We start from the raw sequence: 44478 nt of genomic DNA, 5'->3' as shown, positions 1-44478 counted from the left end.
CGAACACGGGGTTGCTGTCGTTGTGGGGCCCAGAAGGACAGCAACCCCGTTCTCGGTGCCACGCAAGGTCGTGGTCGGGCGCCGCCCCGCGCCGCGGGCTCGGGTTGTCGCGCGGGGGTGCGCGGACCGAGGCCGTCCACAGGCCCCTGCTCCGTGATCGTCGTCCACAGCCTGCGCACCCCGTCGTGCGCGGCGGGGCCGGTCTCCGGTCAGATCCGGAGGTGTGCGCACACTGACCGCCGTCCCGACCGAGCTCCTCGTCCTCGCCGAGCGTCAGGCCGGACTCGTCTCCGCCTCCCAGTGCGACGCGCACGGAGTGAACGCGAACCGTCGCTCGCGACTCGTCGACCAGGGCCGCTGGCGCCGACCCACGCGAGGGGTGTTCGAGGCGTTGCCGGGGCTGTTCGCGCCATCGGACCCCCGGGTGCACGACCACCGTCGGCGCCGCGCCGCCTGGCTCGCGCTCCTCGCGTACGGACCCGAGGCGATCGCCGTCGGACCGTGCGCGCTCGTCCTGCTCGGTGTCCAGGGGATCAGCACGGGCGTCGTGCCGCAGGCGACGCTCCCGGGGGCACGGGGAGCGCTGCCGCGTGACGGGATCCAGCTGCGCCAGTTCGACGACGGGATGACCGTCGTCCAGGTGGACGGCCGATACGTCGCGAGCCCCGACTGGGCGCTGGCCCAGGCAGTCCCCGAGATGGGCCGGCGGCGCGCTGTCGCGGCGATGGACAGCGTCGGCCACCTCGGGCTCCTCGGCGCCGACGGCCTGGCTCACGCCCACGACCTCGCCCGCGGGCGGCGGGGTGTCGCGCGGACGCACGCCTGGTGGGCCGAGACGGACGCACGGTCCGAGTCACCGCTCGAGACGTTCGCTCGCCTGGAGTGCGCGGACGTCGGGCTGGCACCCGACGACCTCCAGGTCGAGGTGGTCGACGACGGCACGTTCGTCGGGCGCGGGGATCTCGGGTGGCGGCTGCCCCGAGGGCGGTGGCTGATCGGCGAGATGGACGGCACGGACGTCCACGGCTCGCCCGACGCGCTTCTGCGCGACCGCTCGCGTCAGAACGCGCTCGTGACCCACGGCGGGGTGGAGGTCCTCCGCTTCACCGGTCGGGACCTGATGCAGCCGGGAACGAGTCGGCCGGGTCGCATGACGACGTCGCTGCGTCGCCACCTCGCTCGAGCACGAGGCTCCGCGCTGTCGAACACGGGGTTGCTGTCGTGATCGGTCCGATAACGACAGCAACCCCGTGTTCGGCGGGGAGGGGGTCAGTCGTGCCGCTTCGACATCTCGGCGAGCATGGCGTTGTACTCCTGGAGCTCGGCGTCGCCGTCGCGGTCGGCCTGGCGGTCGCTGCGCTTGGCCTCGCGCTCGTCGGAGCGCGTCCACATGACCGCGACGACGATCGCGAGGATCAGCGTCGGGAGCTCGCCGATGCCCCACGCCACGCCGCCGCCGCGCTGCTGGTCGGCGATGGCGCTCGGGCCCCACTCGCGGCCGAGCAGGCCGAACCACTCCGGCACGAGCAGCACCTCGCCCGACGTCAGCGCGACGCCGAAGAACGCGTGGAACGCCATGGTCGCGAAGAGCAGGAGCAGGCGCTGCGGGTAAGGCGGGCGGTGCGGGCCGGGGTCGATCCCGACGAGCGCGTTGGCGAACAGGTACCCCGCGAGCGTGAAGTGCGCGAGCATCGCGAGGTGCCCGGCGTACGTCGTCAGGGCGTACTCGAACGCGGGCGTGTAGTAGAAGACGATCATCGAGCCGGCGAAGTTCACCGCGGCGACGATCGGGTTGGCGAAGAACTGGCCCACGCGCGACGTCACGATCGCGAGCACCCACTCGCGCGGCCCGCGCGACCCGTCCTTGCGCGGCGGGACCGCACGCAGGAGCAGCGTCACGGGCGCCGCGAGCACGAGGAAGATCGGCACGACCATCGCCAGGATCATGTGCTGCACCATGTGCGCGCTGAACAGCACGTGCCCGTACATGGCCGGCCCGCCCGAGGTCACCCAGAAGAGGATGAGGATGCCGATGCACCACGAGACCGTGCGTCCCACCGACCAGGAGTCGCCGCGCTTCGCGAGGCGACGCACCCAGCGCAGGTAGACGACGAGCGCCGCGACGCACGCGAACGCGGGCAGCAGGTCCCAGCGCCACTCGGTGAACCAGCGCGCGAGCGTCGGCTCCGGCGGCAGCGCGTGCCCGGTCACCTGGTACGCGGCGGAGGTGTCGAGCGGCTCCTCCTGCGGCACCGGCGGCGCGGTCGACCCGAGCGCGACGGCGACGCCGGACACCGCGCCCATGATGGCGAGCTCGACCGCGACGAGGCGCCAGAACAGCCAGCGCGTGCCCTCCGCGGCGGCGCCCTTCGCGCCCGTGGACGACGACGTCGCCGCCTGGCGCGACGAGCCGTTCGACGAGACCTTCGCCGCGGGCTTCGAGGAACCCTTCGACGAGGCACGGTCGGCGCCCGGCCGCGCGACCGCCGTCGGGCCGGAGAGCCGCCGTACGACGAGCTCGCGGTGCGCGAACCCGACGGCGCCCAGGACGAGCAGCAGCGCAAGCTTGGTGAGCAGGAGGATGCCGTAGTCGGTGGTGAGGCCCGCGAGCGTGTCGACACGGATGCTCGCGTTCGCGACCCCCGAGACGGCGACGGCCACGTAGCACCACAGCGCGATCGCGGAGTACCGCGCGACGGACGCCGTGAAGTCCGCGCGTCCCAGCCCGCCGCGGACGCGCACGACGGCGAGCGTCCCCAGGCCGCCGACCCACAGCGCGGCGCCGGCCAGGTGGAGGAACATCGAGGACACGGCGAGCTCGTGGCTCACCGCGCCCGCGGCGTGACCCGTGTTGGCCTGCATCGCGATCGCGACGAGCGCGAGCGCGGCCGTCCACATCGCGCCCGTCGCGCTGCGCACGGCGAGCGCGGCGGCGGACGTCAGCGCGGCGACGACGATGATCGCGAGGTAGTTGCGCCCGAGGCTGACCTGCGAGACGAACAGGCCGAGCTGGTCGCCGAACGTCGGGCCCGTGATGGGCGTGCTCGAGATCGAGGAGTAGCGCAGCACGACCTGCAGGACCGACAGCACGGCCCACGTCGCGGCCGACGCGCCCGCGACACCGAGCGCCTTGCGGACCGGCGTCCCGGCGGGCAGCACGCACGCCGCGAGGACGAGCGAGCCGAGCGTCAGCGCGACGGAGAGCTCGGTGAGGACCGTGACGACCGGGGTGCCGAGGCGCGCGAGCGCACCCGGGTCGGGGAAGCCGGCCGGGACGGTGAACGCGGCCGAGAACGCGCCGGCGGCGAGCACCGCGACGACGGCGACGACGACGGCGAACGGACCGGCGAGGACGAGCCACCACGGGTTCGCGGGTCGGGCGTCCGACGGCGCGCGGCGCAGGGCAGTCGTGGTCACCGCACCAGGGTATCGAGCGCGCGGACCCCTCCGGTCATCGCGTCACGGCTGCGGGAGCCGGGCCATCCCGTAGACGCGCGTCGCGCGCACGCGCAGCACCTGGCGGCGGTCGGCGACCATCGCGCGCCGGAACTCCTCCCAGTCGGGGTGCTCGCTCCCGGACGCGGCGCGGAACGTCTCGACGAGCTCGTCGGCGGCGGCGTCGTGCGGGTCCAGGGCGACCGCGCTCAGCTCGGCGTCGCCCTCGACGACGGCGTAGCTCCAGAAGTCCTCGGCGCTCACCTGGAGCGAGACGCGCGGGTCGCGCGCGGCGTTGCGGGTCTTGGCGCGGTCCGCGGTGACGGAGACGCGCGCGACGCCCGCCTCCGCGTCCCACGCGTACAGCACGTTGGACAGCTGGGGTCGGCCGTCCTTCTTGACGGTCGCGAGGACACCCTGGTGGCGCGCGGCGACGAGGGCGAGGAGGGCAGGCTCTCCGAGCCCGGCGGCAGCGTCACGGGCGGCGGTGGCGTCGGTCGTGCCGACGGCGTCGGTGCTCATGACAGCCCAACCCCGCGGCGCCCGCAGGACATTCCCGACATGCCCGGGACGGCCGAGCTCGCCCGCCGGGTGGGGACCTCTCCCCACCCGGACCTGTGGAGGACGCCCGGTCCGGCGGGGGGCGCGCTGGCATACTGGGCCGGGTTCGCCGGGGGCTCGCGACGCTCCGTCCACCCCTCCGGCCGCGCACGGGACCACACCCGCACGACCCACGCACGACCCGGAGGACGATCGATGGCCGCAGGGCACGGCAGCATCTCGACGCAGGACCTCGACCGCGCGAGCCACCTGCTCAAGCGCGTCGGCCAGGTCTTCGACCAGCGCGTCGTCGGCCAGGACGCGCTGCGCACGGCGCTCGTCAGCTCGCTCCTCGCCGGCGGGCACATCCTGCTCGAGTCCGTGCCGGGGCTCGCCAAGACGACGGCGGCCCAGACGCTCGCCGCGGCGGTCGACGGGTCGTTCCACCGCATCCAGTGCACGCCCGACCTCATGCCGAACGACATCGTCGGCACGCAGATCTTCAACTACGCGACCGGCGAGTTCACGACCCAGCTCGGTCCGGTGCACGCCAACGTCGTGCTGCTCGACGAGATCAACCGCTCGTCCGCCAAGACGCAGTCGGCGATGCTCGAGGCGATGCAGGAGAAGCAGACGTCGATCGGCGGCGAGAACTTCGCGCTCCCGGACCCGTTCATGGTGCTCGCGACGCAGAACCCCATCGAGGAGGAGGGCACGTACGTGCTGCCCGAGGCCCAGATGGACCGCTTCCTCATGAAGGAGGTGCTCACCTACCCGACGCCGCCGCAGGAGCTCGAGATCCTCCAGCGCATCGCGACCGGGCAGATGACGCAGCCCCTCACGGCGCAGCCCATCTCGCTCGACGACGTCCGCTTCCTGCGCGGCCTGGTCGACGACGTCTACGTGGACGACTCGATCAAGCGGTACGTCGTCGACCTCATCAACACGACGCGCCTCTCCGGCCCGCGCCCGATCCCCGGCCTCGACCGCCACGTGCGTGTGGGCGCGTCGCCGCGCGGCGGCATCGCGCTCATGCGCGTGGGCCAGGCGCTCGCGATCCTCGCGGGCCGCGCGTACGTCATCCCGGACGACATCAAGGCCGTGCGCTACTCGGTGCTGCGGCACCGCCTGGTGCGCACGTTCGACGCGCTCGCGAACAACGTGCCGCCGGAGCAGCTCGTGGACGCGGTGTTCGACGCCGTCCCGACGCCCTGAGCGACCCCTTCACCTTCTCGAGAGAGCACCACGTGCCCGACGTCTCCCGTCTCGCCCAGGTCCGGGCCCGGCTCGACCTCCCGGTCGCGCGCCGGGCGTCCGGGCTGCTCGAGGGACGGCACCGGTCGGTCTTCAAGGGGCACGGCCAGGACTTCGACGACCTGCACCTGTACGCGCCGGGCGAGGACGTCGGCGACATCGACTGGAAGTCGTCGGCGCGCGCAGGCCTCCCGATCATCCGCCGGTTCGTGCGCGAGTCGAACCTCAACCTCGTGCTCGTCGTCGACACCGGGCGCACGATGGGCGCGACCGCCCCGAGCGGCGAGACCAAGGCGGAGATCGCGAGCTTCTGCTGCGCGCTCGTCGCGTACCTCGCGCGCGACCGCGGCGACCGGGTCGCGCTCGTCGCGGGCGACGCCCGGCGGCTGGTCCAGCTCCCGCCCCGCGCGAGCACGCAGGACCTCGAGGCGCTGCTGCGCACGGTGGAGGACCTGTGGCGACCCGACGCGCCGCCGAGCGACCTGACGCGGCCGCTCGACCGCGCCCGGTCCGCGTTCCGGCGCCGCTCGCTGGTCGTGGTCGTGACCGACGAGGCGCGACCCGGGTCCGAGCACGAGCAGCTCCTGCGGTCGCTGCGCGTGCGCCACGAGGTCATGGTCGTCCAGGTCGCGGACCTGTCCCCTGTCGGTGCGGGCGCGGGCCCGCACGCCACCGGCGAGGTCGCGGACGTCGACGGGACGCTGCGCCTGCCCGCGTTCCTGCGTGGCCGGGCCGCGCTCGCCGAGTCCGCGGCCCAGGCTCTCGCCGCGCGGCGGGCCGAGGTCGCGGAGCGGCTGCGCACCCTCCAGGTCGAGGGCGTGCTCGTCGAGGGGTCGGACGACGTGGTGCAGCGGTTCGTCGAGCTCCTGGGGAGGCAGAAGCGTGCCCGTCGATGAGCTCGTCGACCCCGTGGGCTACTCGGGGTGGTGGACCGTCCTGGGGATCGTGCTGATCCTCGCGGCGGCCGCCGTCGTGTTCCTGGTCGTCTGGCTGACGCGCGCGAGCGCGGCCGAGAAGGCCGCGCCGCCGCCCGCGCCCCTGCTCCCCACCGGCCCCTACGACCCGTACGCGTCCCTGCGCGCCGAGTACGAGCGGCGGCTCGACGCCGTCGCGGAGCGGTTCCGCGCGGGCGAGCTCGACGAGCGTGCGCTGCACCTCGCGCTCTCGGCCGAGATGCGGGGCTTCGCGACCGGCAGGCTGGGGCAGGACGCGTCGTCCATGACGCTCTCGGAGATCCAGCAGATCGGCGAGGCCGGACGCCTCACCCAGGTCATCGCGCGGTACTACCGGCCGTCGTTCGCGGACCACGACAACGACCCCGCGGCCCGGGACACCGACGCCGAGGACTCGATCGACCGCGCACGATCGGTGGTGCGCGGATGGTGAGGCGCGCGCTCGCGGCGAGCACCGCCGTCGTCCCCGGGCCGCAGGGCTCGTCGATCCTGTGGCCGTGGCTGTGGGGCGCGCTCGTCGTCGCCGTCCTCGCCGCGGGCGCGGTCGCCTGGTGGCTCGCCCGGCGCCGCCGGGCGCGCGACGCCGACGCCGACGTGCTGTGGGTCGCGAACTCCGACTACCTCGCGCGCGTGCCGGCGTTCGCCGCGTGGGTGCGGCGCTACCGCGTGCTCCAGGGGCTCACGGCGGCGGGGCTGCTCGTCGCGGTCGTCGGCGCCGGGGCCGTGGCGGCGCGGCCCGTCGAGACGGACGTCGTCGTCGACCGGCTCGGCACGCGCGACATCGTGCTGTGCCTGGACGTGTCGGGCTCGATGATCGAGTACGACGGCGCGGTGCTCAAGGTGTTCCAGGAGCTCGTGGACAACTTCGAGGGCGAGCGGATCGCGCTCTCGATCTTCAACTCCTCGTCGCGCACGGTCTTCCCGCTCACCGACGACTACACGCTCGTGCGGGAGGAGCTCCAGGCCGGGATCGACGCGCTCGACAAGGACCCGGCCACATTCGACTACACGGGCGGGTCGGACGACGCCGAGATCCTCGAGTACGCGCAGTTCACCGCGGGCACGACCGCGAACCTCTCCGGCGCGAGCCTCATCGGCGACGGGCTCGCGAGCTGCGCGCTCCAGTTCGACGCGGAGGACACCGAGCGCTCGCGCTCGATCATCCTCGCGACCGACAACTACGTCTCCGGCGAGCCGATCTACACGCTGCCCCAGGCGGCCGACCTCGTCGCGTCGCGCGACATCACGCTGCACGGGATCTTCGGCGGGTCGCAGCGCTACGAGGGCACGCCCGAGGAGAGCGAGTACCGCAGCACGGTCGAGGACGGCGGCGGGCTCTACTTCCTCGCCGACGACCCGGCCGCGGTGCAGGGCATGGTCGACGACGTCGTCGCGCAGCAGGCCGTCGAGCTCGACGCGTCGCCCGAGGTGATCGTCACGGACCGGCCCGCGGGCTGGTTCCTCGTCGCGGTCCTCGGCGTCGCGCTGCTGCTCGTCGTCGCGTGGCGGGTGAAGGAGTGACGGGCCGATGAACCTCGCCGGACTGACGCTCCAGCCGCTCGTGCCCCTCTGGGCGCTCGCGCTGCTCGTCCTGCCGCTGCTCGGCCTCGCCGTGTGGCAGGCCGTCGTGGCCGGACGCCCCGGGCCCGACGGCGCCCCGCGACCGTGCGCCCCGCGCGCGGCCTGGCTGCGCCGCGCCGGTGCGGTCGTGCTGCTCGGGATCATCGGGCTCGCGCCGTCGGTCGCGTCGACGGACCGCGACACGTCGGTCGCGAACGTCGACATGTTCTTCGTCGTCGACCGCACGGGCTCGATGGCGGCCGAGGACTACGGACCCGAGGGCGGCCAGGAGCGGCTCGACGGCGTGCGCCACGACATCGCGAGCCTCACCGAGGCGATCCCGGGCGCCCGCTACTCGATCATCTCGTTCGACTCGCAGGCCTCGCGCCAGCTCCCCCTCACGACGGACGCCCGCGCGATCACGTCGTGGGCGGACACGTTCCACCGCGAGATCACGCGGTACTCGCAGGGATCGCTCACGGACCGGCCCCTCGACGAGCTGCGGTCCGCGCTCCAGGGGTCCGCCGAGCAGCACCCGGCGAACGTGCGCCTCGTCTTCTTCCTCACCGACGGGGAGCAGACGGCAGAGGGCGAGCCGCGCTCCTTCGCCGAGCTGGCCCCGCTGGTCGACGGCGGCGCGGTGCTCGGCTACGGCACGGCCGAGGGCGGGCGCATGAAGGAGTACGACCCCGACGTGGACCCCGAGGACGCGGAGTACATCATCGACTGGTCGCAGCCGAGCCAGGACGGCGAGCCGGTCGAGGCGCTCTCGGTGCTCGACGAGGAGTCGCTCACCGCGCTCGCGGACCAGCTCGGCGTGCCGTACGTGCACCGGCAGGAGCCGTCGGAGACGGCGTCGCTCGTCGCGGGCGTCGACCCGCAGCAGGTCGCGGCCGACGGCCGGCGTGACGTCACGGCGTACCGCCCGGTCGTCTGGCCGTTCGCGCTCGCGCTCGTCGCGCTGCTCGGCCTCGAGGCGTGGTTCTGGTCGCGCTCGGCCAGCCGCTCGCTCGTGCGCCCGACGACGTCCCGGCCGTCGGCCGTGCGCACGGCGGACCGGGTGGAGGTGCGCCGATGACCTGGTCCCCGCCCCCGACACCGCCGACCGGCACGCGCACGCCGCGCCCCACGGGGGTCGCCGCGCTGCGCGCCGCGCGCCTGCGGCGGCGCACCTGGTGGCTCCTCGGCACGCTGCCCGTGGTGCTCGCGCTCCTCGTCCTCGGGATCAAGCTGGCGCTCCTCGCCCCCATCGCGGCGACGGGCAAGGACCGCTACGACGGCGGGGAGGCGACGACCGCTGCGGACTACTACGGCATCCAGCGGACCTTCAACATCGTCGAGCCGTGGAAGGCGCACTACAACCACGGCACGGCGCTCGCCCGGTCCGAGGACTCGTGGGCGCTGTACGACGCGATCACGTCCCTCGACCGCGCGTACGACCTCGCGGAGGACGAGAGCCCCGAGGAACGCTGCATGATCCAGACGAACCTGTCGCTCGCGTACGAGATCCAGGGCGACGGCGACATGGCGTACGCGGACGGCAAGGCGGCGGAGCTCGCGCTCGTCGAGGAGGCCATCACCGCCCGCGACGCGGGGCTGCCGTACGACGAGGAGATCCTCGACCCGTACGGCGACGGGAGCGAGGAGCCCGATCCGGAGGAGCTGCGCCAGGACGTCCAGGACTGGTACGAGTACGCCGAGCAGGAGTACGCGACCGCCGAGCAGATCCGCGGCTGGCCCGACTGCGGGGAGTCCGAGCAGACCCCCGAGCAGGAGGAGCAGGACGAGGCCGCGCAGCAGCGCCTCCAGGACAAGCAGCAGCAGGCCCAGGACTCCCAGCCCGAGAACCAGGGCGGCGGCGACACGCAGGAGGGCGACGGCTCCGAGGGCGACGAGCAGTCCGAGGCCTCGGGCGGCGAGGGCTCCGAGGGCGAGGACCAGCAGAGCCAGGCCGAGCGCGAGGAGCAGCAGCGCCAGGAGGAGCTCGAGCAGCAGGGCTCCGAGGCGCGCGACGAGCAGGAGCGCCTGGAGCAGGAGTACCGCGACCTCTACGGCGACCAGCCCGGGACCGGCACCGACCCGGGCGACGGCAGCGGGAGCGGCACCAAGAACTGGTGAGCGCTCCGGCCTCGCAGGGGGTGGGCAGCCGCCCGCGCCGGCGTCACCCGGCGCAGCCGGCCGGCGTCATCGAGCGACAGCCGGCGCGCGTCATCCCGCAGCGGCTCGGAGCCGGTGGCGCACGGGCGCACGCAGGCCGAGGTTCTCGCGCAGCGTCGCCCCGGGGTAACGGGTGCGGTAGACGCCGCGCTCCTGCAGCTCGGGAACCAGCCGGTCCACGACGTCGTCGAACCCGTCCGGGACCGACTGCGGCGTGAGGTTGAGGCCGTCGAGCTCCCCGGCCCGCACGGCGGCCGCCAGACGGTCGGCGACCGACGACGGCGTCCCGACGAACGCCGCCGCGGCGTGCAGCGAGTCGACGAGGCCGCGCACGGTCAGTCCCTGCTCGGCGCTGAGCCGGCGCCACGCGGCCGCGGTCTCCACCGGGTTGTCGCGGCTGTTGACGACGCCGTGGGTGCGCGTCTGCTCGGCCGAGACGGGGTCGACGTCGGGCAGCGGGCCGTCGGGGTCGAGCCACGAGAGGTCGCGCCCCCACACGGCCTCGATCACCGCGACGACCATGCGGTCGGTCCAGGTCCGGCGGTGGAACCACTCGGCCTTCTCCCGCGCCTCCGCCTCGGTGTCCGCGAGCGTGACGCTCGCCGCGGGGAAGATCCGCAGGTCGTCGGCGGGTCGGCCGTGCGCGACGAGCCGACGGCGCAGGTCGGCGGCGAACGCGGCCGCCGGTGCGGGTTCGAGGTACCGCGAGAAGATGCCCTCGGCGTGCCGGGCGGCGAAGTCGCGCCCCTCGTCGGACTCGCCCGCCTGGAAGATCACCGGCGCGCCCTGCACCGACGGCGGCAGGGTCGCGGCCGCGACGACGTCGTGGTGCGCCCCCGTGCGACGCACCGTGGCCCCCTGGTCCGCGTCCCACAGCGCGTGGACGATCGCGAGGTGCTCCTCGGCCGAGCGGTAGCGCTCGGAACGGGCCAGATATCCGCCGCGGCGGAAGTTCGCCCCGGTCCAGGCGTCGTTCGTCGTGACGACGTTCCAGCCCGCGCGCCCCCCGCTGAGCCGGTCGACGGTCGCGACCCGGGCCGCGAGGTCCGCCGGAGCCATGAACGTCGTGTTGAGCGTCGCGACGAACCCGAGGTGCCGCGTCCGCGCGGCCAGGTGCGCGAAGAGGACGAGCTGGTCCGGCCGCCCGGTCACGACCGTGTCGTTGACGCGCCCGAGGTGCTCGCGCAGCCGCTGGCTGTCGCCGAGGAACATGGCCGAGAAGAGCCCGCGCTCGGCCGAGCGCGCGAGCGCCGCGTACGTCTCCGCGTCGTAGTAGGTCGTCGGGTCGGCCACGGACGTCCAGTCGTAGTGCGGGCCGAACGGGAAGAACGCCGCGAGGTGCAGCTCGCGGCGGGACGTGCCGGTGGCCGCGGGGGGCGTCGGTGCGCTCATGGTCGTGCTCCGATCGTCGTGGCGGCGTGGTCGGTCCGGCCCACCGGGCGCTCCAGCCCGAGCTGGTCGCGCAGCGTCCTGCCAGGGTCGGGCGGCGGGGCGGTCAGTCCCCGTGCACGAAGCGTCGCCAGGACCTGCCCGACGGCGGCCCACGCGTCGTCCGACCGGTCCGGCACGAGGCGGACGACCAGCGGGTAGGGGCGCCTGCGCTCGTCCGGTCCGACGAGGGACGCGTCCGCGCCGGCGACGCGGCCGACGACCTCGACGGCACGACCCGGTTCCCCGGTGACCGCGACGTCGACGAGCACGGGTCCGGCGGCGACGTCGACGGCCGCCGGTTCGCCGACCACGGTGACGTCGCGGGCCCCCGCAGGGAGCCAGCGCGCCTCGGCAAGGACCGGGACCTGGCCCTGCGGAGGCCGTGGCAGCAGCGCCGGGCCCTTGACCGAGAACCGCTGCCCGACGAAGTCGACGTGGCGGACCCGCTCGGCGTCGAGGAAGCGGCCGGTCGCACGGTCGGCGACCAGGGCGCCGTCCTCCCACGAGTCCCACAGCAGCCGGGCCGCCTCGACGACCTCGGCCACGTCCTGCGCCAGCGCCGTCGCGTCCTCGGACCCGACGGGCTCGGTGCCGTGCGCACGGGCGTGCGCGACGTCGTCGACCACGTCGAGCCACCACCCGGCCCGGCCGCGGGAGACGCGGTCGAGGCTGGAGAGCTGGTTGGACAGGTGGAACGGCTCGGCGTGCACGGGGTTGACGACGGCCACGAGGCCGACGCGCTCGGTCCACGCCGCCGCGAAGGCGGCGGCCTCGACCGCGGTGAGCCCGCCGTCGGGCCCGGGCGCGAAGGTCAGCGCGTGCACCCCCGCCCCTTCGAGCGCGGCGACGCGCGCGCGGAGGCTGTCCGCGTCGTCGTGCCTCCCCGTGTCGACGTGCACTGCCACCAGCACGTTCGTGACCGGCACTTCCGTGACCATCTGCTCCCCCGTCCGAGGCCTGTGGATCAGGACGCGCCGCGGGAGATGACCACCCTGCGAGACGACGGCCGGGACCCGCGAACGCGCCGGATGGTAGCCCGTACCCTCGGCGACCGTGACCACACCTGAGGATCTGTCCATCCTTCGAGCGCTCCACTCCACGCCGTCGCGCCGCTACCTCTCGCCGGAGCCGGTGCCGGACGACGTGCTCGACGCGATCCTCGACGCCGCGGTCCGCGGACCCAGCGGGGGCAACCGCCAGCAGTGGGCGTGGGTCGTCGTGCGGGACCGGGCGACCAAGGCGCAGATCGCCGAGTGGTACCGCGAGGGGTGGCGCGCCGCGTACGGGGACCGCCGCGACGCCGTCCTCGGGGCCGCGACCGACGACGCGGGCGTGAGCGACGCGGGCTTCCGCGCCGTCGAGCACCTGGCCCTGCACCTGGAGGAGGCGCCGGTGTGGGTCGTGCCGGTGCTGCGGAACGCGGCGGGCTCGACGGACCCCCGGCTCGGCGCCTCGATCTACGGCGCGGTGCAGAACCTCGTGCTCGCCGCCCGGGCCTACGGGCTCGGGACGACGCTCACGACCTTCCACACGGTCCGGGAGAGCGACGTCGCCGCGCTGCTCGGCCTGCCCGGCGACGCGCTGACGATGGGCCTGGTCCCGCTCGGCTACCCGGCGCGCGGGCGCTGGTCCGAGCCGCGCCGTCGGCCCCTCGCGGAGGTCGTCCACCGGGACCGGTGGGAGGGCTGAGCGCACCTGGAAGAGGCGCGCGCCCGCGAGCGTTCGCCCCGGAGGACACGCACGGCCGGACGACCGTGACGACGGCACGGCACCCGGGCGACCGGGCGAGGAGGAGCAGCATGACCGCGACGAGCACGCAGGCCCACGCCACCGGCGTCGACGACGCCCCCCTGGACAACCCGTCCTGGAGCGCCCTCACCGGCGCCCACGCACACCTTGCCGAGGGCGACGACCTCGCGCGGCGCTACCCGGCCGACGTCTCGCCCATCACGGGCGTGCGCTCGTGGGACGACCCTGGCGTGTGGGACGCGATCGCCGCGCTCGTCGGGCCGGGCGGCCGGTTCTCCGCGCCTCCCGTGGGCGTCGAGCCGCCGGAGGGCTGGACGCTCGAGGCTCGCGTGGAGGGGGTCCAGCTCGTCGAGACCGAACGTCTCGTCACCCGTCCCGACCCGCAGGCGGTCGTGCTCGGCGCGGCCGACGTGCCGGACATGCTCGCGCTCGTCGAGCGCAGCCGCCCCGGGCCGTTCGAGGCCCGCACCTATCTGCTCGGGCGTTACGTCGGGTTCCGGGACGACGCCGGCCGGCTCGTCGCGATGGCGGGCGAGCGCCTGCACCCCGCGGGCTGGACGGAGATCAGCGCCGTGACGACCGACCACGACCACCGCGGTCGTGGCCTCGCCTCGCGCCTCGTGCGCGACGTCGCGTTCCACGTGCAGGAGCGGGGCGACCGCGCGTTCCTGCACGCCGCGGCCGAGAACACCGGCGCGATCGGCGTGTACGAGCGGCTGGGGTTCGCACTGCGCCGCCGCACGAGCTTCGGCTCGCTGCTCGCGCCGGCCTGACGTCCGGCGCTCAGTCCTCGATCCCGTCCACGAGCAGGGTCCGCGGGCCGGGGCCCTCGTCGGCGAGCGCGTCGTGCGGGTTGACGAGCACGCACTTGCGCAGCGACAGGCACCCGCACCCGATGCAGTCCGTGAGGTGGTCACGCAGGCGCGTGAGCTGCTCGATGCGCGCGTCGAGGTCGGCGTGCCACCCGGCCGACAGGCGGTGCCAGTCCTTGGCGGTGGGCGTGCGGTCGCCGGGCAGCGTGGCGAGCGCGGCACGGATGCGCGCGAGCGGGATGCCGACACGCTGCGACGCACGCACGAACGCCACCCGGCGCAGCGTCTCGCGCGCGAAGCGCCGCTGGTTGCCGGGGGTCCGGCGGCTCGTGATGAGCCCCTCGCGCTCGTAGAAGTGCAGCGCGGACACCGCGACGCCGCTGCGCGCGGCGAGCTGGCCGACGGTGAGCTCGTCGTTCGGGGACGGGGCGTCGTCGGGCACGCGGGCTCCTCGCCGGACGGCCGCGACGAGGACGCGCCGCGGGCTGCTTGACCTCAACATTTGTTGAGGTTCGAGACTAGCAGGGCGCGCCCGGACCGGGCGCGTGCCGCCGCCCCGGCGCGGCCTGAGGCGGCGACGACCCGACCCGAGGAGCACCCGATGGACGCCATCCGCCTGCACGCCTTCGGACCACCCGAGAACCTCGTCCTCGAGCAGGTCCCCGACCCCGTCCCCGGGCCCGGTCAGGTGCTCGTCGCCGTCCGCGCGCACGGCGTCCACCTGCTCGACACGACCCTGCGCCGGGGCGAGGCGACGGGCGGCCCGCTTCCTCTGCCCGACCTGCCCACGGTCCCCGGGCGCGAGGTCGCCGGGGTCGTGGACGCCGTCGGGCCCGGGGTCGACGCCGCGTGGCGCGGACGCCGCGTCGCCGCCCACCTCGGCGCCACGCCCGACGGCGGCGGGTACGCGCGGCTCGCCGCCGTCCCCGTCGAGGCGCTGCACCGCATCCCGGACCACGTCACCGCGCCGGACGCGATCGCGATGATCGGGACCGGCCGCACGGCCGTCGGCATCCTCGACCTCGCCGAGCTCGACGCGACCGACACCGCGATCGTCACGGCCGCGGCCGGCGGGCTCGGCACGCTCCTCGTGCAGAGCGCGCTCGCGGCCGGGGCGCGGGTCGTCGCGCTCGCGGGCGGCCCGGAGAAGGTCGCGCTCGTGCGCTCGCTCGCCGGGGAGGCGCACGCCGACCGGCTCGTGGTGATCGACTACCGGGCCGACGGCTGGCTCGGCGAGGCCCGGTCCGCCGTCGTGCGGCACGCCCCGGCCGGGGCGACCGTCCTCCTCGACGGCGTCGGCGGGGACGCGGGCACGGAGGCCGCCGCGCTCGTCGCCCCGGACGGGCGCCTCGTGCTCTTCGGGTGGTCGTCGGGCGAGCCGAACCGCGCCGGTGACGTCGGCCACGGCGCCGGGAAATCCGAGGCCCGAGCAGGGACCGACGACGTACGGTGGGCCGTAGGACCCCAGGCCCGACCCTGGGGAGACCTGTTCGACCTGCAGGAGCGCGCGCTCGCGCTCGCGGCGGACGGGACGTGGCACGTCGTCACGCACCAGGTACCCCTCGCGGAGGCAGCGCGCGCCCACCGCGAGCTCGAAGCGCGCGCCACCACCGGAAAGGTCGTTCTCGTATGACGGCGGACCCCCGCACCGACGCCGACGCGCCGGTGCACGGCACCCCCGACGCCCCTGCCGCCGGCGCGCTCTCCCCCGGGACGCAGCGCACCGTGCTGTTCGGCATGGTCGCGTTCGTGTTCCTCGGCGCGTTCGAGGCGCTCGCCGTCGCCACCGCCATGCCGACCGTCGCCGTCGAGCTCGACGGCCTCACCCTGTACACGCTCGCGTTCGCCGCGTCGCTCGCGTCGAGCGTCGTCGGCATGGTCGCGTCCGGTCGCTGGAGCGACCGCGCGGGCCCGACGACGCCCCTGTGGACGGGCATCGGCCTCTTCCTCGCCGGCCTGCTGGTGGCCGGTCTCGCGCAGGACATGCTCGTCCTCGTCGCGGGCCGCGTGCTCCAGGGCGTCGGGACGGGCCTGTACATCGTCGCGCTCTACGTGCTCGTCGCGCGCGTGTTCCCCACCGACCGGCGGCCGAAGGTCTTCGCCGCGTTCGCCGCGGCCTGGGTGATCCCGTCCATCGTCGGCCCCGCCATCGCCGGGCTCGTCGTGGAGCACGTCGGCTGGCGGTGGGTCTTCCTCGCGGTCCCGGTGCTCGCCGTCCCGGCGCTGATCCTCATGCGCCCGGGGATGCGCGCCGCCCGCGGCTCGGGCCCCGAGGACGCCGCCTCCCCCGTGCCCGACGACGCCGAGTCGCCCCTCGACCGGACCGCGCGTCAGGCGTCGCTCGCCTGGGCCGTCGTGGCCGCCGTGGGGATCGGGGCGCTCAACTACGCGGGCCAGCTCCGCGGCGTCGGGCTCGTGCTCCTGCTCGTCGCCGCGCTCACGGCCGTCGCGCTCGCCGTCCCGCGCCTCCTCCCGCCGGGCACGACCCGCGCCGCGCGCGGCCTGCCGAGCGTCATCGCGATCCGCGGCCTCGTGGCCGCCGCGTTCACCGGCGCCGAGGTGCTGCTCCCGCTCCTGCTCTCGCACGAGCGCGGCCTCGCGCCGTCGCTCGCGGGCGCCGTGCTGACCTTCGGCGCGGTCGGCTGGTCCACGGGCTCGTGGCTGCGCGGCCGCGCGACCTGGGGGCTCCAGCACGCCGGGTACGTGCGCCTCGGCGGGACGCTCGTCGCGCTCGGCATCGGCGGTGCGGCGCTGCTCGCGTGGACCGCCGTCCCGCCCGTCGTCGGCATGGTCGCGTGGACCCTCGCGGGGCTCGGCATGGGCATGACGCACCCGACGCTGTCGGTGCTGACGCTCGAGCTCTCACCCGTCGCCGAGCAGGGCGCCAACTCGTCCGCGCTCCAGGTGTCCGACGCCGTCGCCGCCGCCACCGCGCTCGCCGTCACCGGATCCCTCCTGTGGGCCCTGCACCCGACGCTCGGGCTCGCGTCCTACGTCGTCTGCTTCGGCGTCACGGTGCTGCTCGCCGCGGGCGTCGCCCTCCTGGCCCCTCGCACCCGCCCGACCCTCACGAGGTAGCACCCCGGTCACGCGACCAGGGTCCTAGTTCGGCCGGTCGAGGGTGGCCGCGGCGGTGGCGTAGCGGTCGAGGACGATCTCCGTGAGACGGGCGTCGGGGGCGAGCGGGGCGGTGACGACGTCGCCGCCGGCCTCGAGGACGCGGTCGTAGAAGAAGCCCGGCGCGAGCAGGTAGGCCGCGACGACGACGCGCCCGCCCGGGGCGAGGTCGGCGCGGGCGGCGGCGACGGCGTCGGGCACGGAGGGCTTGGCCATGGCGCCGTAGCCGACCGTCACCGGGCCGGGCACGCGGTCGCGCAGGCCCGCGGCGAGCTCCTCCACGTCGCGCGCGGCACCCGAACGGCTCGACCCGGCGGCGGCGACCACGACGGCATCCTCCGCACGCAGGCCGACGTCGGCCAACCGGTCGGCGAGGAGGTCCACGAGGCGGGGGTCGGGGCCGAGCGGGGTCGACGCGGCCGCACGACCGGTGCCGGGGCCGCGGTCCTCGACCGCCGCCGCGACGTCGACGCTCACGTGGAACCCGCCGGACAGCAGGAGCGGCACGACGACCGCGTCGCCCGGCCGCGCGCCGTCCGCGACGGAGGTGTCGTCCGGCGCGGAGCCGTCCGGGCCGTCCGTCGCCGCGGACGGGTCGACGACCGACGTCACGACGTCCGCGACCTCGGGCTGCTGCACGTCGACGAACGCCTCGCGCACGTCGAGGTCGGGCCGCGCGGCGCGGACGTCGTCGAGCAGCGCGCGGATCACGTCGCGGCCGGTGAGGTCGTTCGTGCCGTGCGAGCAGCCGACCAGCACGGGCGCGGCACTCGCCGACGCCTCGCGACCGGCCTCCCCCGGCCGCGCCTCGGACGACGCCCCGGAGGAGTCGGACGACGCTCCCGAGGGGCCAGCGCCTCCGAAGAAGGTCGAGCTCTCCGCGCTCATGCGAGCTCCAATCGGTATCCGCGCTTGACGACGGTCTTGACGAGGTCGCGCCGGCCGGTCGCCTCGCGCAGGCGGGCGACGGCGACCTCGGCGGCGTGCGGGTCGCGCGAGTCGCCGGGCAGGACGTCGAGGACGTCGTCGCGCGTGACGACCTCGCCGCGGCGCGCGGCGAGGAGGCGCAGCACCTCGAGGCTGCTGGGCGAGAGGGGCAGCACCTCGCCGTCGAGCACGGCGACGCGCGAGCGGATCTGCAGCGCGCCGGCGACGGTCGCGAGCGCGACGGTCTCGGCCTGCTCGTAGTGCGCGACGAGCGTGCGCACGAGCGCGCCGAGGCGTCCGCGCTCGGGCTGGAGCGGTGTGACGCCGCGGTGCTCGAGCGGCTTCGCGGTGATCGGCCCGACGGCTGCGGCGACCATCGACCCGTCCTGGAGGCGCGACACGACGAGGCGGCCCACGCCGTGCTCCTCGGCGGCGCTCAGCCACGCCTCGGCGCCGGGGGCGGACGTGAACACGACGGCGTCGATCTCCCCGACGGCGGCGGCCTCGACGGACGCGCGCAGCGCCTCGGGGTCGGGCGGCGGCCCCCAGCGGTAGACGACGAGGCTCGCGACCTCGGCGCCCGCCTCGGCGAAGACGACGTCGAGGCCGTCGGCACCGGCCCCGTGGTGCTGGACGGCGATGCGCAGCCCGGCGACGCCCTCCCCGAGCAGCACGTCGGCGATCTCGGCCGACGTCTCCGACTCGGCGACCCAGTCGGCCGTGAGCCCGGCGGCCTGGATCGCGCCGCGCGCCTTGGGCCCGCGCGCGACGATCCGCGCGTCGGCGAGCACCTCGAGCAGGCGGTCGGCGAGGCCGTGCGCGTCCGCGGCCTCGACCCAGGACCGGAAGCCGATCCCGGTCGTCACGACGACGACGTCCGGCGGGTGCTCGACGAGGTCGCGCGTCCCGGCGAGGAGCTGCTCGTCGTCGGCGTGCGGGATCATGCTCAGCGCGGGTGCGTGGCGGACCTCGGCACCCCGGCGCTGGAGGGCGGCGGCGAGCTCGCTCTTGCGGCGGTCGGCCGTGACGAGCACGGTGCAGCCGGCCATGACCTGGCCGAGAGCGGGGCGATCGACGTCGGGGACGGACGCGAGATCGACCCGAGCGTCCGAGATCGACCCTCCGTGGGTCGACGTCGCGACGGGCGGGTCGATCTCGGTGCTGCCGGTGCCGGTCACGCGACCGTCGCCGGGTCGAGCCGTCCCTCGGCGGCGACGTCGCCCACCACGATGATCGCCGGGGCCCGGACCCCGGACTGTGCGGCGCGCTCCACGACCTCGCCGAGCGGGGCCCGCGTGACGCGCTGGCGCGGCGTCGAGCCGCTCTCCACGATCGCGACGGGCAGCGCGGGGTCGGCCCCGGCGCCGAGGGCCTGGGCCGTGATGCGTGCGAGCTGCGAGACACCCATGAGGACCACCAGCGTAGCCGTGCGGTCGCGCACCCCGGCGAGCGCGGCCGCGTCGAGCCCGTCGTGCCCGCTGATCACGTGGAACGCGGCGACCGTCCCCCGGTGCGTGAGCGGGATGCCCGCGAGCGCCGGGACGCTCAGCGCGCTGGACACGCCCGGCACGACGTCGACCGGCACGCCCGCCTCGCGGCACGCGATCACCTCCTCGCCGCCGCGCCCGTAGACGAACGGGTCGCCGCCCTTGAGCCGCACGACGCGCCGGCCGCGCTGCGCCTGCTCCACGAGGATCGCGTTGATCTCGTGCTGCGGAACGGGGTGGTTCCCGGGCGTCTTGCCGACGTCGATCACCTCGACGCCGGGCGCGAGCTCGTCGAGCACGTCGACCGGTCCGAGGCGGTCCGCGACGACGACGTCCGCCTCCGCGAGCGCCCGGCGACCCCGGACGGTGAGCAGGTCGACGGCGCCGGGTCCGCCGCCCACGAGCGTCACGCTCCCGAGCCCGCCCGACGCCGGGCGGTGGCGCCGCTGGTCGGCCCCGCCGGAGCGCAGGTGCTCGGCGATCGCGTCGCGCACCGCACGCGCCCGCCGCGGGTCCGCGCCGCGCCGCTCGACCGAGGAGTCGGCCGCTCGCCGCTCCCCAGCGCGACCGACCGCTGACAGGTGCGCGGGTGGGACGTCCGTGACGACCCCGACGAGCACGTCGCCGCTGTGCGTCGTCGCGGGCGTGCGCGCGGTGCCCTCGTGCGCGGCCCCGGCGTTCACGCACCAGGTGCGGCGCGCCGCCGCCCACGCGGCGACGTCGCGGTTGGTCCCCGAGTCGTCCGTCGCCGCGAGCACGAGCCACGCGTCCTCGACGTCCGACTCGCGGACCTCCCGCGGCGCCCAGGTGACGCGACCGCCGGGTGCAGCCCCGCCGTCGGGCCGCCGCTGGGCGGACGACGGCGCGAGGAGCGGGGCGTGCAGCGAGGCCGCGACGAGGTCCCGCAGGTCCTCGCAGACCTGGGGTGCGACGACGCGCACGTGCGCGCCGTCGTCGGCCATCGCCCGCGCGCGGCGGGCAGCGACGGGGCCGCCGCCGGCGACGAGGACCGTGCGCCCGGCGAGGTCGAGGCCCAGGAGCGTGGTCACGGCGCACCGTCCGCGGCGGCGTCCGGACGGTCGCCCACGTGCACGACGCCGTCGCGCACCTCGACGGGCCACGTCGCCAGGTCCGGGGCGAGGCCCTGGACGGGCACGTACCCGGCGGCCTCGAGGCACCGACCGGTCGCGAGGTCGAAGACCTGCTTGTACATGGGCCCGGCGACCGTGGGCACGCCGCCACGCGTGCCCACGATGCCGCGCGACATGACGTTCGCGCCCGAGTACGGGTCGCGCTGCTGCACGACGCGCACCGTGTCGTCGGGGAGGCGGAACAGCGCGACCTGCACCCCGCCGACGAGCGCGGCGGCACCGCGCTCGACGAGGAGGTCGCGCAGGAGGCAGACGCGCTCCCACTCCGTGGTCGCCGAGGCCGCAGGACCGACCTGTTCTGCTGACGCGACGCTCATCGACGGACCTCCAGGGTCGTGCCGGCGATCACCACGGGGCCGGCGGGGACGGTGGCGAGACCCGCGGCGCGGGCCTCCTCGAGGGCGGCGCGCTCGTCCGCCGTCGCGGGCCGGATCTGGCCGCGCTCGGTGACGTACGCGAGGTCGGGGTCGGGCTCGGCGGGCGCGTTGACGAACGAGCCGAAGCGGCGCAGCTTCTCCGGGTCCTCGAGGACCGCGCGCCACTCGTCCTCGTAGTCGCCGACGTGGCGGGCCATCGCGGCGTCGAGGTCGGCGCCGAGGCCGAGCGAGTCCTCGACGACCACCTCGCGGATCGCGTCGAGGCCGCCCTCGTAGTCCTCGACCCACGCGGCCGTGCGCTGGAGGCGGTCGGCCGTGCGGATGTAGTACATGAGGAAGCGGTCGATGGTCCGGACGAGCGCCTCGTCGTCCAGGTCCTCGGCGAGGAGCTGCGCGTGCCGGGGCGTGAACCCGCCGTTGCCGCCCACGTAGACGTTCCAGCCCTTGTCCGTCGCGATGACGCCGACGTCCTTGCCGCGCGCCTCGGCGCACTCGCGTGCGCACCCGGAGACGCCGAGCTTGAGCTTGTGCGGCGAGCGCAGGCCGCGGTACCGCAGCTCGAGCTCGACGGCCATGCCCACCGAGTCCTGCACCCCGAACCGGCACCACGTGGACCCGACGCACGACTTCACGGTCCGCAGCGACTTGCCGTACGCGTGCCCGGACTCGAACCCGTGCTCCACGAGCCGGCGCCAGATGTGCGGGAGCTGCTCGATCCGCGCCCCGAACATGTCGATGCGCTGGCCGCCCGTGATCTTCGTGTAGAGCCCGAAGTCCTTGGCGACCTGACCGATGACGAGCAGCCCGTCGGGCGTGATCTCACCCCCGGGGATGCGCGGGACGACGGAGTACGTGCCGTCCTTCTGCATGTTCGCCATGACGTGGTCGTTGGTGTCCTGCAGCGTCGCCTGCTCGCCGTCGAGGATGTGCCCGTTGCCGAGCGACGCGAGGATCGACGCGATCGTGGGCTTGCAGATGTCGCAGCCGCGCCCCGCGTCGCGGACGAGCACGGCGCCCTGGGTGTCGGTCACGGGCTCGGGCACCCGACCGAACCGCCCGACGATCTCGCTGAACGTGTGCAGGCCGGCGACGCGCACGGCGTCGAAGAGCTGAGCGCGCGAGAGGTCGAAGTGCTCGCACAGCGCGTTCGAGACCTCGACCCCGGCCCGGGCGAGCTCGGTCGTGGTGATCTTCTTGACGAGCGGCAGGCACGACCCGCAGCTCGTCCCCGCGCGCGTGCACGCCTTGACGCCCGCGAGGTCGGTACACCCGTGCTCGGTGACCGCACCCCGGATCGTCCCGGCGCTGACGTTGTTGCACGAGCAGACCGTGGCGTCGTCGGGGAGCTCGAGGCTCGGCGCCCCGCCCCCGGATCCCTCGGGGAGCAGGAACAGCCCCGGGTCGCCGGGCAGCTCCGTCCCCAGCATCGGCCGCAGCGAGGCGTACGGCGACGCATCGCCGACGAACACGCCGCCCAGGAGTGTCCGCGCGTCGTCGGACAGGACGAGCTTCTTGTAGACGCCCGCGACCGGGTCGGCCCAGACGAGCTCCATCGCGCCCTCGGTGCGGCCGAACGCGTCGCCGAAGCTCGCGACGTCGACGCCCTGCAGCTTGAGCTTGGTCGCCGTGTCCGCACCGGGGAACGTGGCCTCGCCGCCGAGCAGGCGGTCCGCGACGACCTCCGCCATGGCGTAGCCCGGCGCGACCAGGCCGATGCACCGGCCCTCGATGCACGCGACCTCGCCCACGGCCCACACGTGCTCGTCCTCGGTGCGGCACGCCAGGTCGACGACGGCGCCCCCGCGCTCCCCGATCGCGAGCCCTGCCGAACGCGCGAGCTCGTCGCGCGGTCGCACGCCCGTCGCGACGACGACGACGTCCACGTCGAGCCGGCCGCCGTCGGCGAAGTCGAGCCGGCCGACGTGCCCGGTCTTGCGGGAGACCTTCATCTCCTTGGTGCCCGTGTTGCACCGGACCGCGATGCCCATGCCGTTGATGAGGCGCTTGAGGGCCTCGCCGCCGCCCAGGTCGATCTGCGCGTCCATCATGTGCGTGCCGAACTGGATGACCGTGGCCTGCGCGCCGAGAGCCTTGAGCGCGCCCGCCGCCTCGAGGCCCAGGAGGCCGCCGCCGATCACCGCGCCGCGCACCGGCCGCTCCCAGCCGCCCTCGGTCGTGGCGGTCCGGCGCTTCTCCTCGACCCACCCGCGCAGCGCGGCGACGTCGTCGATCGTGCGGTAGACGAACACGCCCGGGAGGTCGTTGCCCGGGATGTGCGGCATCGCGGCGCTCGACCCCGTCGCCAGGACGAGCTCGTCGTACGCGTGCACGCGCCCGAGCCGGTCGGTGACGGTCCGCGCGTCGCGGTCGATCGACGTCACCGCGCAGTCGCGGTGCAGCGTCACCAGGGGGTCGTGCCACAGCGCCGGGTCGCCCAGCGTGAGCTCCTCGGCGTCGCGCGCCGAGAAGTAGCTCGTCAGGGCGACGCGGTCGTAGGGCTTGCGCGGCTCCTCCGCGAAGAGCGAGACACGCCACGCGCCGTCGGTGTCGCGCGCACGCAGCGCCTCGACGAGCCGCTGCGCCACCATGCCGCCGCCGACGACGACGAGGTGCCGGGGCGCACCGGGTGCCGGGGCGGGGGCGGGATCGGTCTGAGGTCCGGTCACGGCGGGCTCCTGGTGGATCGGGGGCGGGAGGCCACCTCCCCGGCCCGCCGACCGGGTCGTCCCCGGGGCCTTCCGGGAAGGCACGATCGACGCTACGGACGGGCGGTTTCGCGACCGTGCCCCGTCCGTTGCCCGTCCGTAACGGTGTTCTCACCCGGCCGGTCGACGAGGTGTGAGGTCGCCCGGCGGCCGACCTCACGCGCCGAGCGCGACCCTCGTCTGGTCGGGGTCCGCCTTCGCGAGCCAGTCGACGAGCCCGCACACGACCTCCTTGCACCCGCCGCAGCCCGTGGTCGCGCGTGTGGCTCGCGCGACGTCGTCGACGCTCCGGGCGCCGTCGTGCCAGCACCCGACGACGTCGCCCTTGGTCACGCCGTTGCACGTGCACACCGTGGTGCGGTCGGGCATGTGGGTCGGGGACGACGCCGGCGCGGGAGCCTGCGCGACGGGCCGCAGCAGCAGGTGGGCCGGGTCGACCGGCACGGGGACCCGGCGCGTGTACGTCGCCGTGAGGTCGGCGCCCACCTCGGGCGCGCCGACGCACGTCGCTCCCACGAGCAGGCCGTCCGCGACGACCACCTCGACGTGCCGGCCCGACGCCGGGTCGCTCAGCGTCACGGAGCGCTGCGCGGGGTCGGGCGTCCGCCGCTCGCCGCACACGCCCATCGTCACGATCTCGAGCCCGGCGGCCTTGACGCGCACGACGTCGGTCCCGGCCTTCGGGCGCTCGTCGACACCGGGCAGGTCCTGTGCCGACGGCTGCCCGACCGGGCGTGCGACCACGTTCATGGCGAGGCGCAGCGCCATGCTCGGCCGGTCGGCGTCGACCCCCAGGCGGACGCGCGGGCGGCCCGACACCGCCCCCTGCGCGGCGCCCGGCCCCCCGGCGTCCGCTGCGGCGAACCGCTCCGCGAGGTGCTCCGCGAGCCGTCGCGACTGGTCCCACCCCTGAGCGATCAGCCCGGTGGCGCCCTCGGGCGGCTGCGCGCAGTCACCGATCGCGAACACGCGCGGGTCGTCGGGGCTCGCGAGGTCGTGCCCGACGACGACGCCCCGGTCGACCGCGACGCCCGCCGCGCGCGCGAGCCCGGCCTCGGGCACGGTGCCGCACGCGAGCACGAGCAGGTCGGCCTCGAGATCGACGAGCCGCGTCGCGTGGTCGCCCGCTCGCTCGGCGCCATCATCCGGGCGGGCCGACGGCCCGGCGGTTGCCCCGCCGTCGGGCACGCGGAGCGTCACGCCGCGCACGGAGCCCGACTCCACGACGACGCGCTCGGTGCGGGCACGGGTCCAGGTCCGCACGCCGAGCCCCGCGAGGCTGCGCGCGACGACGTCGCCCGCGGCGCGGTCGAGCTGGCGGTCCATGACGCTCCCGCCCCCGTGCACGAGGCTCACGGCGACGCCGCGGCGCGCGAGCCCGCACGCGACCTCGAGCCCGAGCACGCCCGCCCCGACGACCACGGCGTGCCGGGCGTTGACCGACGCCGCGACGATCTCGCGCGCGTCGTCGAGCGTGCGCAACGCGTGCGCGCCGCGGGGCAGGCCGCCCGGCAGGTCCGTCAGACCCGGCAGGTCGGGGATCCGGGCGGCTGCGCCCGTGGCGAGCACGACGACGTCGTACGGGTACGCCCCCTCCCCCGTGACGACGCGGCGCGCGGCGCGGTCGATCGCGATGGCCTCGGTGCCACGCCGGACGGTCACACGGGCGTCATCCGCGCCGGGCAGCCCGATCGCCGCGACGTCGACCTTGCCCGCGACGACCTCGCTGAGCAGCACGCGGTTGTACGGCTCGTACTCCTCGGCCCCCAGCACGGTGACCTCGACGGCCGTCGGCCCCGCGGAGGTCCCGCACCGTGCCACGAGGTCGCTCGCGAACCGCGACCCGACCATGCCGTTGCCGACCACGACGACGCGCGTCATGCGCCCACCTCCTGGGTGCCGGGTGCACGCCGCACGTCCACGGCGCACACCTTGAACTCGGGCATGCCCGAGATAGGGTCGGTCGCGTCCGTCGTGACGCGGTTGACGCTGCCCTCCCCGCTCCAGTGGAAGGGCATGAAGACGGTGTCCGGCCGGATCCGGTCGCTCCACCGGGCGACGGCCTCGATCTCGCCGCGACGCGTCGTGAGGCGGGCGCGGTCGCCGTCGCCGACCCCGAGCCGCAGGCCGAGGACCGGGTGCAGCTCGACGAACGGCTCCGGCACGAGGCGGTCGAGCTCCGCCACGCGGCGCGTCTGCGCGCCCGACTGGTAGTGCTGCAGCACGCGGCCGGTGACGAGGTAGAGCGGGGCGTCGGGGCGCACGTCGTCGCTCGGCCCGACGTGGTCGACGGCGACCATCCGCGCGCGCCCGTCCGGCGTGGCGAAACGGTCGAGGAACGTCCGCGGCGTGCCGGGGTGCTCCGCGCTCGGGACGGGCCAGTACAGCCCCGGGCCGCCGTCGTCCTCGTCCGCGTCGAGGCGCGCGTGGCTCAGGCCCGAGTAGTCGGCCACGCCGCCCGCGGAGGCGCGCGCGAGCTCGTCGAAGACGACGGCGGGGTCGGTCGGGAAGGAGACGTCCGAGCCCAGGCGCCGCGCGAGCTCCGCGAGGATCCACAGCTCCGAGCGCGCCTCGCCGGGCGGGTCGACCGCGCGACGGCGGCGGATCACGCGCCCCTCGAGCGACGTCATGGTGCCCTCCTCCTCCGCCCACTGCGTCACGGGCAGCACGACGTCGGCGAGCAGCGCCGTCTCCGACGGCACCAGGTCGCACACCACGAGCAGGTCGAGGGCGCGCAGGTTCGCGGCGACCTGGTCCGCGTCCGGTGCGCTGACCACGACGTTCGACCCGTGCACGAGCAGCGCGCGCGGGCGCCCGTCCTCGGCGTAGGTGGTGCCCGCACCCTCCGGTCCCGGCCGGGCGCCGAGCGAGCGCAGCAGCTCGACGGCGGGCATCCCCGGGCCGGGGATCGTCGCCGGGTCGACGCCCCAGACGGCCGCGACGTGGGCGCGGGCCACCGCGTCGTCGATCTTGCGGTACCCCGGGAGCTGGTCGGCCTTCTGGCCGTGCTCGCGCCCGCCCTGCCCGTTCCCCTGGCCGGTGATCGCGCCGTAGCCGGAGCCGACGCGGCCCGGCAGGCCGAGCGCGAGCGCGAGGTTGATCGCAGCCGTCACCGTCGCGGTGCCCTGCGAGGACTGCTCGACGCCGCGCCCCGTGAGCACGTACGCGCCCGTGCCGCCACGGGCGGGCGACGCCGCGGCGAGCAGCCGGGCCACGTACCGCAGCCGGTCGGCCGGGACCCCGCAGACCGTCTCCGCGCGCTCGGGCCACCACGCCATGACGGATCGTCGGACGGCGTCGAACCCCGACGTGCGCGCGGCGAGGTACTCCGCGTCCGCGAGCCCCTCCGTGACCACGACGTGCAGCAGCGCGAGCAGCACCACCAGGTCCGTGCCGGGCACGGGCTGGAGGTGCACGCCCTGGTCGCCCACCCCGCCGACGTCCCCCGGCTCGCCCGTGAGCGCCGCCGTCGCGCTGCGGCGCGGGTCCACGACGACGAGCCCGCCGCGCGAGCGCACGCCCGCGAGGTGCTGGACCGAGGGCGGCATGGTCTCGGCGAGGTTGGACCCGAGCAGGACCACGGCGTCCGCACCGGTGAGGTCCGCGAGCGGGAACGGCAGCCCGCGGTCCGCGCCGAAGGCCCGGTTCGCCCCCGCGGCGGCCGACGCCATGCAGAAGCGCCCGTTGTAGTCGATGTTCGCGGTCCGCAGCACCGTGCGCGCGAACTTGCCGAGCGCGTACGCCTTCTCGTTCGTCAGGCCGCCGCCGCCGAAGACCGCGACCGCGTCCCGGCCGTGCTCGTCCTGCACGCGCGCGATCCCGGCCGCCACGACCTCCAGCGCCTCGTCCCACGACGCCGGGTGCAGCGCGCCGTCGCTCCCGCGCAGCAGCGGGGTCGTGATCCGGTCCGTCGCGCGGAGGACCGACGCGCTCGTCCAGCCCTTCTGGCACAGGCCGCCGCGGTTGGTCGGGAAGTCGCGCGGAGCGACCGTCACCGGGAGCAGGGCCGACGGCCCCCGGTCGTCCGACGGGGACAACCGCATGCCGCACTGGAGCGCGCAGTACGGGCAGTGCGTGTCGGCGGCTCGCGCGGCTGCGGCCGGCGCCGCGCCGGGGGCCTCAGAGATCCCCGGCGCGGCGGTCGTGGGAGCGGACGGCACTCGTGGCCTCCGCTCAGATCCCGGCCGACGCGAGCGCCGACCCCTTGCGCAGGTACACGGCCCAGGCGACGACCGCCATGACCGCGTACATCCCGATGAACACCCACAGGGCCGGGACGAGCGAGCCGGCGAGGCTCGTCGACGCCGCGAACCCGCGCGGGATGAGGAAGCCGCCGAAGGCGCCGATCGCGCCGGCGATCCCGATGCACCCGGCCGCGGCCTTGCGGGCGCGGGCCCGGGCCTCGTCGAGCGTCGCCGCGTCGACCGCCGTCGGCCCGTCGAGCGCGCCGCCCGGGACGGCGCTCGCCTGGAAGACGGCCGGGATCATCCGGTAGGTCGAACCGTTGCCGATGCCCGTCGCGACGAACAGGACGAGGAACGACGCGAAGAACAGGCCGAAGCTGTGCGACTGGAGCGCCTGGATCGCGCCGAACGCCCCGAGCGCCATCACGCCGTACGAGGCGATGGTGACGCGCGTGCCGCCCACGCGGTCCGCGATGACGCCGCCGAGCGGCCGCGTGACCGAGCCGACGAGCGCGCCGAGGAACGCGATCGAGAGCGTCACCTCGGGGAACTGGCCCTTGAGCAGCATGGGGAACGCCCCGGCGTACCCGATGAACGACCCGAACGTCCCGATGTAGAGGAACGAGATGATCCACGTGTGCTTGTTCCGCGTCGCGGCGGCGAACGACTTCGGGTCGGCCTTCGCGGTGGACAGGTTGTCCATGAACCGCCACGCGAGGAACGCCGCGAGCAGGATGAACGGGATCATCATGAGACCCGCGCGCTCGAGCGCGACGCCCGCCCCGGCGACGATGACGAGCGGCACCGCGAGCTGCACGACCGCCGTCCCCAGGTTGCCGCCCGCGGCGTTGAGGCCCAGCGCCTTGCCCTTCTCCCGCTCCGGGTAGAAGAACGAGATGTTCGCCATCGACGAGGCGAAGTTGCCGCCGCCGAAGCCGGCGAGGGCCGCGACCGCGAGCATGACGCCGAACGGCGTGCCCGGGTCCTGCACCGCGACCGCGAGCGCGCCCGTCGGGAGCAGGAGCAGGAGCGCGGAGACCACGGTCCAGTTGCGGCCGCCGAACAGCGGCACCGCGAACGTGTACGGGATGCGCAGCGTCGCACCGACGAGGCTCGGCACGGCGATGAGCCAGAACTGCTGGTCGACCGTGAACGTGAACCCGGCGGCGGGGAGCTGCGGCACGACGATCGACCACAGCGCCCAGACCGCGAAGCCGAGGAACTCCGCGAACACCGAGATCCACAGGTTGCGCGTCGCGACCCTCCGGCCGCCGTCGCGCCAGAACGTCGGGTCCTCCGGGTCCCAGCGGTCGATCCAGCGCCCCGAGCGGTGGGTCGGAGCGGTCGTGGCGCGGCCGGCCGTCGAGGCGGTGCTCAGCCCGACGGCGGTCGTGGCCACGGGCGCGGAGGCCGGGGCGGTCGTGGTGGTCGAGGTGCCGGAGGGGTGCTCTGCGGACTGCTCACCCTCGTGGGTGGTGGGGCTCGTGGGCGCGGACATGGCGGCTCCTTCAGCAGGTCCCGGTCAGTACCCAGGACGCTAGGAACGCCGTGTTTCCCCGGCGCGCGACCGCCGTTAAGCCCGTGTGAGGTCTTCCGCACACCGGGTGCGGCGCCGCTGTGAGCGGTCCGTGACCTGGGGCGACCGGCGGTCGCACGGCACGCGGACGTGCGGCGGGAGCCGTCCGCGGTCAGCCCTCGACGCCCGTCGCCTCGTGCGACGAGCCGACGGGCTTCGACTCGGGCGACCCGCGCTCCCGCAGGTAGATCGCGAGCACGACCATGCTCAGGACCGCCAGCATCTCGGACTGCCAGTTCTGGAACGTCCGGCTCCAGAAGTCGGGCATCGAGAGGTACTCCGTCCAGGGCACCGGGTCCTCGAGCTCGCGCAGCTGCTCCTCGCTGAACGCGACGGCGCCCGCCGCCGACTGCGCCGCCCACGAGCCGAGGAAGATCGCGCCCATGACGAGCGAGAGCGAGCGCGAGTAGACCGCGAGCCGCCAGCCCCCGGCCCGCGCCCAGGCCGGGGAGTCGGGTGTCGCGTGCTCGCCCACCTTCTGGTCCTCGTCGGACTCGCGGCCGGCCTCCTCGAGCTTCTTCGACTCGGGCGAGCCGCGCTGCACGAACCAGACCGTCGCGGTGATGAAGAGCAGGAACTGGAGGTACTCGGACTGCCAGTTCTCGGTGACGTCGACCCAGAACGCCGACGACGCCACGTACTGCCCGAACGTCACCGGGTCGAGGCCCGCCGCGCGCTGGTCCGTGTTGAAGACCGCGACCCCGCTCACCGCCTGGGCGACGAGCGACGCGAGGAACGCGGCGGCGAAGAAGAGGCTCAGCGAGCTCGCGCGCAGCCCGCCGAGGACGCCGCCCTTGCCGGAGCCGACGCTCATCGGTGCACCGCCGCGAGCACGAACGTGACGGCGAGGCCCGCGCAGACGAGCACGAGCGTCGCCCAGAACATCAGCCGCGGGACCCTCATGCCTCGACCTCGCAGTCGTAGGGGCGGTCCTCGCGCGGCATGCAGCCCGCCGCGGTGACGACCCAGCCGTCCCCAGACACGGCGAGGAAGAGCGTGTCGGTCGCGGTGACGACCTGCGCCTGCCGGCCCGCCACGTGGACGTCCTCGACGACGAGGTCGTCCCCCGCTGCGGCGAGCGCGGTGAGCGGACCGTCGGGCGCGGTGACCACGTCCGCGCACGGCTCGCCCTCGTCCGCGGCGAGCGCGTCCGCGGCGTCCGGCAGGATCAGGGCGCACGCGGCGGTGCCGTCACCCTCGGCGACGGCGGCGGCGAGCTCCTCGACGACAGCCCGGGCGTCCGCCGTGCCCGGCCCGGCGCACGCGGCGAGGCCGAGCGCCGTGAGACCGGCGAGCGCACCCGTGGGGATCGCTGCCCGCGCCCGGCGCCGGCCTCCCGGCCCGGCTCCCGCCGTCGGCCGGACCGCCCTGCCCCGAGCGCTGCGCACGCGACCTCCCTCGAACGACACCGGTGAGGTTCACCGGCTCCCTCCGAGGCCCATGCTCGCCGTTCGCCGGGTGCCCGCAAGCGGAGCACCGCGCGGGCTCAGCCCCAGACGAGGCCGCGCGCCGGGTCCTCGAGCACCTTCGCGACGTCGGCCAGCACGCGCGCGCCGAGCTCGCCGTCGACGAGGCGGTGGTCGAAGCTCAGCGCGAGCTGCGTGACCCAGCGCTTCTTGATCTTGCCCTTGTGGACCCACGGCTGCTCGCGGATCGCGCCGAACGCGAGGATCGCGGCCTCGCCCGGGTTGAGGATCGGCGTCCCCGTGTCGATGCCGAACACGCCGACGTTCGTGATCGTGATGGTGCCGTCGGACATGTCGGTGGGCGACGTGCGGCCCGCCCGCGCGGTCGACGTGAGGTCCGCGATCTCGCCCGCGAGGCCGTGCAGGTCGAGGCGGTGCGCGTCCTTGATGTTCGGCACCACGAGCCCGCGCGGCGTCGCGGCCGCGATCCCCAGGTTCACGTAGTGCTTGTAGACGATCTCCTGCGCGGCGTCGTCCCAGCTCGCGTTGATCTCCGGGTGGCGGCGCACGGCCAGGAGCAGCGCCTTGGCGGTGACGAGCAGCGGCGTGACGCGCACGTCGGCGAACTCCCGGTCCTCGCGCAGCGTGTGCACGAGCCGCATGGTCTTGGTGACGTCGACCGTGTGGAAGACCGTGACGTGGGGGGCGGTGAACGCGCTCGTGACCATCGCCTCGGCGGTGCGCTTGCGCACCGACTTCACGGGCACGCGCGTCTGGCGGCCGTCCGGGGTGACGGCGCCGGACGCGAGCCACGGCTGGTCGTCGTCGGCGTACGTCGCGAGCGGCTGCGCCTTCGCCTGCTCGTGGTACGCCTGCACGTCCTCGCGCGTGACGATCCCGCCGGGCCCGGTGCCCGCGACGCTCGCGAGGTCGACGCCGAGGTCCTTGGCGAGCTTGCGCACCGGCGGCTTCGCCAGCACCGGCAGGTGCACGTGAGCGACGGCGGCGGACGCGGGGGTCGGCTTGCTCGCCGCGGGCACGGGGGCGGCTGCCGGGGCAGGCGCCGGGACGGCTGCCGCCGGCGCGGCGGCCGGGGCCGTGTCCGGAGCGCGGCGGCGGCGACGGGCCGTGCCCGGCTCCACCGTGCCGTACCCCACGAGCACCGAGCCGGAGCCACCGGCCGCGGCGGACGGCGTCGCGCCCTCCGACCCGGCGCGCGCGGGCGAGGCGGGCGACGGGACCGCGTCCGCGCCGTCGGGCACGACGCCGGCCGGCGCGCTCGGCGCCGGCGCGGCACCGGACGGGTCGGTGTCCACGACGATGATCGGCACGCCGACCTCGACCGTCGTCCCCTCGGGCGCGAGGATCTCCGTGACGATGCCCGTGTACGGCGACGGGAGCTCGACGAGCGACTTGGCCGTCTCGATCTCGACGATCGTCTGGTTGACCGTCACGGCGTCGCCGACGGCGACGTGCCAGTGCACGATCTCGGCCTCGGTGAGGCCCTCGCCCGCGTCGGGGAGGTTGAACTTCTCGAAGGTGGGCACTGCGTGGTCCTCCTGGTGGTCCCGGTCGGCGCTGTCGAGGGCGCTCGAGGTCGCTACGGTCGCGTCAGAACGCGAACGCGCGGTCGACGGCGTCGAGCACGCGGTCGAGGCTCGGCAGGTAGTCGTGCTCGATCTTGGCGACGGGGTACGGGGTGTGGAAGCCGCCGACGCGCAGCACGGGCGCCTCGAGCGAGTAGAAGCACTCCTCGGTCACGCGGGCCGCGACCTCGGCGCCCGAGCCCAGGTAGGTCGGGGCCTCGTGCACGACGACGCAGCGCCCGGTCCGGCGCACGGACTCCACGACGGTCGCGGTGTCGAGCGGGGAGATGCTGCGCAGGTCGACGACCTCGACGCTGCGCCCCTCCTGCTCGGCCGCGGCGGCGGCGCGGAGCGCGGTCGCCACGGTCGGCCCGTAGGCGACGAGCGTGAGGTCGGTGCCGGGGCGGACGACGCGCGCGCGGTCGAGCACGGTCGCGCCCTCGCCACGCCCGGCGGTCTCGACGGGACCCTTCTCCCAGTAGCGGCCCTTGGGCTCGAAGAACAGCACCGGGTCGGGCGAGGCGATGGCCTCCTGGATCATCGTGTACGCGTCCTGCGGCGTGGACGGCGACACGACGCGCAGGCCCGCGGTGTGGGCGAACAGCGCCTCGGGGCTCTCGCTGTGGTGCTCGACGGCGCCGATCCCGCCCCCGTACGGCACGCGGATCACGACGGGCACCTGGAGCTTTCCGCCCGACCGGTAGCCCATCTTCGCGAGCTGCGTCGTGATCTGGTCGTACGCGGGAAAGATGAAGCCGTCGAACTGGATCTCGCAGACCGGGCGGTAGCCCCGCAGCGCGAGCCCGATCGCCGTGCCGAGGATGCCTGACTCCGCGAGCGGCGTGTCGACCACCCGGTCCTCGCCGAAGTCCTTCTGGAGCCCGTCGGTCACGCGGAACACGCCGCCGAGCGCGCCGATGTCCTCCCCCATGAGCAGGACCTTCGGGTCGGTCTCGAGCGACCGGCGCAGGCCCTCGTTGATCGCGCGGGCGAGGGTCAGGGTCTTGTTGTCGCTCATCGGGCCACCTCCGCGGCCGGCTCCTCGAAGGACTGCTGGTAGTCGGCGAACCACGCCTTCTCGCGCTCGACCACGGCGTTCGGGGTCGCGTAGACGTGGGCGAACATGCTGGACGGGTCGGGCGCGGCGAGCGCGCGGACCTCGTCGCGCAGCCGCTCGCCGAGCGCGTCGGCCTCGGCCGCGAGGTCGGCGGCGAACGCGTCGTCCCACGCGTCCTCGGCGCGGAGCAGGTTCTCGAGCCGGTCGATCGGGTCGCGGCGGCGCCAGTACTCCTCCTGGGCCCGCGAGCGGTACTTGGTCGGGTCGTCCGACGTCGTGTGCGCGCCCATGCGATATGTGAACGCCTCGACGAAGGTCGGGCCACCCCCGGTGCGCGCGCGCTCGAGCGCCTCCGCGGTCACGGCGTAGCACGCGAGCACGTCGTTGCCGTCGACCCGGACGCTCGGCACGCCGAAGCCGCCGCCGCGGCGGTAGAGCGGCACGCGCGACTGCTTGGTCGTGGGCTCGGAGATCGCCCACTGGTTGTTCTGGCAGAAGAAGACGACGGGGGCGTTGTTCACGGCCGCGAACACGAGCGCCTCGTTGACGTCGCCCTGCGACGTCGCGCCGTCGCCGAAGTACGTGACGACGGCCGCGTCGCGCTCCGGGTCGCCCGAGCCGACGAGGCCGTCGCGCTGGACGCCCATCGCGTACCCGGTCGCGTGCAGCGCGTGCGACCCGATGACGAGGGTGTACAGGTGCACGTTGTGCGCCGTCGGGTCCCAGCCGCCGTGGTCCACGCCGCGGAAGAGGCGCAGGCGCGCCGTCGGGTCGATGCCGCGCACGTGCGAGACCCCGTGCTCGCGGTAGGAGGGGAAGACGTAGTCCTGCGGCGCGAGCGCGCGGCCGGAGCCGATCTGCGCGGCCTCCTGGCCCTTCGACTGCGCGAACAGGCCGAGCTCGCCCTGGCGCTGGAGCGACGTCGCCTCGTCGTCGAAGCGGCGCGTGAGCACCATGTCGCGGTAGAGCCCGCGCAGCTCGGCGGCGTCCAGGTGGGCGACGCGCTCGCGGTAGCCGTCGGTCTCGGGCGTCGTGACGCGGGCGCCGGCCGGGGTCACGAGCTGGAGCAGGGGGGCGTCGTCGGGACCGCCGGCGACGTCGGGGAGGTCGGGGGGCGTGCTCGCGCCGTCCCGCGCGGCGGTTCTCGCGTCGTTCTCGGTCACGCGACTCTCCTTCGGTGCGGCCCGGCCGTGCGGCCGGCCCGCTCGGGGGCAGGAGGCGCCCGGTCAGGGGCGCCGTCGGAACCTACGTCTCCGTAGCCTACGCAAGCGTAGGCTACGACACCGTAGGTTCGGCTGCCGACGTGTCGCCCAACATCCGTCGCGGCGGGCTGTAGGGAACCTCCAATCCCCACCGGACGACCCCCGCCCCTACGGGGGTCCGCCCTATCGCGAGTACACGCCGCCCGCGCGCAGCGCGTCGCGCTCGCGCAGGACAGGCCAGCGCGAGAACGCGAACACGAGGAACATCACGACGTTGAGGATCGGCACGAGCCCGACGAGGATCCACCAGCCCGAGTAGCCGGCCTTCTGGATGATCCGGACGTAGGCGATGAAGAAGATCACCGCCACCGCGACGTAGACGACCAGTGCGGCGGTGCCGAAGGCCCAGCCGTACTGGTCCACGAACTGGTCGTACTCCACGTTGTCCATGGACGCGAGTGTTCTCGCGCCGACGGGGTCCGGCAACAGGGACCGATTGGGCGCCTGCCCCGGACGGACGGGCTCAGAGCCAGGTGGCGCTCACGCGGAGGAAGAGGTCCGTCGCCTCCGGCTCGCCGACGCTCACGCGCAGGCCCTCGCCCGCGAACGGGCGCACGATCGCCCCGGCCGCGCGGGCCTCTTCGGCGCGCTGCATGGTCCGCTCGCCCAGGTCGAACCACACGAAGTTCGCCTGCGACTCCGGCAGCACCCAGCCCTGGTCGCGCAAGCCCTCGACGAGGCGCGCGCGGTCGGCGACGAGGTGCTCGACCCGCTGGAGCAGCTCGTCGCGCGCGGCGAGTGACGCGATGGCCGCGCGCTGCGCCACGTGGGAGACGCCGAACGGCGTCGACACCGCGCGGATGCCCGCCGCGAGCCGTGGGCGCGCGACGGCGTAGCCCACGCGCAGGCCGGCCAGGCCGTACGCCTTGGAGAACGTGCGGAGCAGCACGACGTTCGGGTGCTCCGCGTACACGGCGAGGCCGTCGGGGGCCTCGGGGTCGCGCACGAACTCGAGGTACGCCTCGTCGAGCACGACCAGCACGTCCGACGGCACGGCCGCGAGGAACGTCTCGAGCTCCTCGCGGTGCACGACCGGACCGGTCGGGTTGTTGGGCGTGCAGACCATCACGACGCGCGTGCGCTCCGTGATCGCCGCGGCCATGGCGGGCAGGTCGAGCCGGCCGACGTCGGCCCCGGTCAGCAACGGCACCTGGACCGACGTCCCGCCCGCGACGGCGACCGCGATCGGGTACGCCTCGAACGACCGCCACGGGTACACGACCTCGTCCCCCGGCTCGACGACCGTCTGCAGCACGTGCGCGAGCACTGCGACCGAGCCGTTGCCCACCACGACCTGGTCGGCACCGACGCCCAGGTCGGCCGCGAGCGCCTCGGTGAGCTCGGTCGCGTACATGTCCGGGTAGCGGTTCACGTCCGCCGCGGCGTCGGCGATCGCCGCGACGACGGACGGCAGCGGCGGGTACGGGTTCTCGTTGGAGGAGAGCTTGAACGCCGCCGCGCCCGGGGCGACGCGGGCACCAGGGACGTAGGCCGGCAGCGCGGCGACGGCAGGACGCAGGGGGACGCGGGGTTCGTGGGCCACGGTCCTCGATCATGCCACCTGCCCGTCGCGGTCCCGGCGGCGCACGGCCCGGCGCCGTGCCCGCGCGGCTCCCGGGTGGCAGGATGCCCGGTATGAGCTTCGTCGTCCGCGTCCTCGTCACCGGCCTCGCGATCTGGCTCACGAGCCTGTTCATCGACGAGCACTTCCAGATCGTCGGCTCCGACACCGCCGGCGGGAAGGTCGTCATCATCCTCGTGGTGGCGCTGCTCTACTCGCTGGTGAACGCCGTCATCAAGCCGATCGTGCAGATCCTGTCCATCCCGCTCTACATCCTCACGCTGGGGCTGTTCTCCCTGGTCGTCAACGCGCTCATGCTCATGCTCACCGCGTGGATCACCGAGCAGACGGACTGGGGCATCCGCATCGTCGGCGGGTTCTGGTGGGCCCTGCTCGCGGCGCTGATCATCGGGCTCATCAACTTCGCCGTCTCGGCCGTGGTGCCCAAGGCCCAGGACCGCTGACCGTCCCCGTCCACCGCGGCGGGGACCGGACGCCCACGGCGATCGGAGCGGTCGTCCGCGGGATGGCAAGGTGAGACGGTGACCGAGACGCCTCGACGCTACCTCCGCGACGACCTCGGGAAGCGGCTGCTCGACGAGTGGGAACGGGCCACCGAGATCGCAGCGGACGACGAGTCCTCCGCAGTGGTGATCTGGCACGCCTGCTGGGCCGAGCTGCCTGACACCGACACCCCGTGGTTCGAGCGTGAGTACGACTTCCCGATCGCCGCGGTTCTCTGCGCCACCCTCGCGGAGTCGCATCTCCGCCAGGGGGCTGCGGACACGGCCTTGGAGTACGCGCGACGCCTGCCTCGGCTCAGCACCAACCCACGAGACACCTCGCCGCACGTCATCCTGGGGATGGCCGCGCTGGACGCGGGACAGGACGAGGAGGCTCTCCGTTCGTTCGACGCGGCACACGGGATCGGCGGCCACCGCGCGTTCACGGAGTATCCGAGCCGGTACTGGACGTTCTACGCGAACAGCCGGGCGGTGTGAGCCCTCGGTCGCGCGAGCCGGGCGGCTACAGCGATCGCGCACCGTCCTCGCCCCCGCCCTCCACGCCGGGCGCGGTCACGTCGCCCTCAGTCGGACCTCCTAGCCACGGCAGGCCCGGGACCCCACGCGACGTCGTGCCCGGCGTCCCCGGGAACGGCACCCCGGGCGCGCCGGGGAACGGCGTGCCCGGCGCCCACGGAGGCGTGAGCGACCGCGGGACCGCCACGTCCCCGACGCAGAACGTGGTGTCGGGGTCGGGCACCAGCCGCGCCTCGTAGACGAGGAGCTCGTCGGCCACCCCGTCGAGCAGCCGCTCGACGTCGGTCAGGTGCTCCTCGAGCCCCCGGTCGCCCACCTCGACGGCGGCGTCCAGCACCTCCTGGTGGAAGGGCACGCTGTGCGGCCACTCGGCCGTCGGCCCGCCGCCCGGTGCCACGAAGGCCCCCGTGACCGTGACCTGGTCCGCCGTCGCACGGTTCTCCGCGCCGTCGGTGTCGGAGATCCCCTCCCCCTGGGTCTCGAGGTGCGTGCCCTTGACGCCGGGAGGGAGGTCGTGGCCGCCGATGGGCGACCCGGCCGTCACGACGTGCCGCACGGCGTACGTGCCGACCGTCGCCGCGGCGACCGTCGACGCGATGATGCCGCCCTGGCTGTGCCCCACCAGCACGACGTCGTCGTCCGGCGCGATCCCGGCCTGCCGCATCGCTTCCTGCACGGCACGCGCGCTGTCTGCCTGCGCCCGCACCGCCGGGTCGTCGTCCATGAGCTGGTAGTTGGACGTCATGTTGAAGACCGACCTCAGGTTGAAGGGCTGCGTTCCGGGGATCGCGACGACCCACGTGGGCGTGCCGTCGTCCTTGACGATCTTCTGGATGCTGAGCGTCGAGTCGGTCTTGAGCGCCTCCACGGCGCCGAGCGCGGACCGCACGTCCGTGGGGGTCGGCAGGTCGTAGGACGGGTCGACGAGGCGGACCTCGGGGTCGCGCAGGAACCGGTCGCGCAGGGGCTGCAGCAGCCCGCGCAGCACCGACGCACCGTTGCCCACCGTGGGCATCTGGTACCACGGGCGATCCACGTCGAACACGCCGATCGCACGGCTCAATGCGCGGATCGTGGCGGGGTGCAGGGACTGCCCCGAGGTGATGAACGGGTACAGGGAAGGGCGGCCCTGCTTTAGCGAGACCCAGGCCCCGACAGTCCCCACGGCCAGGACGGAAGCGACCCCGGCGACCGCCGCCCCGACCGGGCTCAGACCTCCAGCGACCCGGAGAGCGGCGTCCTGCCACAACGCGGCGGCGTCGGCGTCCGCGTCGTCGTACACGCGGACGGCCTGGTGCAGTCGCGCTGCGAGGAACCTCAGCCCTCCCTCCTGCTGCTCCGCGACGCCGATCGCGAGGTCGAAGGCCTCGAGCGCGGCCGCACGTGCCGCACGCACCTCGGCCGACCAGTACGGCGTGGCGTGAGCGCTCCAGGCCGACGCGGCCGGGAACGGCGCCGGCGCCGGCGCCGGCGCCGCGAAGCGTCCCCCGAACGCCGTGGGCGTCGCGGTCGCGACGTCCACGGCGTCCCGCGCGTCCCGGAGCGCGGCCACGGTCCCGGCGACGAGGTCCGCCCGCGAGCCCAGCGCCACCGCCTGCGCGACGACCGCCCCCGTCTCGACCGCGGTCGCTTCCGTGCCACCGCGCACCACGACCACGGGCGCCGGGCGGGGGTCGCTCACGGCACGCCCACCGCGGCGAGCTCGGTCCGGATCCGTGCCACCTCGGCCTCGGCAAGGACGGTGAGCGCGTCCAGGCGCAGGAGGCACGAGTCGAGCAGCATGCCGACGCGGAGCAGACCGCTCCGGCGCTCGGCGGCCGCGTCGTCGTACGACGCGCGGGCGTGACCCGCCCACGGCAGGTCGGGCGCGACGAGCGCGGCACCCGCTCGCGTGACGTCGTCCTGGGCGGTGAGGACCCGGGTCCGGGCGAGGGTGACGCCGAACGGCGCGGCGACGCACGGCGAGGGCGGCGGAGGCGACGAGGAGGACATGGCGAGGACCGTACGCAGAGCCGCGCACCACCCGTCACGGTCGACGGTGCCCTGTGGACGGCCCCCCGGCGGAGCGTCCCTGGGGACGGCCACGAACCCTGCCGTGCCACGGACCGCCCGCCCACCCGGGCCGCGTGCTCGAACTGTGGGAGGCGCGGGCCGCCGTCGGGCACGCGTGGGAGAATCAGGGGCGTGCCCGAGAACCCTGCCGCAGACGCCCCTGCCCGCGTGTCGCTCGCCGAGGTGACCCCGCCGATCGCGCTCGGACCGCTCGACGGCCGCTACCGTGCCGCGGTCGCCCCGCTCGTCGACCACCTCAGCGAGGCCGCGCTCAACCGCGAGCGCGTCCACGTCGAGGTCGAGTGGCTGATCACGCTGTGCAACGGCGTCCAGGCGGTCGACGAGAACGCGGTCCGCCCGGTCGTCCCGGGCGCTCCTCAGCTCTCCGACGCGGAGGTCGCGTACCTGCGCCGCATCCCCGCGACGTTCGGCGGCGAGGAGATCGCCGAGCTCGCCGCGATCGAGCGCGAGACGGTGCACGACGTCAAGGCCGTCGAGTACTTCGTCAAGCGCCGGCTCGCCGCGGCGCCCGACGCCCTGGGCTCGGACACCGTGCTCCCCGGCGTCGGCGAGCTCGTGCACTTCGCGTGCACGAGCGAGGACGTCAACAACCTGTCGTACGCGCTCATGGTGCGCGGCGCGGTCGAGCAGGTGTGGCTGCCCGCCGCGACGGCGCTCGCCGACCAGCTCGCGGACATGGCGCGCGACCTCGCCGACGTGCCGATGCTCTCGCGCACGCACGGCCAGCCCGCGACGCCGACGACGCTCGGCAAGGAGCTCGCCGTCCTCGCGCACCGCCTGCGCCGCCAGCTCCGCCGGGTCGGTGCGGCCGAGTACCTGGGCAAGCTCAACGGCGCGACGGGCACCTACGGCGCGCACACCGTCGCCGTCCCGGGCGTGGACTGGCCGTCGGTGTCGAAGCACTTCGTCGAGGGCCTCGGGCTCACGTGGAACCCGCTGACGACGCAGATCGAGTCCCACGACTGGCAGGCCGAGCTGTACGCCGACGTCGCGCGGTTCAACCGCATCCTCCACAACCTCGCGACCGACGTGTGGACGTACATCTCGCTCGGGTTCTTCACGCAGATCCCCGTGCCGGGCGCGACCGGGTCGTCGACCATGCCGCACAAGGTCAACCCGATCCGGTTCGAGAACGCCGAGGCGAACCTCGAGATCTCCTCCGCGCTGCTCGACACGCTCGGGGCGACGCTCGTCACGTCGCGCCTCCAGCGCGACCTCACGGACTCGACGACGCAGCGCAACGTCGGCCCCGCGTTCGGCCACTCGCTCCTCGCGATCGACAACGTGCGCCGCGGCCTCAAGGCACTCGCCGCGAACGCCGACCTCATGGCGGCGGACCTCGACGAGAACTGGGAGGTGCTCGGCGAACCCATCCAGTCGGCGATGCGCGCGGCGTCGGTCGCGGGCGTCCCCGGCATGGAGAACCCGTACGAGCGCCTCAAGGACCTCACGCGCGGCCAGCGCGTCGACGCCGCGCGCCTGCGCGAGTTCGTCGCCGGCCTCGGCCTGCCCGACGACGTCGCGCAGCGCCTCTCCGACCTCACCCCGGCGACCTACACGGGCCTCGCGGCCCGCCTGGTGACGGACTACCTGGACTGACCGGCCCTGCGCCGAACACGACCTGAGGGCCGTTATCCACGGGATAACGGCCCTCATGTCGTTCTCGTGAGCGCGCAGCGTCGTGCTCGACGGCGCAGGTGTCAGACGGCGGTCGGCTCGCCCGGGCGCGGCGCGTCCGGCCCCGGTGTCCCTCCCGTCGCGGCGAGCAGCGCACGGTGCGAGGCCCGCGCCTCGGAGAGCTCGTCGAGACGGTTGACGGCCCAGCGCAGCACGAGCGGCGCGGCGGTCGCGAGCCCGAGCAGGCCGAGGACGTTGCCGAGGTCCGCCGTCTGGATGCTCACCGTGCCGGACCAGAAGAAGGTCGAGCGGCTCAGCACCATCGCGAGCGCGAGCCCGCCGAGCACCGGGACCGCCTGCCGAGTCCGGCGCCCCAGCAGGGCGGCGCCAAGGAGCACGACCACCGGCGCAGCGAGCGCCTGGAGCGTCCACGAGACCAGGGCACCGCCCGACCACCACGGCGTCCCGAGGTGCGCCGCGTCGGCGGAGGTCGCGGCGACGAAGGCGCCGAGGACCAGCGCCATGGCCCCGACCGTCGCCGCCCGGAGCGCGACCGGCTCGGCACCGACCCGGCACGTCCGCCGCGCGGCGAGCACACCCGCGTACGCGACGAGTCCGCCGACCCACGGTGCGTCGAGGTACGCGGCAAAGGCGCTGCCCGCCGCGACCGACACGACGAGCACGGCCACGCCCACCCCGGCGGCGAGCACCGCGACCACGAGCCCGACGCGTCGCGCGCCGACGAGCATGAGGGCGACCGCTGCGAGCCACAGGGCCCACATCAGCGCCGTCGGGACGGTCGCCACGAGCGGCGCGCTGCCCTCCGGGCCCAGCATCGCCCGGACGATCGCGGCAGCGAACGCGACGACGCGCACCGCCATGACCACGAGCACGGCCGGGAGCAGCACGAACAGCAGCCCGGTCGCCGCCCGTCGTTGGCTCGGCGTCGAGCCCAGCGGCGCGAGCAGCCACTCCCGGGCGGCGGCGCGCACCAGGTCCCACCGCTCGGCGCGGGTCGGGCGCGACTGTCCGGGCTGCGCGCCGTCGAGCAGATGACCGAGCATCTCGGCCTCGTGCGCCCGCCGGTAGGTGTACGGGAAGAGCCGCAGGAGGCGGCGGTAGTCCCGGACGAGGACGGGTGCGACGAGCACCGTCGCGCCGGGCTCCGCCGTCGGCTTCCCCGCGACCTGTGCGGCCGCCGACCCGTCACCCGCCGCGCGGAGACCTTCCCCCCGGTCCCCGCTCATGCCGGCACCGCCCCGCCGTCGGTGAGGCCGCCCCGGGCGACGTCGCGCGCGGGGGCGCCGCCTCGCGCCGCCGCGGACGCACGGCGTCGGGCGCCGAGCCGCTCGAGCGCGCGGCGCGCCTGCGCCTCGGCGCGCTCGGCCTCGGTGGCGAGGCGCGACCCGCCCTCGGTGGTGAGCCGGTAGTAGCGGCGCAGGCGCGAGTCGACGACCTCCTCGTGGTCCACCTCGACGAGCCCGGCGGCGACGAGCCGGTCGATCGCTCCGTAGAGCGTCCCGGCACGCAGCGTCACGCGCCCGTCGGAGCTGGACTCGACGTCCTGCGCGATGCCGTAGCCGTGCAGCGGACCGGCCGCGAGCGCGGACAGGACGAGGAACGCGGGTTCCTGGAGCGGTTTGGATGACATGGCCACGAACATACCCTCGTGACGAATCTATGGACGGCGACACGCCGCAGCGCGAAACGTTTCGCACCCTGCCCGGTGCTCCCCGGCCGTCCCTACCGTGGCAGTGTCCTGACCCCGAGGCGACGGAGCCCCGAGCATGAGAGCGACCTCCTCCACCCGACGACCCCGTGCGGCGACGTTCGTCGCCGCCGTCGCGACCCTCGCGACGCTGGGCGCCACGGCGACCGCCGGCGCGGCGATCGCGACGTCCGGCGCGGCCGCGCCCTCCGCGGCCTGCACGGTCGACTACCGCATCACGAGCTCGTGGTCCGGCGGCTTCCAGGCCGACGTCACCGTCACGAACCTCGGCGCCGCGCGCTCGGGCTGGGAGCTGGCCTGGGACCTGCCGGCGGGCGAGAGCATCAGCCAGCTCTGGAACGGCACGCTCGTGCGCGACGGCGGCCGTGTCACCGTGGGCGACGTCGGCTGGAACGCGTCGCTCGCCACGGGCGGCAGCGCCTCCTTCGGCCTCGTGGGCACGGCCGCGTCCGCTCCGGCCGTGCCCACGAGCTTCACGCTCGACGGCGTCGCGTGCGGCGGCGACGCCCCGCCCGACCCCACCGACCCGCCGGACCCCACCGACCCGCCCGAGACGCCGGGCGACGTGACGTTCCACGTGGACGAGACGAACCAGGCGTGGGAGGCCTGGCAGTCGGCGTCGGGCACGGACCGGGACCTGCTCGCGAAGATCGCGCTCACGCCGCAGTCGTCGTGGGTCACCGACGCGGACGCACAGGTGTCGCGCGCCAAGGTCGCCGCGTTCACGAGCGCGGCCGCGGCCGAGGGAGCGACGCCGCTCCTGACGATCTACGCGATCCCCGGCCGCGACTGCGGCTCGCACTCGGGCGGTGGCACCGCCGAGGCCGCGTACCGGAGCTGGGTCCAGACGGTCGCGTCGGGCATCGTCGGCGAGCCGTGGGTGGTCCTCGAGCCCGACGCCCTCGCCCAGCTCGGCGACTGCTCCGGCCAGGGCGACCGCGTGGGCATGCTCCGCGACGCGGCGCACATCCTGACCGACGCCGGCGCGCGCGTCTACGTCGACGCGGGCCACTCGGCGTGGCTGAGCCCGGCGACCGCCGCGGCCCGCCTCCAGCAGGTGGGCCTCGACCACGCCGTCGGGTTCGCGCTCAACACGTCGAACTACCGCACGACGGCCGAGTCGCGCGCGTACGGCGAGCAGGTCGCCGCGCTGCTCGGCGGGGACGTGTCGTTCGTCGTCGACACGTCGCGCAACGGCAACGGGAGCAACGGCGAGTGGTGCAACCCCCGGGGTCGCGCGCTCGGCGACCAGCCGCGCGCGGTCGACGACGGCACGCACCTCGATGCCCTGCTATGGGTCAAGCTGCCCGGCGAGAGCGACGGGTCGTGCAACGGCGGGCCGCCCGCCGGACAGTGGTGGCAGGAGGTCGCGCTCGAGCTGGCGCGCAACGCGTCCTGGTGACACGACGCCGTCGAGCACGACCCTGCTCGCCCTCGACCACGAGATTGCTGCCGTTATCGTCCCGATAACGGCAGCAATGTCGTGCTCGGCGTCCGACCGGGGCGGGCGGGGGCGGGTCCGCAGCGAGCGCGGTTCGCTGGTCGGTGTGACGATCGTCTGTGCCGGGCCCCGCCCGGCACGATCGTCCTTCGCCGGAACTGGGGCCGCGCGAGGGGCAGGCCCGACGGCGCGTGGCTCGCTGGGTGCGCCACGCGCCGTCGGGGGTCCCGGCGTCGTGAGCTGTCGACGCCGGACGGCGGCGCGGGGACAGGCCGGTGGAGATGGCACAGT

General features: G+C 75.0%; 39 protein-coding genes. 15 read left to right on the top strand and 24 right to left on the bottom strand.

Annotation, left to right across the window (positions count from 1 at the left end):
• The first annotated feature begins 223 nt into the window (after positions 1-223).
• A complete protein-coding gene (locus A0J59_RS12450) occupies positions 224-1225 on the top strand; it encodes a type IV toxin-antitoxin system AbiEi family antitoxin domain-containing protein (RefSeq protein ID WP_064316296.1) in 1002 nt (333 codons plus the stop codon).
• Between the two features lie 44 nt (positions 1226-1269).
• Here A0J59_RS12450 and A0J59_RS12445 read toward each other — a convergent pair whose 3' ends face one another.
• Positions 1270-3417 carry a cytochrome c oxidase assembly protein gene (locus A0J59_RS12445; RefSeq protein WP_255365176.1) on the bottom strand — a complete coding sequence of 716 codons (2148 nt, stop codon included), beginning with the start codon at positions 3415-3417 and terminating at the stop codon, positions 1270-1272.
• A 42-nt stretch (positions 3418-3459) separates the two neighbouring features.
• A complete protein-coding gene (locus A0J59_RS12440; protein ID WP_064316295.1) occupies positions 3460-3957 on the bottom strand; it encodes a PPOX class F420-dependent oxidoreductase in 498 nt (165 codons plus the stop codon).
• A 234-nt stretch (positions 3958-4191) separates the two neighbouring features.
• Here A0J59_RS12440 and A0J59_RS12435 point away from each other — a divergent pair, with 234 nt between their 5' ends.
• The 6 genes from A0J59_RS12435 to A0J59_RS12410 are packed head-to-tail and all read left to right on the top strand — an operon-like array spanning position 4192 to position 9860.
• Positions 4192-5190: a MoxR family ATPase gene (locus A0J59_RS12435; protein WP_047231854.1), complete on the top strand. Its 999-nt coding sequence runs from the start codon at positions 4192-4194 to the stop codon at positions 5188-5190.
• Between the two features lie 32 nt (positions 5191-5222).
• Positions 5223-6125 (top strand): DUF58 domain-containing protein, encoded by a 903-nt coding sequence (locus tag A0J59_RS12430; RefSeq protein ID WP_064316294.1) that lies wholly within the window; start codon positions 5223-5225, stop codon positions 6123-6125.
• Complete coding sequence (locus tag A0J59_RS12425) at positions 6112-6615, top strand: hypothetical protein (protein WP_064316293.1); 504 nt, start codon at positions 6112-6114, stop codon at positions 6613-6615. The genes A0J59_RS12430 and A0J59_RS12425 overlap by 14 nt, the downstream gene beginning before the upstream one ends.
• Complete coding sequence (locus A0J59_RS12420; protein ID WP_064316292.1) at positions 6609-7703, top strand: VWA domain-containing protein; 1095 nt, start codon at positions 6609-6611, stop codon at positions 7701-7703. The genes A0J59_RS12425 and A0J59_RS12420 overlap by 7 nt, the downstream gene beginning before the upstream one ends.
• A 7-nt stretch (positions 7704-7710) precedes the next feature.
• Entirely contained in the window at positions 7711-8820 is a 1110-nt protein-coding gene (locus tag A0J59_RS12415) for a VWA domain-containing protein (RefSeq protein ID WP_064316291.1), read from the top strand.
• Positions 8817-9860 (top strand): hypothetical protein, encoded by a 1044-nt coding sequence (locus tag A0J59_RS12410; protein WP_156532990.1) that lies wholly within the window; start codon positions 8817-8819, stop codon positions 9858-9860. Before A0J59_RS12415 ends, A0J59_RS12410 begins: the two co-directional genes overlap by 4 nt.
• Before the next feature lie 90 nt (positions 9861-9950).
• Here A0J59_RS12410 and A0J59_RS12405 read toward each other — a convergent pair whose 3' ends face one another.
• Complete coding sequence (locus A0J59_RS12405; protein WP_064316289.1) at positions 9951-11291, bottom strand: NtaA/DmoA family FMN-dependent monooxygenase; 1341 nt, start codon at positions 11289-11291, stop codon at positions 9951-9953.
• Positions 11288-12235, bottom strand: a complete 948-nt coding sequence (locus tag A0J59_RS12400) for an LLM class flavin-dependent oxidoreductase (RefSeq protein WP_172820054.1) — start codon at positions 12233-12235, stop codon at positions 11288-11290. Before A0J59_RS12400 ends, A0J59_RS12405 begins: the two co-directional genes overlap by 4 nt.
• A gap of 148 nt (positions 12236-12383) precedes the next feature.
• On the opposite strand from A0J59_RS12400, the gene A0J59_RS12395 reads away from it, so the two are divergent.
• Together A0J59_RS12395 and A0J59_RS12390 are read left to right on the top strand one after the other, a co-directional pair.
• On the top strand, positions 12384-13019 hold the full coding sequence (locus A0J59_RS12395) for a nitroreductase family protein (protein ID WP_053369251.1): 636 nt from the start codon (positions 12384-12386) through the stop codon (positions 13017-13019).
• A 110-nt stretch (positions 13020-13129) separates the two neighbouring features.
• A complete protein-coding gene (locus tag A0J59_RS12390) occupies positions 13130-13852 on the top strand; it encodes a GNAT family N-acetyltransferase (protein ID WP_064316287.1) in 723 nt (240 codons plus the stop codon).
• Between the two features lie 10 nt (positions 13853-13862).
• On the opposite strand, the gene soxR is transcribed toward A0J59_RS12390, so the two are convergent.
• Positions 13863-14333, bottom strand: coding sequence for a redox-sensitive transcriptional activator SoxR (soxR, locus tag A0J59_RS12385; protein WP_047231846.1), 471 nt, complete (start codon positions 14331-14333; stop codon positions 13863-13865).
• Positions 14334-14492: 159 nt separating this feature from the next.
• On the opposite strand from soxR, the gene A0J59_RS12380 reads away from it, so the two are divergent.
• Together A0J59_RS12380 and A0J59_RS12375 are read left to right on the top strand one after the other, a co-directional pair.
• The gene (locus A0J59_RS12380; RefSeq protein ID WP_064316286.1) at positions 14493-15524 is read left to right on the top strand and encodes a zinc-binding dehydrogenase; all 1032 of its coding nucleotides are present in this window, start codon (positions 14493-14495) and stop codon (positions 15522-15524) included.
• On the top strand, positions 15521-16969 hold the full coding sequence (locus tag A0J59_RS12375; protein WP_064316285.1) for an MFS transporter: 1449 nt from the start codon (positions 15521-15523) through the stop codon (positions 16967-16969). The genes A0J59_RS12380 and A0J59_RS12375 overlap by 4 nt, the downstream gene beginning before the upstream one ends.
• Before the next feature lie 24 nt (positions 16970-16993).
• Here A0J59_RS12375 and A0J59_RS12370 read toward each other — a convergent pair whose 3' ends face one another.
• The 15 genes from A0J59_RS12370 to hisC all read right to left on the bottom strand — a co-directional run bounded on the left by A0J59_RS12370 (position 16994) and on the right by hisC (position 36269).
• The gene (locus A0J59_RS12370; protein WP_082918988.1) at positions 16994-17896 is read right to left on the bottom strand and encodes a sirohydrochlorin chelatase; all 903 of its coding nucleotides are present in this window, start codon (positions 17894-17896) and stop codon (positions 16994-16996) included.
• Positions 17893-18984, bottom strand: a complete 1092-nt coding sequence (locus A0J59_RS12365; RefSeq protein ID WP_064316302.1) for a uroporphyrinogen-III synthase — start codon at positions 18982-18984, stop codon at positions 17893-17895. The genes A0J59_RS12370 and A0J59_RS12365 overlap by 4 nt, the downstream gene beginning before the upstream one ends.
• Positions 18985-19109: 125 nt before the next feature.
• Positions 19110-20471 carry a uroporphyrinogen-III C-methyltransferase gene (gene cobA, locus A0J59_RS12360; protein WP_064316284.1) on the bottom strand — a complete coding sequence of 454 codons (1362 nt, stop codon included), beginning with the start codon at positions 20469-20471 and terminating at the stop codon, positions 19110-19112.
• Positions 20468-20890, bottom strand: a complete 423-nt coding sequence (gene nirD, locus A0J59_RS12355; protein WP_064316283.1) for a nitrite reductase small subunit NirD — start codon at positions 20888-20890, stop codon at positions 20468-20470. Before nirD ends, cobA begins: the two co-directional genes overlap by 4 nt.
• Positions 20887-23616 carry a nitrite reductase large subunit NirB gene (gene nirB, locus A0J59_RS12350; protein WP_255365175.1) on the bottom strand — a complete coding sequence of 910 codons (2730 nt, stop codon included), beginning with the start codon at positions 23614-23616 and terminating at the stop codon, positions 20887-20889. Before nirB ends, nirD begins: the two co-directional genes overlap by 4 nt.
• A 195-nt stretch (positions 23617-23811) precedes the next feature.
• The gene (locus A0J59_RS12345; protein ID WP_064316282.1) at positions 23812-25536 is read right to left on the bottom strand and encodes an FAD-dependent oxidoreductase; all 1725 of its coding nucleotides are present in this window, start codon (positions 25534-25536) and stop codon (positions 23812-23814) included.
• Positions 25533-27782 (bottom strand): molybdopterin oxidoreductase family protein, encoded by a 2250-nt coding sequence (locus tag A0J59_RS12340; protein ID WP_156532991.1) that lies wholly within the window; start codon positions 27780-27782, stop codon positions 25533-25535. The genes A0J59_RS12345 and A0J59_RS12340 overlap by 4 nt, the downstream gene beginning before the upstream one ends.
• Before the next feature lie 46 nt (positions 27783-27828).
• Positions 27829-29337 carry an MFS transporter gene (locus tag A0J59_RS12335; RefSeq protein ID WP_082918986.1) on the bottom strand — a complete coding sequence of 503 codons (1509 nt, stop codon included), beginning with the start codon at positions 29335-29337 and terminating at the stop codon, positions 27829-27831.
• Positions 29338-29527: 190 nt separating this feature from the next.
• Complete coding sequence (locus tag A0J59_RS12330; protein WP_064316280.1) at positions 29528-30229, bottom strand: DUF6766 family protein; 702 nt, start codon at positions 30227-30229, stop codon at positions 29528-29530.
• An 85-nt stretch (positions 30230-30314) separates the two neighbouring features.
• Positions 30315-30803: a hypothetical protein gene (locus A0J59_RS12325; RefSeq protein WP_156532989.1), complete on the bottom strand. Its 489-nt coding sequence runs from the start codon at positions 30801-30803 to the stop codon at positions 30315-30317.
• Between the two features lie 98 nt (positions 30804-30901).
• Positions 30902-32368, bottom strand: coding sequence for a dihydrolipoamide acetyltransferase family protein (locus tag A0J59_RS12320; RefSeq protein ID WP_064316278.1), 1467 nt, complete (start codon positions 32366-32368; stop codon positions 30902-30904).
• A gap of 64 nt (positions 32369-32432) precedes the next feature.
• On the bottom strand, positions 32433-33425 hold the full coding sequence (locus tag A0J59_RS12315) for an alpha-ketoacid dehydrogenase subunit beta (protein WP_064316277.1): 993 nt from the start codon (positions 33423-33425) through the stop codon (positions 32433-32435).
• On the bottom strand, positions 33422-34627 hold the full coding sequence (gene pdhA, locus A0J59_RS12310; protein WP_082918985.1) for a pyruvate dehydrogenase (acetyl-transferring) E1 component subunit alpha: 1206 nt from the start codon (positions 34625-34627) through the stop codon (positions 33422-33424). Before pdhA ends, A0J59_RS12315 begins: the two co-directional genes overlap by 4 nt.
• A 222-nt stretch (positions 34628-34849) precedes the next feature.
• Positions 34850-35116: a DUF805 domain-containing protein gene (locus tag A0J59_RS12305; RefSeq protein WP_220084476.1), complete on the bottom strand. Its 267-nt coding sequence runs from the start codon at positions 35114-35116 to the stop codon at positions 34850-34852.
• A gap of 73 nt (positions 35117-35189) precedes the next feature.
• Complete coding sequence (gene hisC / locus A0J59_RS12300) at positions 35190-36269, bottom strand: histidinol-phosphate transaminase (RefSeq protein WP_064316276.1); 1080 nt, start codon at positions 36267-36269, stop codon at positions 35190-35192.
• A 92-nt stretch (positions 36270-36361) separates the two neighbouring features.
• Between hisC and A0J59_RS12295 the strand changes: the two genes are divergently transcribed.
• Both A0J59_RS12295 and A0J59_RS12290 read left to right on the top strand, forming a co-directional pair.
• Complete coding sequence (locus tag A0J59_RS12295; RefSeq protein WP_047231835.1) at positions 36362-36751, top strand: phage holin family protein; 390 nt, start codon at positions 36362-36364, stop codon at positions 36749-36751.
• 78 nt (positions 36752-36829) lie between these two features.
• Positions 36830-37288 carry a hypothetical protein gene (locus A0J59_RS12290; protein WP_064316275.1) on the top strand — a complete coding sequence of 153 codons (459 nt, stop codon included), beginning with the start codon at positions 36830-36832 and terminating at the stop codon, positions 37286-37288.
• 25 nt (positions 37289-37313) lie between these two features.
• On the opposite strand, the gene A0J59_RS12285 is transcribed toward A0J59_RS12290, so the two are convergent.
• Positions 37314-39008, bottom strand: coding sequence for a triacylglycerol lipase (locus A0J59_RS12285; RefSeq protein ID WP_064316274.1), 1695 nt, complete (start codon positions 39006-39008; stop codon positions 37314-37316).
• Positions 39005-39319, bottom strand: a complete 315-nt coding sequence (locus tag A0J59_RS21625) for a hypothetical protein (protein WP_064316273.1) — start codon at positions 39317-39319, stop codon at positions 39005-39007. Before A0J59_RS21625 ends, A0J59_RS12285 begins: the two co-directional genes overlap by 4 nt.
• 192 nt (positions 39320-39511) lie before the next feature.
• Here A0J59_RS21625 and purB point away from each other — a divergent pair, with 192 nt between their 5' ends.
• A complete protein-coding gene (gene purB / locus A0J59_RS12275; protein WP_064316272.1) occupies positions 39512-40999 on the top strand; it encodes an adenylosuccinate lyase in 1488 nt (495 codons plus the stop codon).
• A gap of 101 nt (positions 41000-41100) precedes the next feature.
• On the opposite strand, the gene A0J59_RS12270 is transcribed toward purB, so the two are convergent.
• Both A0J59_RS12270 and A0J59_RS12265 read right to left on the bottom strand, forming a co-directional pair.
• Positions 41101-42264: a hypothetical protein gene (locus A0J59_RS12270; protein ID WP_064316271.1), complete on the bottom strand. Its 1164-nt coding sequence runs from the start codon at positions 42262-42264 to the stop codon at positions 41101-41103.
• On the bottom strand, positions 42261-42668 hold the full coding sequence (locus A0J59_RS12265; RefSeq protein WP_064316297.1) for a PadR family transcriptional regulator: 408 nt from the start codon (positions 42666-42668) through the stop codon (positions 42261-42263). Before A0J59_RS12265 ends, A0J59_RS12270 begins: the two co-directional genes overlap by 4 nt.
• 136 nt (positions 42669-42804) lie before the next feature.
• Here A0J59_RS12265 and A0J59_RS12260 point away from each other — a divergent pair, with 136 nt between their 5' ends.
• Positions 42805-44148: a glycoside hydrolase family 6 protein gene (locus A0J59_RS12260; protein ID WP_064316270.1), complete on the top strand. Its 1344-nt coding sequence runs from the start codon at positions 42805-42807 to the stop codon at positions 44146-44148.
• The last annotated feature ends 330 nt before the right edge of the window (positions 44149-44478 follow it).

The organism is Cellulosimicrobium sp. I38E, from assembly GCF_001647255.1.
In the GTDB taxonomy this organism is placed as follows: Bacteria; Actinomycetota; Actinomycetes; order Actinomycetales; family Cellulomonadaceae; genus Cellulosimicrobium; species Cellulosimicrobium cellulans_E.
The sequence above is the reverse complement of the archived record's forward strand: the minus strand, read 5'-3'. Positions and strand labels throughout refer to the sequence as shown.

Coding starts and splice junctions, on each gene's coding strand:
- A0J59_RS12440 (WP_064316295.1), bottom strand. CDS start 3,957: ATGAGCACCGACGCCGTCGGCACGACCGACGCCACCGCCGCCCGTGAC.
- A0J59_RS12435 (WP_047231854.1), top strand. CDS start 4,192: ATGGCCGCAGGGCACGGCAGCATCTCGACGCAGGACCTCGACCGCGCG.
- A0J59_RS12420 (WP_064316292.1), top strand. CDS start 6,609: ATGGTGAGGCGCGCGCTCGCGGCGAGCACCGCCGTCGTCCCCGGGCCG.
- A0J59_RS12415 (WP_064316291.1), top strand. CDS start 7,711: ATGAACCTCGCCGGACTGACGCTCCAGCCGCTCGTGCCCCTCTGGGCG.
- A0J59_RS12410 (WP_156532990.1), top strand. CDS start 8,817: ATGACCTGGTCCCCGCCCCCGACACCGCCGACCGGCACGCGCACGCCG.
- A0J59_RS12405 (WP_064316289.1), bottom strand. CDS start 11,291: ATGAGCGCACCGACGCCCCCCGCGGCCACCGGCACGTCCCGCCGCGAG.
- A0J59_RS12390 (WP_064316287.1), top strand. CDS start 13,130: ATGACCGCGACGAGCACGCAGGCCCACGCCACCGGCGTCGACGACGCC.
- A0J59_RS12380 (WP_064316286.1), top strand. CDS start 14,493: ATGGACGCCATCCGCCTGCACGCCTTCGGACCACCCGAGAACCTCGTC.
- A0J59_RS12375 (WP_064316285.1), top strand. CDS start 15,521: ATGACGGCGGACCCCCGCACCGACGCCGACGCGCCGGTGCACGGCACC.
- A0J59_RS12370 (WP_082918988.1), bottom strand. CDS start 17,896: ATGAGCGCGGAGAGCTCGACCTTCTTCGGAGGCGCTGGCCCCTCGGGA.
- A0J59_RS12365 (WP_064316302.1), bottom strand. CDS start 18,984: ATGGCCGGCTGCACCGTGCTCGTCACGGCCGACCGCCGCAAGAGCGAG.
- nirD (WP_064316283.1), bottom strand. CDS start 20,890: ATGAGCGTCGCGTCAGCAGAACAGGTCGGTCCTGCGGCCTCGGCGACC.
- A0J59_RS12345 (WP_064316282.1), bottom strand. CDS start 25,536: ATGACGCGCGTCGTCGTGGTCGGCAACGGCATGGTCGGGTCGCGGTTC.
- A0J59_RS12335 (WP_082918986.1), bottom strand. CDS start 29,337: ATGTCCGCGCCCACGAGCCCCACCACCCACGAGGGTGAGCAGTCCGCA.
- A0J59_RS12330 (WP_064316280.1), bottom strand. CDS start 30,229: ATGAGCGTCGGCTCCGGCAAGGGCGGCGTCCTCGGCGGGCTGCGCGCG.
- A0J59_RS12315 (WP_064316277.1), bottom strand. CDS start 33,425: ATGAGCGACAACAAGACCCTGACCCTCGCCCGCGCGATCAACGAGGGC.
- A0J59_RS12305 (WP_220084476.1), bottom strand. CDS start 35,116: ATGGACAACGTGGAGTACGACCAGTTCGTGGACCAGTACGGCTGGGCC.
- A0J59_RS12295 (WP_047231835.1), top strand. CDS start 36,362: ATGAGCTTCGTCGTCCGCGTCCTCGTCACCGGCCTCGCGATCTGGCTC.
- A0J59_RS21625 (WP_064316273.1), bottom strand. CDS start 39,319: ATGTCCTCCTCGTCGCCTCCGCCGCCCTCGCCGTGCGTCGCCGCGCCG.
- A0J59_RS12270 (WP_064316271.1), bottom strand. CDS start 42,264: ATGAGCGGGGACCGGGGGGAAGGTCTCCGCGCGGCGGGTGACGGGTCG.
- A0J59_RS12265 (WP_064316297.1), bottom strand. CDS start 42,668: ATGTCATCCAAACCGCTCCAGGAACCCGCGTTCCTCGTCCTGTCCGCG.
- A0J59_RS12260 (WP_064316270.1), top strand. CDS start 42,805: ATGAGAGCGACCTCCTCCACCCGACGACCCCGTGCGGCGACGTTCGTC.